This window comes from Maribacter polysaccharolyticus, assembly GCF_028882255.1.
GTDB classification, from domain to species: domain Bacteria; phylum Bacteroidota; class Bacteroidia; order Flavobacteriales; family Flavobacteriaceae; genus Maribacter_A; species Maribacter_A polysaccharolyticus.
Genome location: NZ_JARBUY010000003.1, coordinates 719402 through 774970, shown reverse-complemented (window position 1 = coordinate 774970; position 55569 = coordinate 719402). Strand labels below are relative to the sequence as shown.

General features: G+C 42.1%; 44 protein-coding genes, 1 tRNA gene and 1 pseudogene (1 of these 46 running past the window's edge). 15 read left to right on the top strand and 31 right to left on the bottom strand.

The features are described from left to right. Positions 1 to 31 precede the first annotated feature (31 nt). On the bottom strand, positions 32 to 1858 hold the full coding sequence (locus PHU20_RS12810) for a DUF5916 domain-containing protein (protein ID WP_274825781.1): 1827 nt from the start codon (positions 1856 to 1858) through the stop codon (positions 32 to 34). Positions 1859 to 1870: 12 nt separating this feature from the next. Continuing rightward, complete coding sequence (locus tag PHU20_RS12805) at positions 1871 to 2047, bottom strand: hypothetical protein (RefSeq protein ID WP_274825769.1); 177 nt, start codon at positions 2045 to 2047, stop codon at positions 1871 to 1873. A gap of 258 nt (positions 2048 to 2305) precedes the next feature. On the opposite strand from PHU20_RS12805, the gene rplM reads away from it, so the two are divergent. The 10 genes from rplM to PHU20_RS12755 all read left to right on the top strand — a co-directional run bounded on the left by rplM (position 2306) and on the right by PHU20_RS12755 (position 13093). Beyond that, complete coding sequence (gene rplM, locus PHU20_RS12800; RefSeq protein ID WP_274825768.1) at positions 2306 to 2761, top strand: 50S ribosomal protein L13; 456 nt, start codon at positions 2306 to 2308, stop codon at positions 2759 to 2761. Then, positions 2761 to 3147: a 30S ribosomal protein S9 gene (gene rpsI / locus PHU20_RS12795; protein WP_274825767.1), complete on the top strand. Its 387-nt coding sequence runs from the start codon at positions 2761 to 2763 to the stop codon at positions 3145 to 3147. The genes rplM and rpsI overlap by 1 nt, the downstream gene beginning before the upstream one ends. Before the next feature lie 248 nt (positions 3148 to 3395). Next, a complete protein-coding gene (rpsB, locus tag PHU20_RS12790; protein WP_274825766.1) occupies positions 3396 to 4439 on the top strand; it encodes a 30S ribosomal protein S2 in 1044 nt (347 codons plus the stop codon). Positions 4440 to 4513: 74 nt separating this feature from the next. Further along, positions 4514 to 5338, top strand: a complete 825-nt coding sequence (gene tsf / locus PHU20_RS12785) for a translation elongation factor Ts (RefSeq protein WP_274825765.1) — start codon at positions 4514 to 4516, stop codon at positions 5336 to 5338. Positions 5339 to 5487: 149 nt separating this feature from the next. Beyond that, the gene (gene pyrH, locus PHU20_RS12780) at positions 5488 to 6195 is read left to right on the top strand and encodes a UMP kinase (protein WP_274825764.1); all 708 of its coding nucleotides are present in this window, start codon (positions 5488 to 5490) and stop codon (positions 6193 to 6195) included. A gap of 42 nt (positions 6196 to 6237) precedes the next feature. Beyond that, positions 6238 to 6795, top strand: coding sequence for a ribosome recycling factor (gene frr, locus PHU20_RS12775; RefSeq protein WP_274825763.1), 558 nt, complete (start codon positions 6238 to 6240; stop codon positions 6793 to 6795). Positions 6796 to 6936: 141 nt separating this feature from the next. Next, positions 6937 to 9336: an efflux RND transporter permease subunit gene (locus PHU20_RS12770; protein WP_274825762.1), complete on the top strand. Its 2400-nt coding sequence runs from the start codon at positions 6937 to 6939 to the stop codon at positions 9334 to 9336. Positions 9337 to 9556: 220 nt separating this feature from the next. Next, positions 9557 to 10990, top strand: coding sequence for an asparagine--tRNA ligase (asnS, locus tag PHU20_RS12765; protein ID WP_274825761.1), 1434 nt, complete (start codon positions 9557 to 9559; stop codon positions 10988 to 10990). A 40-nt stretch (positions 10991 to 11030) separates the two neighbouring features. After that, a complete protein-coding gene (rpoN, locus tag PHU20_RS12760; protein ID WP_274825760.1) occupies positions 11031 to 12488 on the top strand; it encodes an RNA polymerase factor sigma-54 in 1458 nt (485 codons plus the stop codon). Continuing rightward, entirely contained in the window at positions 12488 to 13093 is a 606-nt protein-coding gene (locus tag PHU20_RS12755) for a hypothetical protein (protein WP_274825759.1), read from the top strand. The genes rpoN and PHU20_RS12755 overlap by 1 nt, the downstream gene beginning before the upstream one ends. A 390-nt stretch (positions 13094 to 13483) precedes the next feature. Here the strand turns inward: PHU20_RS12755 and PHU20_RS12750 are convergent, their stop codons facing one another. The 8 genes from PHU20_RS12750 to PHU20_RS12715 all read right to left on the bottom strand — a co-directional run bounded on the left by PHU20_RS12750 (position 13484) and on the right by PHU20_RS12715 (position 18896). Continuing rightward, on the bottom strand, positions 13484 to 14194 hold the full coding sequence (locus PHU20_RS12750; RefSeq protein ID WP_274825758.1) for a porin family protein: 711 nt from the start codon (positions 14192 to 14194) through the stop codon (positions 13484 to 13486). A gap of 192 nt (positions 14195 to 14386) precedes the next feature. Continuing rightward, positions 14387 to 14869 carry an ExbD/TolR family protein gene (locus PHU20_RS12745; RefSeq protein ID WP_274825757.1) on the bottom strand — a complete coding sequence of 161 codons (483 nt, stop codon included), beginning with the start codon at positions 14867 to 14869 and terminating at the stop codon, positions 14387 to 14389. A 19-nt stretch (positions 14870 to 14888) separates the two neighbouring features. Continuing rightward, positions 14889 to 15497 (bottom strand): ExbD/TolR family protein, encoded by a 609-nt coding sequence (locus tag PHU20_RS12740; RefSeq protein WP_274825756.1) that lies wholly within the window; start codon positions 15495 to 15497, stop codon positions 14889 to 14891. 14 nt (positions 15498 to 15511) lie between these two features. Next, a complete protein-coding gene (locus PHU20_RS12735; RefSeq protein ID WP_274825755.1) occupies positions 15512 to 15943 on the bottom strand; it encodes a hypothetical protein in 432 nt (143 codons plus the stop codon). A gap of 24 nt (positions 15944 to 15967) precedes the next feature. Next, positions 15968 to 16717: a MotA/TolQ/ExbB proton channel family protein gene (locus PHU20_RS12730; RefSeq protein ID WP_274825754.1), complete on the bottom strand. Its 750-nt coding sequence runs from the start codon at positions 16715 to 16717 to the stop codon at positions 15968 to 15970. Between the two features lie 223 nt (positions 16718 to 16940). Beyond that, positions 16941 to 17028: transfer RNA gene (locus PHU20_RS12725), tRNA-Ser, on the bottom strand. A gap of 67 nt (positions 17029 to 17095) precedes the next feature. Then, positions 17096 to 18124: an asparaginase gene (locus PHU20_RS12720; RefSeq protein WP_274825780.1), complete on the bottom strand. Its 1029-nt coding sequence runs from the start codon at positions 18122 to 18124 to the stop codon at positions 17096 to 17098. A gap of 4 nt (positions 18125 to 18128) precedes the next feature. Continuing rightward, positions 18129 to 18896 (bottom strand): TatD family hydrolase, encoded by a 768-nt coding sequence (locus PHU20_RS12715; protein WP_274825753.1) that lies wholly within the window; start codon positions 18894 to 18896, stop codon positions 18129 to 18131. A 95-nt stretch (positions 18897 to 18991) separates the two neighbouring features. On the opposite strand from PHU20_RS12715, the gene PHU20_RS12710 reads away from it, so the two are divergent. Beyond that, entirely contained in the window at positions 18992 to 19444 is a 453-nt protein-coding gene (locus PHU20_RS12710) for a retropepsin-like aspartic protease family protein (RefSeq protein ID WP_274825752.1), read from the top strand. Between the two features lie 36 nt (positions 19445 to 19480). Here the strand turns inward: PHU20_RS12710 and odhB are convergent, their stop codons facing one another. Next, on the bottom strand, positions 19481 to 20701 hold the full coding sequence (gene odhB, locus PHU20_RS12705) for a 2-oxoglutarate dehydrogenase complex dihydrolipoyllysine-residue succinyltransferase (protein WP_274825751.1): 1221 nt from the start codon (positions 20699 to 20701) through the stop codon (positions 19481 to 19483). A 20-nt stretch (positions 20702 to 20721) separates the two neighbouring features. Continuing rightward, on the bottom strand, positions 20722 to 23526 hold the full coding sequence (locus PHU20_RS12700; protein WP_274825750.1) for a 2-oxoglutarate dehydrogenase E1 component: 2805 nt from the start codon (positions 23524 to 23526) through the stop codon (positions 20722 to 20724). Between the two features lie 220 nt (positions 23527 to 23746). Here PHU20_RS12700 and PHU20_RS12695 point away from each other — a divergent pair, with 220 nt between their 5' ends. Next, complete coding sequence (locus PHU20_RS12695) at positions 23747 to 24247, top strand: alpha-ketoglutarate decarboxylase (RefSeq protein ID WP_274825749.1); 501 nt, start codon at positions 23747 to 23749, stop codon at positions 24245 to 24247. Here the strand turns inward: PHU20_RS12695 and PHU20_RS12690 are convergent. The 3 genes from PHU20_RS12690 to PHU20_RS12680 all read right to left on the bottom strand — a co-directional run bounded on the left by PHU20_RS12690 (position 24244) and on the right by PHU20_RS12680 (position 26954). Then, entirely contained in the window at positions 24244 to 24600 is a 357-nt protein-coding gene (locus PHU20_RS12690) for a hypothetical protein (protein ID WP_274825748.1), read from the bottom strand. The two genes, PHU20_RS12695 and PHU20_RS12690, sit on opposite strands and share 4 nt — an antisense overlap. A gap of 137 nt (positions 24601 to 24737) precedes the next feature. Beyond that, the gene (gene galE, locus PHU20_RS12685; RefSeq protein WP_274825747.1) at positions 24738 to 25754 is read right to left on the bottom strand and encodes a UDP-glucose 4-epimerase GalE; all 1017 of its coding nucleotides are present in this window, start codon (positions 25752 to 25754) and stop codon (positions 24738 to 24740) included. A gap of 42 nt (positions 25755 to 25796) precedes the next feature. Further along, complete coding sequence (locus PHU20_RS12680) at positions 25797 to 26954, bottom strand: DegT/DnrJ/EryC1/StrS family aminotransferase (protein ID WP_274825746.1); 1158 nt, start codon at positions 26952 to 26954, stop codon at positions 25797 to 25799. An 82-nt stretch (positions 26955 to 27036) separates the two neighbouring features. On the opposite strand from PHU20_RS12680, the gene PHU20_RS12675 reads away from it, so the two are divergent. The 3 genes from PHU20_RS12675 (at position 27037) to PHU20_RS12665 (ending at position 29141) form a co-directional block, all read left to right on the top strand. Beyond that, a complete protein-coding gene (locus PHU20_RS12675) occupies positions 27037 to 28272 on the top strand; it encodes a 3-deoxy-D-manno-octulosonic acid transferase (protein ID WP_274825745.1) in 1236 nt (411 codons plus the stop codon). A gap of 15 nt (positions 28273 to 28287) precedes the next feature. Beyond that, a complete protein-coding gene (locus PHU20_RS12670) occupies positions 28288 to 28566 on the top strand; it encodes a hypothetical protein (RefSeq protein WP_274825744.1) in 279 nt (92 codons plus the stop codon). 446 nt (positions 28567 to 29012) lie between these two features. Next, on the top strand, positions 29013 to 29141 hold the full coding sequence (locus tag PHU20_RS12665; RefSeq protein WP_274825743.1) for a hypothetical protein: 129 nt from the start codon (positions 29013 to 29015) through the stop codon (positions 29139 to 29141). A gap of 255 nt (positions 29142 to 29396) precedes the next feature. On the opposite strand, the gene PHU20_RS12660 is transcribed toward PHU20_RS12665, so the two are convergent. The 16 genes and pseudogenes from PHU20_RS12660 to PHU20_RS12590 all read right to left on the bottom strand — a co-directional run. Further along, positions 29397 to 30626 carry a saccharopine dehydrogenase family protein gene (locus PHU20_RS12660; RefSeq protein ID WP_338040892.1) on the bottom strand — a complete coding sequence of 410 codons (1230 nt, stop codon included), beginning with the start codon at positions 30624 to 30626 and terminating at the stop codon, positions 29397 to 29399. A 323-nt stretch (positions 30627 to 30949) separates the two neighbouring features. Continuing rightward, positions 30950 to 31972, bottom strand: a complete 1023-nt coding sequence (locus PHU20_RS12655) for a family 43 glycosylhydrolase (RefSeq protein WP_274825742.1) — start codon at positions 31970 to 31972, stop codon at positions 30950 to 30952. 23 nt (positions 31973 to 31995) lie between these two features. Beyond that, on the bottom strand, positions 31996 to 33567 hold the full coding sequence (locus tag PHU20_RS12650) for a glycoside hydrolase family protein (protein WP_274825741.1): 1572 nt from the start codon (positions 33565 to 33567) through the stop codon (positions 31996 to 31998). A 51-nt stretch (positions 33568 to 33618) separates the two neighbouring features. After that, a complete protein-coding gene (locus PHU20_RS12645) occupies positions 33619 to 36393 on the bottom strand; it encodes a right-handed parallel beta-helix repeat-containing protein (protein ID WP_274825740.1) in 2775 nt (924 codons plus the stop codon). A 97-nt stretch (positions 36394 to 36490) separates the two neighbouring features. Continuing rightward, on the bottom strand, positions 36491 to 37987 hold the full coding sequence (locus tag PHU20_RS12640) for a sulfatase (RefSeq protein ID WP_274825739.1): 1497 nt from the start codon (positions 37985 to 37987) through the stop codon (positions 36491 to 36493). A 17-nt stretch (positions 37988 to 38004) separates the two neighbouring features. Continuing rightward, the gene (locus tag PHU20_RS12635; protein ID WP_274825738.1) at positions 38005 to 40182 is read right to left on the bottom strand and encodes an alpha-galactosidase; all 2178 of its coding nucleotides are present in this window, start codon (positions 40180 to 40182) and stop codon (positions 38005 to 38007) included. A 429-nt stretch (positions 40183 to 40611) separates the two neighbouring features. Beyond that, positions 40612 to 40734: pseudogene (locus PHU20_RS20160) on the bottom strand (DUF6786 family protein); the annotation flags it as partial. A 124-nt stretch (positions 40735 to 40858) separates the two neighbouring features. Beyond that, the gene (locus PHU20_RS12630) at positions 40859 to 42397 is read right to left on the bottom strand and encodes an arylsulfatase (RefSeq protein WP_274825737.1); all 1539 of its coding nucleotides are present in this window, start codon (positions 42395 to 42397) and stop codon (positions 40859 to 40861) included. Beyond that, positions 42384 to 43982, bottom strand: a complete 1599-nt coding sequence (locus PHU20_RS12625; RefSeq protein WP_274825736.1) for an alpha-L-fucosidase — start codon at positions 43980 to 43982, stop codon at positions 42384 to 42386. Before PHU20_RS12625 ends, PHU20_RS12630 begins: the two co-directional genes overlap by 14 nt. Before the next feature lie 12 nt (positions 43983 to 43994). Next, positions 43995 to 45200 carry a DUF6786 family protein gene (locus tag PHU20_RS12620; protein ID WP_274825735.1) on the bottom strand — a complete coding sequence of 402 codons (1206 nt, stop codon included), beginning with the start codon at positions 45198 to 45200 and terminating at the stop codon, positions 43995 to 43997. 105 nt (positions 45201 to 45305) lie between these two features. Continuing rightward, positions 45306 to 46892, bottom strand: coding sequence for a sulfatase family protein (locus PHU20_RS12615; RefSeq protein ID WP_274825734.1), 1587 nt, complete (start codon positions 46890 to 46892; stop codon positions 45306 to 45308). Positions 46893 to 46902: 10 nt separating this feature from the next. Then, positions 46903 to 48324, bottom strand: coding sequence for a sulfatase family protein (locus PHU20_RS12610; protein ID WP_274825733.1), 1422 nt, complete (start codon positions 48322 to 48324; stop codon positions 46903 to 46905). Between the two features lie 35 nt (positions 48325 to 48359). Beyond that, entirely contained in the window at positions 48360 to 50129 is a 1770-nt protein-coding gene (locus PHU20_RS12605; RefSeq protein ID WP_274825732.1) for an arylsulfatase, read from the bottom strand. A 19-nt stretch (positions 50130 to 50148) separates the two neighbouring features. After that, positions 50149 to 51663, bottom strand: a complete 1515-nt coding sequence (locus PHU20_RS12600) for a sialate O-acetylesterase (RefSeq protein ID WP_274825731.1) — start codon at positions 51661 to 51663, stop codon at positions 50149 to 50151. 24 nt (positions 51664 to 51687) lie between these two features. After that, a complete protein-coding gene (locus tag PHU20_RS12595; protein WP_274825730.1) occupies positions 51688 to 53109 on the bottom strand; it encodes a sulfatase family protein in 1422 nt (473 codons plus the stop codon). 5 nt (positions 53110 to 53114) lie between these two features. Next, positions 53115 to 55569, bottom strand: partial view of a GH116 family glycosyl-hydrolase gene (locus PHU20_RS12590; RefSeq protein ID WP_274825729.1) — the 3' portion only. The gene runs 128 nt beyond the window's last position; the window shows 2455 of its 2583 coding nt (coding positions 129-2583); its start codon lies off the right edge, out of view — the gene reads right to left on this strand; the stop codon is at positions 53115 to 53117.

Here is a 55569-nt window from a genome sequence, read left to right as displayed (position 1 = left end):
AGAAAAAAAGAACAATCAGTGAGGTTAGAAACTAATTTAGTGTAAACTCTAATCTATAACTTTTGTAAACCATGTATATTAACGAACAGTTCCAAAAAGACAGTTGTGGCGATTGCCTTAATCTTGGTCCGCCCCTTAAGACATAATTTGAATAGGATACCGGTTCGACGCTGAATCCAAAATTACTGAACCAATTGTTTTTCCAATTTTGCCAAGAGTTGGTATTGAACATCAGACTATTGAAGTTGCCTCCAAAATCCCAAACGCCCCAATGGTTGTAATTAATACCCACTTTTCTAAAGGTATTGTCGGGTTTCAACGTCTGATAGCCCACCCATGTATAATGGCGGATATCATCTGCCTGCCTTTGAAAACCGATATCGTTCAGTTCGAGTTCGGGAGAACGCCATGTGGCCCCTGTTTCGAATTTCCAATGTCCGTTCCCAATTTTCCCCAATTGTAAATTACCTCCGGTACCTGTCAATGCCGTTTTGGTCACATCCAGTTCAACATGATCGGCACCTACCCTTTGAAACAAATGTGCTATCGATTCCTGTGTATTCTGAATGGCCGCCTCACTACCCTCTACATGGCTCCAAACAAAATTACCCCCTACATACCAATCACGGTCATTCCATTGATGCTTAAAATCAAAACCCCCGGAATATGCGGATTTGTGTAAAAAATCAAGCTCTTGCGTCAATGGTCCCCTATGGGTTGCCGTGACCATACCACCTACGAAAGTATTCCGATTATTGAAATCTTTTTGCAAGCGCCCTACAAAATAATTGGTCAGGGGTTCCACAACTTCTTTTCTATACTCCCCTTCATTCCAAATCGTGGCCTGTTTTTTTCCCGTTACGCTTTCCAACACACCGATCGACCAACCATTTTTGGTTTTGCCACTGAATTTGGCCGCCCCTATGATATTCGTATTTTCAGGTTGATCGATGAATTCAGTATCGGACACCTCGGGATAACCTTGCGGACTTCGCCCGATACGCCTTGAATAAAACAAATTGTCCGATCCAAAGGTATTACCGGCTTGAGAGGATGAAACCCGATAATCGAAAATGTTCTTGTTCTCCACAAAGAACGGTCGCTGTTCCTCAAAGAAAATCTGGAAACCATCCAAGGCTATGGCAGAAGGATCCGCTTCGACCTGTCCAAAATCGGGATTAATGGTAACATCCATGGTCAAATCATTGGTAATACCGATTTTCGCATCGAGACCAACGGTCAAGTTACCATCATTACCGTCACGAAAAGGATTGCCTTCTTCCGCCTCATAGGTTTTTACACTCCCAACGGAATAGGGCTGTATCTCCAATTGTTTTTGGGGCTCCAGATCTATTAAGCCCTGTAATTCCCCAAATTCACTGACGAAACCGCCCACATCCTGAGGCAACCGTTGCCAAACCGAACGCTCTTCTTCCCTAAAATGCCTTCGCATCACTTGAAAACCCCATACTTGTTCTTTGGACTTACCGAATTTCAATTGACTTAGGGGTATTTTCATTTCCGCTGTCCAACCCTCGGCATCCACATGGGTCTTTGTATACCATATAGGATTCCAACTGGCATCCTCGTCCCCGCCATTGTTCGATTCAAAAACGTCCCCTTTGACCCCGGCAGCAGAAACGATAAATCCGAATGCGGTACGTTTGTCATGATAACTATCTATAAAGATCCCGACCCAATCCCCATCAAAACCATCCCGCCGCGAAAGTCGTTTTACGATCTTTTCAGGCTCATTGTCCAAACACTGGATACCCACATAGATGAATTTTCGATCATAGGTGACCTTAAAACGGGTCTTATTGCTTGGCGTCGTGTTCTCATCCGGCCGGGACTCGATAAACCCCCCTTCCTAAGCAACGTGTTCCCAACCAACGTCATTTAGCTGTCCGTCCAAAATAGGTGGATCTATAGCTCCCAAAAACTTGGTCGTATAGACCCTTTTGGGAAGCGTTGTTATGGAATCTTGCGCAAATGAATTGAAGTACACAACAAAAACCGCGCAGATTGAAAGAAGGCCCGTTCTCATCCGATGTTCGTTTTATGATTGATTGATTGATGTCTCCCTTATAGACTACAACCAAATAAAAACGTTACAGTTAGCTATCAACTTTCCGGTTTTAATGGATATCAAAAGGACTTTTAATTGAAAAAACAAAAGGTCTGAACGAACTCTTTTTATTTTCAAAAAAATATTCCCAAATTTGCATTTGTATTTCTACATAATAATTGTACATTTGCACCCCGTTTGTCGGGATTGGAGTATTTAATCAATAAAAATATTAGTGTGGACACATTAAGCTACAAGACTATATCTGCCAACAAGACTACTGTAAACAAGCAGTGGTTATTGGTTGATGCTGAAGGAGAGACATTAGGACGTCTTGCTTCTAAAGTTGCCAAATTACTTAGGGGCAAACACAAACCTGATTTCACCCCCCATGTTGATTGTGGAGACAACATTGTCATTATCAATGCTGAAAAAATTACCTTGACCGGTAATAAATGGGATAGCAAAACATATAGCCGCTATACAGGCTACCCAGGAGGCCAACGAATCACCAGTGTAAAACAGATGTTGGACAAGAATCCTGAAAGAATCGTTGAAAAAGCGATCAAGGGTATGCTTCCTAAAAATAGATTAGGTGCTGACCTTTTCAGAAACCTAAAGGTTTATGTAGGGCCAAATCATGAACAAGAAGCCCAAAAACCAACTGCAATAAATTTAAACGACCTTAAATAATGGAAGTAATTCACAAAATAGGGAGAAGAAAAACGGCTGTAGCGCGAGTTTATCTTTCTGAAGGAAAAGGAGATATCACCGTAAACAACAGGGAATTGACCAACTACTTCCCTACGGCAACCCTTCAATATAAAGTGAAGCAGGCTTTTGCATTGACCAACACAGAGGACAACTATGATGTTAAAGTCAATGTTTATGGCGGTGGTATTACCGGACAGGCAGAAGCCATCCGTTTAGCACTTTCAAGGGCTTTATGCGAAATCGACGCGGAAAACAGAGGCACCCTTAAACCAGAAGGTTTATTGACAAGGGACCCAAGAATGGTAGAAAGGAAGAAATTCGGTCAGAAGAAAGCCCGTAAGAAATTCCAATTCTCCAAACGTTAATATCATATCAAAAGTATCAGGTGCTCTTTTCGAAGGGCACCTTTATTATATTATTTTAACCAGTTCATTGAAAGCCCCATTAAAGGGCAATTAAAAAATCCCGATCCCTATTCCCAATGGGGATTAACGATATAAGAAGTATCGTGACAGGGTAAATTAGTTTAGCATCTAAATGTTGGAGGCTTTGCGGTTTTTTCGCAATACCACTTCAACATTGCTAATTCAAAAGAACGTAAACTAAATTTAAAATGGCGAAAGTCGAAGTAAAAGAATTATTGGAAGCAGGTGTGCATTTTGGCCACCTAACAAGAAAGTGGAATCCCAACATGGCGCCCTACATCTACATGGAGCGTAACGGAATACACGTCATCAACCTTTACAAAACAGTAGCAAAATTAGACGAGGCCAACGAAGCCCTTAAAAAAATTGCTGCATCCGGCAGAAAAATACTTTTCGTAGCCACCAAAAAACAAGCTAAGGATATCGTTGCGGACAAAGTGTCCAAAGTAAACATGCCTTACATTACGGAAAGATGGCCTGGTGGAATGTTGACCAACTTTGTAACCATTCGTAAAGCCGTTAAGAAAATGGCTTCTATCGACAGAATGAAGAAGGATGGCACATTCAACACACTTTCTAAAAAAGAACGTTTACAAGTTGATCGTTTACGGGCTAAATTAGAAAAGAACTTAGGTTCCATTTCTGAAATGACCCGTTTGCCCGGTGCCCTTTTCATCGTAGACACCATGAGGGAGCATATCGCCGTTAAGGAAGCCCTTAAATTGAACATTCCGATTTTCGCGATGGTAGATACCAATTGCGATCCAAGGGAAATAGACTATGTCATTCCTTCAAATGACGATGCTTCCAAATCCATTGATATCATCATGGGTCAGGTAACCGATGCCGTTGCGGAAGGTTTATCCGAACGTAAAGCGGAAAAACAAAGTGAAGCCCCAAAAGCCAGGAAAGAAGAAAAATCCACTCCTGCAGCAGTTGAGGCCCCTAAAGAAGAGGTTGCGGCCCCTGCAACCGCAGAAGCCGATGACTTGACAAAAGTTGAAGGTATCGGTCCTAAAGCTGCCGAAGCCATTGTTAATGCCGGTATTACATCCTATGCCCAATTGGCAGAGGCCGACATCGACAATATCAAGGAAATCTTGACGGAAGCCAACTCTAGAATGGCCCATTTAGACCCGACTTCATGGCCAAAGCAAGCCAAAATGGCTGCTGAAGGCAAATGGGACGAGCTTAAAGAATGGCAAGACAACACCAAGGGGGGTGTTGAATAGTTTTCCATTAAGAAGACAGTAAAACAAATAATAACATTGTCATAGACATATGACAGTCTTAAACAACAAATAAGATGGCTAAAATTACCGCCGCAGAAGTAAATAATTTAAGAAAGACCACAGGTGCAGGAATGATGGACTGTAAAAATGCCTTGGTAGAAGCAGAAGGGGATTTCGAAAAAGCAATTGAAATCCTTCGTAAAAAAGGTCAGAAAGTCGCTGCCAAAAGAGCCGATAGGGAATCCTCTGAAGGTGCAGCTATCGCCAAGGTAAGTGCGGACAACACTACCGGTGTGATCATTTCATTGAACTGTGAGACCGATTTCGTTGCCAAAAATGAAAGTTTTATCGGTTTGGCCAATGAATTGGCCGAATTGGCGCTGGGCTATGACAGTAAGGAAGATTTTCTTGCCGCTGACTTCAATGGAATAAGCGTTCAGGATAAATTAACCGAGCAAACAGGTGTGATTGGCGAAAAAATCGAAATAGGTGGTTTCGCCAAATTGAATGCCCCATTTGTCGGTTCTTACATTCATGCAGGTAATAAAATCGCTACTTTGACCGGACTTTCAGCTGCAGTTGACGGCGCTGATGTCGCTGCCAAAGACGTAGCCATGCAAGCAGCAGCCATGAATCCGGTTGCCTTGAATGAAGAAGGCGTAGACCAATCGGTAATCGACAAAGAAATCGAAATCGCAAAAGATCAATTACGTCAAGAAGGTAAACCAGAAGCCATGTTGGACAACATCGCCAAAGGTAAACTCAACCGATTCTTCAAGGACAACACCTTGGTGAACCAAGCTTTCATCAAAGACAGCAAACAAAGCGTTGCCCAATACGTAAAATCGGTAGATGCCAATTTGACCGTTACAGGTTTTAAAAGGGTTGCTTTAGGATAATCCACGATTTTCATTATCATAACGAAGACCACCATATAAAACAAGTATGGTGGTTTTTTTTTGAGCCATTACAAATTGGATTTAATAGCGAATAGGGTCACTGTGGCAAAAATAATTTTACCTATTTTTGTGGCAAACAATCTCAAAACATGCAATACAACAGAATTCTCTTAAAACTAAGTGGTGAAGCCTTAATGGGTGAAAGACAATATGGTATCGACCCCAAAAGACTTGCCGAATACGCCCAAGAAATAAAGGAAGTCGTTGACAAAGGCATGCAAGTGGCCATCGTTATCGGTGGAGGCAATATTTTTAGGGGATTGGCAGGTGCCAGCAATGGTATGGATCGGGTCCAAGGAGACCATATGGGCATGTTGGCCACGGTCATCAATGGCCTGGCCCTACAAAGTGCCTTGGAGAATGAAGGTGTACAAACCCGTCTCCAATCCGCCATCAAGATCAACGAAGTGGCAGAACCCTTTATCCGGAGACGTGCCATGAGGCATTTGGAAAAAGGAAGGGTGGTGATTTTTGGAGGAGGAACGGGAAACCCATATTTCACAACAGATTCCGCTGCGGTTTTACGGGCCATTGAAATTGAGGCCGATGTTATCCTAAAAGGAACCAGGGTCGATGGTATTTACACCTCCGATCCGGAGAAAAACAAGGATGCCACGAAATTCGACACCATATCATTCAATGACGTACTGCGCAAAGGATTAAAGGTCATGGATACCACGGCCTTTACTTTGAGTCAAGAAAACGAACTTCCCATCATTGTTTTCGACATGAATAAAAAAGGCAACCTCCTAAAGGTTTTGGATGGGGAAAATATAGGCACAAAAGTAGATCTATAAATCGCTACACTTTGTGCTAATTTGATTTTTAAAGATTAAAGTATGAACGAAGAAATTACATTCATTTTAGATGCTGCTAAAGAAAGTATGGACGCAGCTATTGTGCATCTTGAAAAGGAATTCATTAAGATTCGTGCCGGTAAAGCAAACCCTTCCATGTTATCTTCGGTAAAGGTCGATTACTATGGATCATCGACTCCTTTATCCCAAGTAGCCAATATCAATACCCCCGACGGAAGGACCCTTTCGGTACAACCATGGGAAAAAAACATGCTTCAAGAAATCGAAAAAGCCATCATGAATGCCAATCTTGGCTTCAACCCCATGAACAATGGGGATTTGGTCATTATAAACGTACCTCCTTTGACCGAAGAGCGTAGGATCCAGTTGGCCAAACAAGCCAAAGCCGCAGCCGAGCATGCCAAAGTAGGGGTGCGAAATGCGCGACAAGAGGCCAATAAAGAAATCCGTGACCTTGAAGATGCCTCTGAGGATTTAAAGAAAAACGCAGAAGCGGACGTACAGACCTTAACAGACAAGTACACCAAAAAGATAGATACTTTCTTAGCCGCAAAAGAAGAAGAGATCATGAAAGTATAAATTTCACACCCTCTTGAAAATCAATAAAAAGGTGCCCCAAGTGGGCACTTTTTCATTCATTGCCCCCAATGACTCATTTAACCCATCCAATTTAGGAAGACAACGTAGCATTCTTTACCTTTGCGCTCGTAAAAATTCCCGATGGTTGCTAAACTTACACAAGGCTTTTGGGCCAGGGTTGCCCGAATAATCTTAAGGAACAGGATATTGATCCTTATTTTGATCGCCTCCCTGACTTTCTTAATGTCCATGCAGTGGGACAAAATGCGCTTCAGCAATTCCCAAGCCAATTTATTACCGGATGATCATCCCGTAAATATCGAATATCAAAATTTCCTGAAACAATTCGGCGAGGAAGGCAATGCCATTGTCTTCGCCGTTAGTGATAGCACCCTCTACTCCCCCACCAACTTCAATAGATGGAATAAACTCAGCAAACAACTCGGTGCCTTTCCTGAAGTCGATTTTGTCATATCGACCGATAATCTTCAGGAATTGGTAAAGGACAAAGAAAACAAAAACTTCATCTTTAAACCCCTGATCCAAAAAGAGATCAAAACCCAAAAAGATGTAGATACCATAATCAATCATTTATTCAACGACCTACCATTCTATGACAACCTGCTATACAATGGGGAAAGCAGAACCATAAGAACGGTAATGTATCTGGACAAGGATATCGTGAACACCTCTGTGCGTAAAGATTTCATCTTGGAAGACCTTACCCATTTGATCGACAATTTCGAGGAAGAAACAGGCCTTGATGTCAGAATATCGGGAATGCCCTATATCCGCACCTTGAATTCACAGAACATCATTGATGAAATCGGAAAATTCATACTGGCGGCATTGGGGGTAACCTCTTTGATTTTCTTTTTATTTTTTCGGAGTTTCCGTGCCACTTTCATTTCAATGTGCGTGGTCATCATCGGGGTGATGTGGGCTTTTGGGACCCTAGGGCTATTGCAATACGAAATAACCGTACTTACCGCATTGATCCCACCACTGATCATTGTGATCGGAATCCCCAACTGCATCTTCCTGATCAACAAATACCAACAAGAAGTAAAAAAACACGGGAACCAAGCCCTATCCTTACAACGGGTAATATCAAAAGTCGGAAACGCCACTTTGATGACGAACATTACCACAGCTTCCGGTTTTGCCACCTTTATAATTACCGATAGTAAATTACTAAAGGAATTCGGTATCGTAGCTTCGATAAACATCCTGGGCATCTTTATTTTATCGCTCTTGATCATTCCTATCGTGTATAGTTTCATGTCATTACCCAAAACCAAACACTTGAAACATCTGAACAAAAAATGGATAGATGCTTTTGTGAATTGGATGGAACACATCGTTAGGGAAAAGCGGATAACGGTGTATGTCACCTCCATTATGCTTTTGGTGCTAAGCATTATCGGTATCTACCAAATCAAGATTTCGGGCAGCCCCATTGAAGATATGCCCAAGGGAGAACAGTTCTTCAAGGATATTCGGTTTTTTGAACAGGAATTCGATGGCATTATGCCCGTGGAAATCGTGATCGACACCAAAAAGCCCAAGGGCGTATTAAAGTCGGCCACCTTGAAAAGAATGGACGATTTAAGTACCGTCATCGAAGAAATCCCTGAACTTTCAAAGCCAATCTCGGTCGTAAACTTGATCAAATATTCGAAACAAGCCTTTTATAACGGCATCCCTAAATACTATCAGCTGCCGACCACACAGGAATACAGCTTTATCATGGATATGGCCCGTAAATCATCAAGCGAAGGCAACCTTTTGAAAAGTTTCGTCGATAGCACCGGGCAAACTGCGAGGATAACGACCTACATGAAAGATGTGAAGACCGAACGCATGGAGGATATCGATGCCCGTTTATTGGAAAATATGGCAAAGATTTTCCCTTCCGATCGGTACAACACCTACTTGACAGGTAGTGCCCTCCTATTTTTGAAAGGCACGAAATACTTGGTAAAAAACCTAGTACTTTCCTTGGCTTTTGCAATTTTCCTAATTGCCCTGTTTATGGCCTTTCTTTTCCGCTCTTTCAAGATGATCGTTATCTCATTGATCCCCAACCTATTGCCTCTTGTCATTACAGCCGGTGTTATGGGATTCGTAGGGGTACCCATTAAACCTTCAACGATTTTGGTATTCAGTATTGCCTTTGGTATATCGGTCGACGACACCATCCACTTTTTGGCCAAATACCGCCAAGAGCTGGCGACACACCGTTGGCAAATAAAAAAATCGGTATATGCTGCTTTAAGGGAAACCGGAGTCAGTATGTTCTACACCTCTATCGTCCTATTTTTCGGATTTTCGGTATTCATAATCTCCAATTTCGGAGGCACCGTGGCCTTAGGGGCTTTGGTATCGGCAACACTGCTCTTTGCGATGCTCGCCAACCTTATCCTATTGCCGTCATTACTATTGTCCTTGGAGCGTAATATTGCCAATAAAGAGGTTTTGCGTAAACCACAGATAGACATTCTCCCGATTGAGGAAGACAACCCAAAGGATTTGGAATAGGAAGGCATTCCAAGCTATGGTCGCAAATGGGTCCAGACCACCGGTAATAGCGGTGATTTTTCCGGGATACAACCATTGCCCTTTTCGAAACCATCTATTTCCGGTTTAAAAAATGCCCTGTTTTAAACAATACGGCTGAATTTTTATTTATACATTTCAGAACTCGAATCTTTTTAGGCAAAAGGCTATCTTTGCCCTTTTAATTTTTATTTGATTTAAAATGAAATCTTCAAGTGTAAAAGAACTACTTGCCACGGCTCCCAAGCTGCAGGAAGTAACGGTTAATGGCTGGGTAAGAACCTTCAGAAGCAATAGGTTCATAGCCCTGAATGATGGGTCTACCATAAACAACATACAATGCGTCGTGGACTTTGAGAATTTCGGGGAAGACATTTTAAAGCAAATAAACACCGGTTCCGCGTTGAAAATCAGCGGTATATTGGTAGAAAGTCAAGGTAGGGGCCAGAACGTCGAAATTCAGGTCAATGCTATTTATATCCATGGAAATGCCGATCCTGAAACTTATCCGATCCAACCTAAGAAACACAGCTTGGAATTCTTAAGGGAAAAGGCCCATTTACGCATACGCACCAATACGTTTTCTGCGGTCATGCGCGTACGTTCGGCCTTGTCATTCGCCATACACCAATATTTCACCCAAAACGATTTCTACAATTTCCATGCCCCTATAATCACAGGTTCCGACGCAGAGGGTGCCGGTGAAATGTTCAAAGTAACCACCCTGGACAGCAAAAACCCACCCTTGACTGAAGATGGGGAAGTAAATTACAAAGAAGATTTTTTCGGCAAGGAAACCAATCTAACCGTATCCGGACAATTGGAGGCCGAGACCTATGCCATGGCATTGGGCAAGGTGTATACCTTTGGGCCTACGTTCAGGGCCGAGAATTCGAATACTTCAAGACACTTGGCGGAATTCTGGATGATCGAACCTGAAATGGCTTTTTACGACCTCGATGCCAATATGGATTTGGCCGAGGACTTTATCAAATACGTTATAAACTATGTTTTGGAACATTGCCAAGACGACCTGCAGTTCTTGGAAAAAAGGTTGTTGGATGAAGAAAAATCAAAACCCCAAGCGGAACGTAGCGATATGCCATTGATCGAAAAACTGAAATTCATTTGTGAAAATAATTTCAGGAGGGTTACCTATACCGAGGCGATCGATATCTTAAGGAACTGTAAGCCGAATAAAAAGAAAAAGTTCCAGTACATCATTGATGAATGGGGCGCCGACCTACAGAGTGAACACGAACGCTATCTTGTTGAAAAACATTTCAAATGTCCGGTGATACTCTTTGATTACCCTGCGAAGATAAAGGCATTTTACATGCGATTGAACGAAGATGGAAAAACCGTTAGGGCCATGGACATCCTGTTTCCCGGCATCGGTGAAATCGTGGGAGGATCCCAACGTGAAGAACGCCTTGATGTACTCAAGGAAAAAATAAAGACCCTAGGAATAGACGAAAAGGAGCTTTGGTGGTACTTAGACCTAAGAAAGTTCGGGTCTGCCGTACATAGCGGATTTGGATTAGGCTTTGAGCGCTTGGTACTGTTCGCTACCGGCATGGGTAATATCCGGGACGTCATCCCATTCCCAAGAACTCCCCAAAATGCGGAGTTCTAAATTGAATTTGTTAACTTTATGAGGTTTACAAACAATCTTTATGCTTAAACAGCACTTACAGTTCAAACTATCTCAAAAACTTTCACCCCAACAGATTCAGTTGATGAAGTTGATACAATTGCCTACACAGGCTTTTGAACAACGATTGAAACAAGAATTGGAGGAAAATCCCGCATTGGAGAGCGGTAAAGAGGAAAGGGACAGTGTCGAGGATGCCTACGAAGATCTTTATGACGATGAATTGGACAGTGAGAACATCAAAGCCGATGACATTAATATCGATGAATACCTCAGTGATGATGAAATACCCGATTATCGCACCAAGGCCAACAACTATAGTGCCGATGACGATGAAAAGAGTGTCCCCTATGCTGCCGGCACCTCCTTCAACCAATATTTATTGAGCCAATTGAACACCGTTTATCTAAGTGATGATGAATGGGCCATAGCCGAATTCTTGGTAGGAAGTGTAGACGAAAGTGGGTACATAAGGAGGCCATTGACCGATATCATGGATGATTTGGCATTTACCCAAAACATATATACCGATGAAAAGACCTTGGAATCGGTATTAAAGATCGTCCAATCCTTAGACCCCCCCGGAGTGGCTGCGCGTTCCTTGGAGGAATGCCTTATGATCCAATTAAAACGCAAGGAAATCAATGCCAATATTGAACTGGCCATTGCCATTTTGGAAAAATCCTTTGAGCAGTTCACTAAAAAGCATTACAAAAAGCTACTTCAAAAACACAATGTAACCGAAGAAGAATTGAAAGGAGCCATTGCCGAAATTGAAAAGCTGAACCCTAAGCCAGGTGGGTCATATGCAGGCAATAACCGAATTGTCGAACATGTAGTGCCCGACTTCTCGATCAAAATCATTGATGGGGAACTGGAACTCACCCTCAATGGAAGAAATGCACCGGAATTGCACGTATCCAAGGAATACAGCAACATGCTCAAGGGCTTTAAGGATTCAAAGGAAAAATCAAAATCCCAAAAAGATACGGTCATGTTCATCAAACAAAAGTTGGATGCGGCCAAATGGTTCATCGATGCGATAAAACAAAGGCAACAGACCCTATTCATTACCATGAGCGCCATCATGGAATATCAAAAGGAATATTTCCTGACCGGGGACGAACGCAACCTTAGGCCCATGATCCTCAAGGATATCGCTGATGAAATACAAATGGATGTCTCTACCGTATCCAGGGTCGCCAATAGTAAATATGTAGATACCCCTTATGGCACTAAATTGATCAAGGAGTATTTTTCCGAATCAATGAAGAATGTACAGGGCGAAGATGTATCTACCAAGGAAATCAAAAAGATCCTTGAGACGGTCATAACCAACGAGGCCAAAAAAAAGCCCCTTACAGATGACAGACTTGCTGCCATTTTAAAAGAAAAAGGCTACCCTATAGCCCGAAGAACGGTAGCCAAATACAGGGAACAATTGGGCATTCCCGTAGCAAGATTGCGTAAACAGATTTAATGAAAGTTTTCCAAAGGGCCATATCCAATATTTTTCATCCCATTTTTGTTCCTATTTCAGGGACTTTCGCCTATTTTATCATAACCCCAAAGTACAGTCCGTTAGAGCTACAAAGCGGCAATATTCTACCCATCTTCATTCTTACGGTGATCATACCCATAATTACCTTTCTTATTTTAAAGAACGTAGGTTATGTACACGCCGTGGAACTACCGACCATTAAAGAACGAAAATACCCGTTGATCATTCATCTTGTTCTATTGTCCATGATCGTTTTCAAGGTAATTCCCAACAACTATGTGATTGAACTCTATTTCTATTTCGTAGCGCTGATCTGTGCAACCCTAGCGACCCTCATACTGTTATTCTTTAAAATCAAGAGTAGTTTGCATCTAATGGGGCTGGGCAGTTTATTCATGTTTCTAGTAAACCTGAGTATCCATTTCGAAATCAATATTACCATGGCCCTGAGTGTATTCATACTTATTATCGGCCTTGTTGCCACTTCCAGGTTGTATTTTCATGCCCATAGCAAATTGGAACTGTTCATAGGTCTCAGTATCGGTATACTTTCACAATTATTGACGGTAAAATATTGGCTTTAAAACCGGAATCCCAGGAGTGCTTCTGGCTCCCATTCCACAGTCATTTCCATTTTGGCACATATAATACCCAGGTGCGATGACCACCTACCATCTTCCCTTTTTAACCACAAGAGAGGACACCAGACACAAAGGCAATGAATTCCGAGTGATGTATTCGAAGTATTGACAGAAGCCTTGGAAATGGCATTAATACCGTTATAAAACACTGCCCTCTGATCACTTCACTGAAGTAAGGCAAAATCCTACTCCTGTATCCCCTTTTTAGGGGGTTGGGACAATCATGTATGTGAAGGGAACAAAAAGCCTTATATACGGCCCTAAAATACTTCTAAAGCCCCACCAAAGGAACAAGGCTATTACAGCGCATCATATGGGACCGAACACAGGCTATTACAATATGTAAAAAATCAACCCTATACGAAGGGGCTTTAGATCAAGACTTTCAGCATCAACCGTAGCACCGTCTTCAAGAAGCTTACTAAGCGCATAATAAACATGCACATTAAATGTATTGTAACCAACATTCAGCATGAGGCCATACTGAAATCTTTTGATATCGGGATTAGCAAAGGAAGTGGCTCCGGAAGAAGTTACCAATTTAGACCGACCGGAAAAAATATATCCGAATTTCATACCTCCATAGATCCTTGTGAATTTATATTCCTTGGGAGTGGAATTCCTCCATCGCAATTCCAATGGAACTTCAACCAAATGGGTTTCGACCTTATTTCTTTTTACCGTTAGCTCCACGTCATCGACCGTAATGACATCTTCTTCAATGATACTGTAAGTGACCCCACCCGAAGATTCCGATGCCCATAAATTCGAATAATAGGAGTTGACCGCATACCCCAAGCCAAGTCCTATTGCGAACGTCCTATCCGTATTGACGGGTATATCCTTAATAAATCCGCCCTGGAAACCATACGAAAGATTCCTTTGTGTAAAATCATCCGGCTTATAGAGCAATGAATTATAGGTAATCCCCAAATAAAATTGATCTTCCAGATAATTTAAATCCACGGTTTCCGGTTCGTCTTTTACCTGTGCATTTAAGCCCAAATTACATAAAGCGATAAACCCCAGGATTAACTTTTTCATTTTACGATTATATTGACGCATTGGTTATACTTCCCTAATTCGGGTTACATCGTTCCCTGTTTAGATAGGTAGGCATATGTCCCTTGGACTACTCCCCTACCGGCATGCAATTACCCAAAAAGTAAATTTAAGTAAATAAAAAACGTCCTGACGATATCGTCAGGACGTTTTTCAAGTTTGAAAAGATATAATTTATTGCAAATTCCTGAAGGCATCGCCCTCATAGGTCGTATAATTTACCTTTAACGCATTTACTTTACGTAACTCCAACTTGATATCCGATATCAATCCCATATTGGCATTTTTATCGACTTTCAAGGCAGTTGTCAAAACGTTTTGTAACTCTTGTGATTTCTTTGCCCTTTCGGCCAAAATATAATCCCCAACTTCTGAAGGACTCGCAAATTTATCATTCAATTGGATTTTTGGTTCCGTACCAAATACCTTTTGAAATTCTTGGGTCGGTTTACCGACATAAATATAAATAACACGATCTTTCTTTTCCAATTTCTTTACCTCACTTGCGTTTGGAAGAACGTTCTCTACCTTTAGGGAACTATCTTTCATTACCGTAACGGTCATGAAGAAGAACAACAGCATGAATACGATATCGGGTAAAGATGCCGTAGATACTGGTGGTAATTCTCCACTCTTTTTCTTACTAAATTTAGACATAGCTTCTCTTTAGATATTATTAATTAGAGGTAGAAGTTTCGGCTTCAGACAATTTCTGTGGAAACAGATCTTGTATCTTCTTCACTTTTTCCTTAAGGTCATCCTTAACGCTTTGGGCAGTTTCAGGATTCAAATACTCAGCTTCCATATCGGTAAACTTTCTACCGAATAAACGCTGTGCTTCCCTATTACGCAAATCGTTATATGCCCCGACCAATTCATTTTGAACGGTGATATAGGTTCCGTATTTCGTTTCCCTATCGTTTTTCAAGGATATAATCGCCTTGGTTGGATTATCGGAAGACTCAGGATTCTTTTTCCCTTTACAATAAGTGCAGGTTCCATCACCTCCATTATCCAAAAAGGCCATAGCCTTAGCTCTTAAATCCTTTAGGTTCGTCAATTCCTCATCAGCCAATAACTGACCATTCTTATTGATGGCGACCTGAAATATATTCTTCTGTTTAATGACAACATCAGTTTCAGGTGGTTCAATCGGAGGTAACATACGATCCAAACCAGCATCCGTTTCAATGGTCGTAGTAACCAAGAAAAAGATCAATAGTAAGAAAGCTATGTCCGCCATAGAACCAGCGTTCACCTCAGGTGCTCCTGCTCGTCTAGCCATAGTCTTTTATTTTTTTATTTACTGAACATTTTTTTAATCCCTGGCAAAACGATTGCCACAACAGCTATTCCGGTAAGAATGAAAAAGACATTAAGTCCCATTCCTATTTTCTTCACTGTACTTTCATCCGACATCGCCATATAATCATCGGCTACATCGGTTCCACTTGCCAAAACATAGGAAACGACGACCACTAGAAGAAAACCTCCCACTACGAACAAGGTCTTTTTAAGACCTGCTGGATTCGCGAAAAGGTTTTTCAACGTGAACACTAAACTAGCGACTACAGCAATACCCAACAAAAGGTACGTAATCATGAACATAGTGTTCATCGCTCCACTTTGGACCGCTTCCCCAACCGGCATATCCTTCTCTGGCAACATATACCAGAGCACAGCGGATAAAACACCGATTATTAACAAAAATATTTTTAAAAATTTATGCATGATACTATCTGTATTAAGTCTTACTTATTTCTTGTGGTCTACCAACATATCAATCAAAGTGATTGATGAATCTTCCATATCATTTACAATACTATCGATTTTTGCAATGATGTAGTTATAAAAGATTTGAAGTATGATAGCCGTAATAAGACCGAATACCGTTGTTAATAATGCCACCTGGATATCACCTGCGATCAATGATGCACTCAAGTTACCAACAGCACTAATTTTCTGGAAGGCCTGAATCATACCGATTACCGTACCCATGAAACCAAGCATTGGTGCAATAGCGATAAACAAAGACAACCAAGAAACATTCTTTTCCAATTGACCCATCTGAACACCACCGTATGCAACGACTGATTTTTCAGCAGAATCAATACTCTCATCGGCCCTATCCAAACCTTGGTAGTAAATGGAAGCAACAGGTCCTTTTGTATTTCTACAAACTTCTTTAGCAGCTTCAACACCACCGGAGGCCAATGCATCTTCCACTTGTTGCTTTAATTTTGTAGTATTGGTCGTAGCCATGTTCAAGTATATGATCCTTTCAATGGCAACAGCCAAACCAAGTATCAAACACAATAGTACGATACCCATGAAACCGGCACCCCCTGTGATGAACATTTCCTTTAATACCTGCGTAAAACCTTTAGATGCTTCCGGAGCTGCATCCTGATAAGCAACCATTGCAGAAGCAACGTTTGCACTTACTGTATTTGTACCTGCTACAAATAACCCAGCAACGGCTAGGGTAGAGAATAATCTTTTCATTTCTTTCAAACTTAAATTTAGTTAGTTAATAGGGTTAAAGATAAATAAAAACATGACAAAAATACTAAAAATTTTGCAATGAGAAAGGGAAAACCCACGTTGTTTCCATCTCTCCGATTAAATAAAAACAAGCATGTTTTTTAGCCGGATTAGGGCCAAATCGCACATTCAACAAGTGTTGAAGTCATCTTCCCCACTTGTGATGAAGTGCAAATGCTTTTAGCAGAGAGGAAGGGATTCGAACCCTCGATACACTTTTGGTGTATACACACTTTCCAGGCGTGCGCCTTCGACCACTCGGCCACCTCTCTATACTAGCCTAAAAGGTGGGCCAATTAACGAAAAAATAATCAAGTAAAGAAATTTAAAATGTTATTTTTATTGCAATTCCCCACGCAAAGATGTTTCGAAAATAGTTTTGAACAACTTCGGGGAAACATTGTCCCCCAACATGTACATGAGCTTCGTTATAGCGGCCTCTGTTGTAATATCCTTACCACTAATAACTTGCATTCGAACCAGTGCCCTACTGGTTTCATAGCGTCCCATGATGACACTGCCGCCAGGGCATTGCGTGACATTTACAATATGGATATTGCGATCGATCGCATTTTTTAAACATTTTAACAACCATTCCTCGGTCGGGGCATTGCCGGCACCATAAGTTTCCAAAATCAACGCTTTCAAATTTGGGGTACTGAGTATACTTTTTACCACCGATTCGTTCAATCCCGGGAACATTTTCAAAATGGCGACATCGGTATTCAGCACTTTATGCACCTTCAATTTTTTGGATTTCCTTGGCTTTAAAAGATACTCGTCATACACCTTGAGGTGCACACCGGATTCCGCCAAAGGCGGATAATTTGGCGAACTGAAGGCCTGAAAATGCTCGGCATTTATTTTTGTGGTCCTATTGGCCCGATATAATTTGTACTCAAAATAGAGCCCGACTTCTTGAATTACCGGTCCTGCCTTGCCTTGCAATGCCGCTATCTGGATCGAGGTAATCAGGTTTTCCTTTGCATCGGTCCTCAAATCCCCGATCGGCAATTGGGAACCCGTAAATATCACCGGTTTACCCAAGTTTTCCAACATAAAACTTAAGGCCGAGGCCGTATAGCTCATCGTATCACTACCGTGCAAAACCACGAACCCATCAAAATCCGGATAGTTTTCCTCGATCAACCCGGCGATGGCCACCCAATGGACCGGGTTCATATTCGAGGAGTCTATAGGGTTTTCGAACGAAACGCTTTCGATGACGCAATCCAATTGGTTCAATTCGGGGATATTGCTCTTTAAGGTCTTAAAATCAAAAGCCTTGAGCGAACCGGAGTCGTAATCCTTGACCATACCGATGGTACCCCCGGTATATATAAGTAAAATACGTTGTTTGTGACCCATCGCCTTAAATTCCGAATACATCGATTGAATTTTTTGTGGTTACCCTTGACAACTCTTGGGTATCCACGCCATAAATATCGGCCAGTTTATCTGCAACATCGATCAAATAAGCGCTTTCATTCCGCTTTCCCCGATACGGTACGGGCGCCAAATAGGGCGCATCGGTTTCGAGTACGATATGCTTTATATCCACCTGCCCCAAAAAGGTATCTATCTTACCATTTTTAAATGTCACTACCCCACCTATCCCCAATTTCATATTATAGGAGATTGCCTTTTCGGCTTGTTCCAAGCTGCCGGTAAAACAATGGAAAATACCATATAGACCGTTGCCTTTTTCCTCTTCAAGAATCTCGAAGATTTCATCAAAAGCATCCCGACAATGGATCACTATAGGGAGGTGATATTTCTTGGCCAATCGGATTTGATGGCGAAAAGCTTCCTGTTGCTCTTTTAAAAAACTTTTATCCCAATACAAATCGATGCCTATTTCCCCTACCGCATAAAACTTCCGTTGCGCCAAAAGCTTTTCCACATGCCCCAACTCTTCCTTATAATTTTCCTTAACATGGGTTGGATGAAGTCCGGCCATTAAGAACATATGCCCGGGATAAGCCGCTTCCAAAGCGAACATTGCCTCGGTATATGTCGAGTCTATTGCCGGGATAAAAAAACGCTTTATCCCTTTCTGAAGGGCATTTTGGATGACCTCATCCCTATCCCCATCAAAAGCCTCGCTATAAAGGTGCGTATGTGTATCGGTAAATATCATTTGGTGTATTTTTTCTTTTGGCCTTTCCTTTCCATCGGACATATCCAGACCAGGTCCATGGAACAAAAATAGCCCTATCTTTATCAAAAAAATACATGTCGAGCCTCAAAAAGTTTTTACGGAAGAAAAACTATATACAAGTTCCCTTGGTCTATACCGCCACCAATCATTTTGAGGTGGTCGCCAAAATCAACGGAATCAAGGGACATTTCATACTCGATACCGGGGCGTCGAATACCTGTATCGGCCTGGATAAGATCGATTTTTTCAATTTAACCACCAAAGAATCGAAAATAAGGGCCGCTGGGGCCGGAGCCACGAATATGGAAACGATGATATCGACAAAAAACCATATTCGAATCGGAAAATGGAACCGAAAAAAACAGAAAATCGTCCTATTCGACCTTACCCATGTCAACGAAGCGTTGACCACCCACAAGGCATTGCCCGTTGATGGTATCATTGGTGCCGATGTCCTCAAAAAGGGAAAAGCGATAATCGACTACCAAAAATCCCGGGTATACCTAAAACAAAAAGACCCGGATTGATCCGGGCCTTTTTTTTGCGTTGCAATGAACCTTGAATTACATCTCCAAGGCCTTTGTCACATTATTGTGCATTAAAAGTTCTTCCGGGTTTTCCAAAGCCTCTTTTACGGCCACTAAAAAACCAACGGATTCTTTGCCATCAATGATCCTATGGTCATAGGAAAGGGCCACATACATAATAGGCGCGACCACGATCTCCCCATTTCTTACGATAGGCCTTTCCACAATATTATGCATTCCTAAAATCGCACTTTGAGGTGGATTGATGATCGGAGTCGACAACATGGACCCAAACACCCCCCCATTGGTAATGGTGAAGGTACCTCCGGTCATTTCATCTACGGTGATCTCTCCTTCCCGTGCCCGGATGGCCAAGCGTTTCACCTCTGCCTCAACCCCCCTAAAGGTGAGTTTTTCCGCATTGCGTATCACTGGAACCATTAATCCTTTAGGACCGGAAACCGCAATACTTATATCGGCGAAATCATAGGAAATCATCTCTTTGCCATCGATCATGGAATTTACCGCAGGAAACAAATCGAGTGCCCTGACCACAGCCTTCGTAAAGAAGGACATAAAACCGAGTCCGACCCCATGTTTCGCCTTAAAATCCTCCTTATATTTATTTCGCAGCTCAAAAATAGGTGACATATCCACTTCATTGAAAGTGGTCAGCATCGCCGTTTCATTCTTGGCCGAAACCAATCGCTCGGCAACTTTTCTTCTTAGCATCGAAAGTTTCGAACGTGTTTCACCACGACTCCCCCAATTGGGTACCGTACCCATGGAAGGTACTGCTTTTACAGCATCTTCTTTGGTAATCCTACCGTCTTTCCCAGTACCTTTGACATCGGCAACATCGATGTTCTTTTCCGCCAATATCTTTTTGGCCGCTGGGGAAGCCGTTCCCGTAGCATAAGTTTCCGCCTTTTTCTCCTCCTTTTTGGGTGCAGGGGCCGCCGTTTCGGGTTTGGCAGCTTCGGGTTCGTCACTTTTTGAATCCGACCCTTCGGGCTTCGCTGCCGAAGTATCGATCAAACAAACCACGGCTCCAACCGCAACCGCATCACCAACTTCCGCTTTCAACGTGATAATACCACTTTGTTCAGCGGGGAGTTCCAATGTCGCTTTATCGGAATCGACTTCCGCAATGGCTTGGTCTTTTTCAACATAATCGCCATCCTCAACCAACCATTCCGCAATCTCAACCTCGGTAATCGATTCTCCCGGGGAGGGGACTTTCATTTCTAAAATCATTATTTAAATAATTAGATGTTTTATTTCTTTAATTTAGATCTTGTCATATTATCCTTGCTCTTATCAAAAACAAAATCAAGTACCTGTTGGTGCCTGTTTTTGGAACGTACCGCGCTTCCTGCTGCGGGTGAGGCATAAAATCTTCGGGATGCCACCCTAAAATCGCCTGCCTTGTCATAATGCATCATCAAGTGGCTCCATGCCCCCATATTCCGTGGTTCTTCCTGTGCCCAAACCACATCTTCCGCATTACTGTATTTCGCTAAGATAGCGTCTATTTGATCAACCGGTAACGGAAATAACTGTTCGATCCTTACCAAGGCCACATCATCACGTTTCAATTTATCCCTTTCTGCCAAGAGATCATAATAGAATTTTCCGGTACAGAATACCAATGACTTGACTTTTTCGACGTTTGCCGAGTCATCATCCAAAACCTCCATAAACCTTCCTGAGGTAAATTCATCTACCGAGGATACGGCCTTAGGGTGCCGCAACAAACTCTTGGGCGTAAAGATGATCAAAGGTTTTCTGAAATCAGCCTTCATTTGGCGTCTTAGGATATGGAACATCTGCGCTGGGGTGGTCACATCCGCAATATACATATTATCACGTGCGCACAACTGCAGATACCGCTCCATACGCGCCGACGAATGCTCTGCCCCTTGACCTTCATAACCATGTGGCAATAACATGACCAAACCGTTCTGCAACTTCCATTTATCTTCCGCTGCGGATATATACTGATCGATCATAATCTGGGCCCCATTGCTGAAATCCCCGAACTGCGCCTCCCAGATGGTCAATGTATTCGGACTTGCCATGGCATACCCGTAATCGAAACCTACCACGGCATATTCGGAAAGCAGGGAATTATAGATGTAAAAATCCCCTTGGTTTTCAGAGATATGGTTCAATAACAGGATTTCCTCTTCACTATCCTCTACTTTTATTACCGCATGCCTATGTGAGAAGGTACCCCTTTCAACATCCTGACCCGACATTCGCACCCCATAACCTTCTTCCAACAGGGAACCAAAAGCCAATAATTCGCCCATGGCCCAGTCGAGTTTATCGGTTTCAAAGAACATTTTATTTCGGTCGGCAACCAATTTGACGGTTTTTCTCAAAAACTTCTTATCCTTAGGCAGCTCCGTAAGTACTTTGGCCAATTTGGACAGCTTATCCTTATCATAAGTGGTATCGATCACCTCCATCATTTCCCATTCCCGGACGGATATGAAATCCTTCCATTCATCGGCCATGAATGGGGTTATGATCGTCTTGTCCTCTTTTCTGGAATCTTCAAGTTCCTCTTCCAAGGAAGCTTTGTATTGCTCTTCCAATTTCCTGACATACCCTTCTTCTATAACCCCTTCAGCTATTAATTTTTCCGCATATATATCGCGGGGATTTTTATGTTTGGCGATTGCCCTATATAGTTTGGGCTGGGTAAACCTTGGTTCATCCCCTTCATTATGGCCGTACTTCCTATAGCCCAATAAATCGATGAAGACATCGGAATCGAAGCGCATTCGGTATTCCAAAGCGAACAAAGCCGCATGGCAGACTGCCTCGGGATCATCGGCGTTTACATGCATCACCGGACTTAATGTGACCTTACCGACATCGGTACAATAGGTAGACGTTCTTGCATCAAGATAATTCGTGGTAAAACCAATTTGGTTATTGACCACGATATGAATGGTACCATTGGTTTTATACCCGTCAAGTTTTGCCATTTGCACCACTTCATAGACCACACCCTGACCGGCAATGGCCGCATCACCATGTACTATTATCGGCAAGACCTTGGAAAAATCATCTTTATAATACCCATCTTGCTTTGCCCTTACGATACCTTCAACGACAGGACCTACGGTTTCCAGATGTGAAGGGTTGGGGGCAATATTCATTTTAATCTTATTCCCGTTATCGGATTTTCTATCGGAGGTCCATCCCAAGTGATACTTCACATCCCCGTCAAAAATCTCTTGCTCGTAATCCTTACCATCGAACTCACTGAAAATGTCCTTGGCAGATTTACCGAAGATATTGGTCAACACATTGAGCCTTCCCCTATGGGCCATCCCCATAACAAACTGCTCTACCCCCATTTCGGCCGCACGTTCCACGATGGCGTCCAAGGCCGGGATCAGGGATTCGTTCCCTTCCAATGAAAACCTTTTCTGCCCCACGTATTTGGTATGGAGAAAGCTTTCAAAAGAAACGGCTTGATTGAGTTTTTTGAGGATATGTTTTTTCTGTTCAACACTGAATTCCGGATGGTTATCGTTAACGTTTATCCAACCTTGGATCCAATCGACAAATTCAGGCTTACGTATATAAATGTATTCGACCCCTATGGAATCACAATAGATCCTTTGCAAATGTCCTACGATCTCTCGTAAGGTATTGGGACCCAAACCCACTACTTCACCTGCGGTAAAAACCGTTTCCAGGTCCGCATCGCTCAAGCCAAAGTTCTCCAAGTCCAATGTCGGGACATAGGTCCTACGTTTACGTACCGGATTGGTCTTTGTAAAGAGATGTCCACGGGTACGATACCCATTGATCAAACGAACCACCTTAAATTCCTTTAGCATATGCTCTTTCACCTGCCCATCCCCCACCGAAGACAACGCCCCGGTTTGCGGCTGGGAAGTGACCGAGGCAACCTCTGAAGAACTTTCCATCCCAAAATCGAAACCTTGGAAAAATGCCCTCCAACTTGGCTCAACACTATCCGGATCCGTCAAATATTTGTCGTATACCTCAGCAAAATATGAAGTATGCGCCGCATTTAAAAAGGAATATTTATCCATGTATTTAAGCTAACTTAGTATAAGAAACAAATCCCGTCAGTTGACGAGATTAACTCTTTTTAATTTTGTTTGAAAAAAATATTTTGTAAACTTTATTCCGCAATCCAACCGAACCACTAATCAAAAATACGATATTTCACTTATCCAAGCCTATCTTTTCATTGGTAATATTATTCTAAAATCAAGATCTGTTAGAATGATCAACAAAAATAATTACAATATGAAACATAAAATTTTGACGTTGGTTTTGCTTATCGGATTTTCCTGCCTAAGCCAAAACACCCCCGGTGATTTTTGGAGCAATGTCCGTTTTGGGGGCGGTATGGGAATCGGTTTTACCAATGGGGGCTTTAATGGCTCCCTATCCCCCAGCGCCATTTATCGGCTCAATGACCGCTTCGCCACAGGAGCGGGTATTGGCTTCAACTATGCGAAATTCAATGACGACACCCTATTGGCCTACGGGGGCAGTATATTGTCCTTGTACAACCCTATTCCCAACATTCAGTTTTCAGGTGAATTGGAACAAATGAGGATCAACAGGACCTATGCCCTTGAAGGTAGCAACCGGGAAGAAAACTATTGGTCACCCGCACTTTTTCTTGGCATCGGCTATAGCAATCAAAACATAACTTTCGGGCTTCGTTACGATGTTTTATACGATGACGACAAAAGCATCCATGCCAATGCGTTAATGCCTTTTGTCCGCGTATATTTTTAAGAGGAATATTTTTCTTTAAACCGAACTTTGCGGTACTCCCTTTTTAGGATCAACAAAGAGACCTGTTCGGCAACCTCCACCGCATCGGTGACCTGTATCCCTTTAAACGCCTTTTCGGGAACGTCGACCACATAAAGCAGGTTCAGATAGTCGGGGAATTTTTCCATGATCAGAAAATAAACCTTTTCATGTAGGAAGGTCCATAATTTTTCGGCCGTCACATCACTGGCAAGATCTATCGGAATATTGGAGAGCGCGAAATCCTTCTTGATCTGAAGTACCAGTTTGCCATATAGGTTTGTCGCTTTGGCATTCGCCAGAAGCCCATAGCCATTTTCAAAGTCAGGTGCCATAAACTAAATACGTTTTAAAAACCGTTCTTGGTTTATCCCTACCCCTTTTTAATCCTAGTTTTTCCGTTTCACTTTCAATAAGCAAGAACAGATCCATACACTTTCAGACATGGGCCATGTGCTTCACGGACCGGATATCAGCCCCTGATCTTTCGTTCCCAGTCCCACGCGGACTTCATGGCATCGTCGAGGGTATATTGTGCCTTCCATCCCAGTTCGTCATTGGCGAGGGTAGTATCGGCATAGGCAGAAGTGATATCCCCGGGTCTTCGGTCTACGATTTTGTAATTGAGTTTCTTACCCGATACCTTCTCAAAACTTTTGATTACCTCAAGTACCGTACTGCCTTTACCCGTTCCCACATTAAATACCTCATAGTTCGCCTTGTTCTTTTTGGCCAATAAACGCTGAAGGGCAACCACATGGGCTTTTGCCAAATCGACCACGTAAATATAATCACGGATACAGGTACCGTCGGAAGTCGGATAATCATCGCCAAAAACAGCTAACTGCTCTCGCAACCCTACCCCTGTCTGGGTAATGAAAGGCACTAGGTTTTGTGGCACCCCAATGGGCAATTCCCCAATCTCCGAACTGGGATGGGCCCCCATAGGGTTAAAATAACGCAAGGCAATTGCATTTAAACCCGGGACTACTTTACAGGTATCGCGGATAATCTCCTCCCCGATCTGTTTGGTATTGCCATAGGGCGATTCCGCTGCCTTTACCGGCGCGTTCTCGGTAATGGGCATGGTATCGGCTTGGCCGTATACGGTACAACTTGAACTGAAAATAAAACTGGATTCCGATTTCCTTGACAATTCCTTCAACATATAAACAAGGGTCCCAATGTTGTTTTCATAATACAACAAAGGTTTTTCGACACTTTCACCAACGGCCTTTGAAGCCGCAAAGTGTATGACCCCTTCCACGTCGGGATGTCTCTTGAAAAAATCCTCGACTTTTGATTTTTCCTTTAGATCGATTTTTTCGAATATTGGTTTTTTTCCGGTTATCGCCTTTATCCCATCCAGGACATTTTCAGAGGAATTGGAGCAATCATCGATAATCACGACTTCATACCCTTCGTTTTGCAATTCTACCACGGTATGGGAACCTATAAACCCCAACCCACCTGTAACCAATACTTTCATTTGACCTAGTCTATTTATAATTTCAATTCAAAAAAAGCGTAATTATTCGCCATTTACAAATCGAATTACCGTTTGGGTAATAAAATCTATTTGTTCCTCATCCAACTCCGTATGCATGGGAAGTGATATTACTTCCTTCACCAGTTGATTCGTAACCGGAAAATCGGCTTCATCATACCTGGAATCGGCATAAGCCTTTTGTTTATGCAACGGTATGGGGTAATACACCCCACACGGAATTTGATTTTCACCCAAATGGGCGACAAGGGTATCCCTTTTCCCATTGGTAATACGTAAGGTATACTGATGAAAGACATGACAATCGCAAGTGTCACAAATCTCCCCACAATTGTTCACCGTTACCGGGACAATGATATTTTCCTGTCCGTCAAACGCTTTTGAATAGGCCCTCGCAGCTTTTCTACGGGCTTCACAATAACTGTCCAAAAGGGGTAATTTCGCCCTTAGCACAGCGGCTTGAATGGAATCCAATCGCGAATTGACGCCAACCACATCATGATGGTATCTTTCATACATCCCGTGGTTCACAATCCCTCGAATGGTATGTGCCAGGTCATCGTCATTGGTGAAAATAGCCCCTCCATCACCGTAACATCCTAAATTTTTGGAAGGAAAGAAGGAAGTAGCCCCTACATGGCCAATGGTTCCCGCTTTTTGTTTTGAACCATCGCCTCCTTTGTAATAGGCTCCGATTGCCTGGGCATTATCCTCAATCACGAATAAATCGTGTTTTTTGGCTAAGGCCATTATGGCATCCATATTGGCACACTGACCAAACAGGTGGACCGGCACAATGGCTTTGGTCTTTGGGGTTATGGCCCTTTCAACGGCCTCGATATCAATATTGAAGGTATCCCGATCAACATCGACCAAGACCGGGGTCAATTGCAATAAGGCAATGACCTCCACGGTTGCCGCAAAAGTAAAATCGGCGGTAATGACCTCATCACCGGGTTGCAAACCTAAACCCATCATGGCAATTTGCAATGCATCCGTGCCATTGGCACATGGTATTACATGTTTTACCCCTAAATATTCTTCCAATTCTTTTTGAAAAGCATGTACTTCCGGTCCGTTGACATAGGCAGAAGTCTCTAAAATATTCGCAATAGATGAATTTATCTGCTCTTTGATGGATTGGTATTGACCATTAAGGTCTACCATTTGTATTTTTCGCATCTGCAAGTTTTAGCATAGTAATGGTACAAAAATAAGGAACAATTCTCGAAAGAACCGTATTTTAGCCACAAACCATACCCCAGTGAACTATATCTATAATGCCATTGCATATTTCTCATGGTTTCTGTTAAAAACAACGGCTATATTTCAGCCCAAAATCAAGCTATTTGTCGATGGCAGAAAGAAAACCTTTTCGATTTTGGACACTTCCATTCAAAAAGGCGATTCGGTTATTTGGGTCCATGTGGCCTCTTTGGGGGAGTTTGAACAAGGCCTTCCCGTAATAGAGAAGATCAAATCGGAATATCCTTCCTACAAAATAGTCATCAGTTTTTTTTCACCTTCGGGCTATGAGGTCAAGAAAAACACCCCTGTAGCAGACGCCGTGGTATACCTGCCGATCGATACATTGGCAAATGCCAAACGGTTTATCGACCGGATAGACCCCAAGCTAGCGATATTCGTTAAATATGAGATATGGCCCAATTACTTAAATATCCTTAGAAAAAAAGGCATACCGACATTATTGATTTCCGCCATTTTCAGGGAGGAACAGGTGTTTTTCAAATGGTACGGCGGCCTTATGCGGAAGGCCTTACGAACATTCACCCATTTTTTTGTGCAGGATGGAAAATCGGTTGGATTATTAAAGCATATACAGCTAACAAACACCACGATCAGTGGGGATACGCGTTTTGATCGGGTTGCGGAAATCCTTGAACAAGACAACAGCCTACCCTTTATGGAAGAATTCAAAGGGGCCTCCCTATGTTACGTGGCCGGAAGTACTTGGCCAGCGGATGAAGACATTATGCTCCCGTTCATCAATGAATCACGTGACCCCATAAAATTCGTACTCGCCCCCCACAATATAAAACCCGAGCATATTGTTTCCTTAAAGAATTCAATCGCTAAAAAAACACTGCTGTATTCCGAATTGGACCAAAATGACCCAAAGCAATTCGAGGTACTCATCATCGATACCATAGGTCTTTTGACCAAAATATACAGCTATGCCGACATTGCTTATGTAGGTGGTGCATTTGGCACCGGATTGCACAATACCCTGGAGCCCGCAGTTTATGGCATCCCCATTATCATTGGTCCCGATTACTCCGGCTTTAAGGAAGCTGAAACCTTGGTACGGAAAAAAGGTATTATCGTGGTCGAAAGCAACCAGCAGTTCAACAACACCATGACCCAATTGCTAAAGCAACCCGAATATTCAAAACAAACCGGGGAGATCAACGGGAATTTTGTTGGATCCCACATAGGGGCAAGCATCCAAATCATGGCCTATGTTCGTACATTATTATGACACGAACAATGGACCATGATGAGAATTCCCCAAATTATTACACTTATGGTATTGTTTTGCGGATTGTATGTTTCCTGTAGACACCTACAAAACCGAAAAGACGATACCCCCAAAGAACAAAACACCCCTTCAGCCGACGAACACGAAAATCCGGAGTCGGCCCCTGAAAAGGATTCCCGGATTCCTGACAAAAATCCCAAGGACAGTATCTTGAAAAGAAGAAAGCACTCCAAAGACCTGGACACCCTAAAACCCAAGATGGCCATGATGGGTTTTTACAATAGGGCAAGCTAGCAGCGCCACTAACATGCGCCATGGCTTTCATCGCCTCGCATACCATCGCGCAAGAGGGGGTAATATGGGTGTTGTTATCGAAAATATTCCCGAACAAAATGAGCATCTATAGCCCGTCTTAAGGTACCGGAACCTATTGGTTGTTTGCGTATCGACACTTTGACAACCCTTGGCCCACATGCGTCCTTTTCCCAAGCATAATGGTACCACAGCAGTGGTTGGTACTTTTCAAGATACCCGAAACCATGGGCATATCTTTGGGAGCCCCTCGCGATAAACTGAGCGGATGCAGTATAAACCCGTAAAACCAAGGCTGGGTCTTTCAACGAATAATTCGGCAATACATCCGAGAAACATACTAAGCAACAACCCATTAGTCGAATTATCAATGAAAACAGGCGGTATTTAGGCTACAAATGCTTAAATTGTAATAAATAAATTAAATCATGGAGCAGGAAATTCCTTTTGGCACTAAAGTACTTAACTTTTTCTTGAGTATTATGGTAGTGGTCTTAATCGTGATTTTGCTTTCCGTTGTAGGTGGACTTTTATTGGCCGCCGTCGGAATCATATGATACGATTGAGTTGTGATTTCCCCAAATATTATCTACGCATTGTTTTAAAGTATTACAAAGTCCATTTTAATCGATGGACTTTTTTATACCATACCCCTCCCGATCCACAACCAACTTGTTACCCCTAGGAGTATATGTTTATTGTCACCGAAAATCAAAATGGGGATTCCCGACAGTCTTTAAAAAGACAACGCTCGATTTGAAAATCCACCAATATTCTTCAGCTATTCCGCAGGACACTCTTTTTTGGGGCGCTTAGGGTCTACCATAAACCGGCACAATGAAATTTCCGTTCAAAAATCGCTTCGGATCTATTTGGCTTTGGAGGACTACCCCACTGCTTTGGGATTCGAACAACAATTGGGCAGATTGTAGCAAGGGCACTGCCGTCGTTATTTGTATGGCCCGCAACCGGTGTTTTCCCACTATTTGGGGAAGTATCTGTTTGGCAACCTCCCTTCTACGCAAGGTACCATCTGCGTCCTTGCCTTCCACAGCTGCATATAAAATGACCTTGTCGTCCTCTATATGCGGAATCGACGCTTCCATTTTCTGTTGTAATTTTTCAATGGCTGCAGGAGTATTTCCCATACCGGTAAGCAATGCTGCAACCCATGCATAATGACCGGGATATCGCAAGGTTTTGTAATCGAGCATATTGACCTTATCGGATAATGCATCCGGAAGATCGGCTGCACCACCGGAAGTCAAGTCCTCTTCATAGGCCTTACCATCGATACGGATAATGGCCCTCTCGGACAATGAAGGAAGCCTGGTTTTTTTAAAACCACGCACCACCAAGGCGTCATTGAGGTATTCGGTAGCCACCCCAACCGGACTCCAGGTGAATCCATAATAATGTGGGGCAACGGCATGGTCGGTCAACGCACCTACCTTCAACTCCAACCTGTCTACTTTATCCACGCCATAATCGCTGCTAAACTGTTGAAAAAGGTAATTGGCGAGGATATTGATATAGCCGGGTGCAAGTCCTGTTTGAAGAACGAATCCCGTAGTGGCATCATTTGCCAATGCCTTTATTTCTTCGGTTTCCGCAACGTACTCGGTCAGATTGGCGTAATGCAAATGAAAGTCTTTGGCCAATTGGGCCATTCTGGGCGCCAAACTACCAGGGAGACAGTCGAGGAGCACATCGCCTTGTTCCAAAACTTCCTTCATTGCCGTGGTCATGCCTTTTCCGGGAAGATGAAATGCCTTGACCGAACAGGGTTTTGTAGTGCCCTCCTCTATCCATTCGGCCACGCGTTGCGCTTTAGAAAGCGTTCGGTTTCCAATAAAAACGGTAGGGGGTACCGCACTCCGTTCCATAAGGAGCAGACCGGCCGCTTCGGCTATTCCTCCGGCTCCTGCAATGATTATGTTACAGTGCTTGTCCATTCCAAAAATATAGGATTTCACCAAGTGGTATTCCGTAATGTGGTTCAACGAAGTTAAGACCCCACTGTGGCCTTTACACCAAACCATCGATGCCAAGGTTTTAAAGTATAGGCTAAAGGTTTTTAGGATACCTTGTTGCCAATCACGGTTATTACCTTTTTCAAGATACGCTTTTTTTATTAAGGTTATATCGGATATTGAAACCCCAGAACATTTCTTGTCCAATAGGTCCGTTCGCTTTCCTTTGAGAGACCGCAGGTGTTTCAAAACCCTATACCTACAAACGACTCACCCCTTGCGTATCAGTGGCAAAAAGGCAGAACCCGATTTAATGCAAGTTACCGCAAACTAGCCACTATAATATACCTAACTCCCCTATAAAAAGAGTGACTTGCACATATGGGCTTATTTTATTCCATCTGAAAACGCACTAAGTAGGCTTCCCCTTTTTTGACTTTCATGGCCAATCCCCAACCCGGGATTTCCGTAGCCTTATGATCTACCAAAACAGGACGATACAATCCCGGTGCTTTGGGTATATCCGTCAAACTATCGACCAGGGCCGTAAAATGCACTCCGTCTTTGGCATAATTTATCGTGTTGCTTATTGAGGCCAAAGAAGCTACCCCTCCGTCTTTTTCCCAAACCAAAACTTCGTGGCTTTTGTCTAAAAGCGAACCATCGTGTTTTACATAAGGGCCTTCGGGATGGTCGGCAAAGGCCACACCCATTTCCGTTAAGCCAGGCCCTTTTTTACCATGAACAATGGACCGGCCTTTGTAATACAACCATATTTTTCCCTCTTTCACCAAAAGGCTCGCATCATCGATCCTATAACTATCAAAATCGGTTGGAGCCTCACTAATGGATAAAACGGGATTGTTTTCAACTCTTTGAAAAGGGCCATCGGGACTATCCGACACGGCCAACCCAATCGCTGTAAAGTCCGTAGTATGGTTACCTTCAAACTCCCCATTCGCATTTCCCGGTGTAGGTTTAACCCCTGTATAGTACAGATAATATTTTCCCCCATAGGCCAAGATATTCGGCGTGAATACGGAATGACTGTCGAATTGCCCCTTTTCCCCTACTCCCAAAGCCATTCCTTGCTCTTGCCACGATTGGCCCTCATCTTTGGAAGTAGCATACCAGATGGTTGCCCAATATCCGGAGGTTACAGGGCTGTCCATCCTAGAGTACCAAACATAGTACGTGTCGCCGACTTTGATGATATCGCTATTGTCACGACGGTTGTACAAGCTATCCTTTCCTATTCCGGTCACCTCGGAATAGGTGAATTTCACGGCATCCGCTCCCTTACTTTTGTTTGTTTTATCCACACTTTTTTTAGGGCCGCAAGCACTGATGAATATTGAAAAAATCAGCAATATTCCCACCCAAGGAATCCTTTGTCCATTCATTTTATTGCCCATAATCATATAAATTTCATAAATAGTCATTCCTTTCCAAAAGTCACGACGACTTTATCGAGAATCGGTTTTGATGCATTTTCGGTGGTGTCCAATAGTTTAACTTCAAACTGAAAACCAAATCCTTCCGGAAGCATTGAAACGTCCAATTTAGCCGAAGTTTTCCCTATCTGTTTGGCAAAGCCTTCCGTATAGTCGTATTGCTCGGTAACAAGGCCCCAATCGCCCCATGTGTCTATAGCGCCATCATTGGTGGTATCGACCCCCATACGCACTTCCACGCTTTCGACCCACGGACCGGGACTGGTATAATCGGTATCCATCTGGGTCAGTAAATAAAACTTACCTTCGGCAAATAGTATTTCCGGATCCGGATGCCCTTGACCTATATTTCCGCAAAACGTAAACGGCGCATCAATATCGGCGGAGGTAAACCAAGCGGCACTCATATTTTGTCTCCCATGGCTCCCGGCCGGATCAAAATCGGCAAATAGATAGTATTGGCCTCCGATTGAGATAGCGGCCCAATCCCCATATGCATTCTGCTCTGGCTCGTGGATCTCATATTTCGCAAAAGCCTTGGTTTGTCCCGCCTTAATCCTGTGTTGGGGCACATCTTCCGTAGCAATTCTTCCAGGGTAATTTTTTGGATCTTCTTGGTGCCAATGTGGATGGGCATATTCCGCAAATTCCCCTGTCGGTTTGGTCCGTTCATCTACCGGTGGGGCTAAAATCTTAAAATCATTGAATCCGTCCGGGCTTACGGCATGCACTGCCAAAGGCGAATCCCAAGCATGGGTAGAAGCGTCGATGGGCGACCAATCTTCGACAATAAGATGGAAATTACCTTCTAGATCCCGTATTACCGCGCAATCGGAACCATGTGTGGGATCGTTGAAAGCCATTCCCATATTTTTCCCCGGAACCCCGTCGGTTAGGTCTTCATCAATATAAAGATGTGGATCTTGGTCGTTGGGAAAATCATAGTACAAATACAATTTGCCATCCACAAACTCAGCCGTGGTTACCCATTTTGAAAAATTTTCCGAAACGGAGCCATGATGTACCCAATTGACCATGTCCTTGCTCTGCCAGGCATGATAGCCTCCCAAGTCGGGCTTGAGTCCTCCCCGGGCATCGAATTGATTTTCCATTGGAGTGGTTTTTAGAGCGACATCGAATCCTTCCAAAATGGTGTCCTTACTTTGGAACGACTCCCATTTCCTGTGAATATTATATCTGCCGAACATCCAGTAGTTGCCATTGCCCAACTGTAATGCCACGGGGGCATCACCCAAATTAGCAGGGCCGATGTTGGGTACAGGCTCCCAGTTTAACCATTCAGGGGACTGCGTAATGGTAATGGATTTTGCCGCCCTTTTATGGGCAAACTTTTTAATCGCACTTTGGAAAGAGGCTACGGTCGCCGTGGGGACTACTTTACCTTCGGTTATTTCCAGATTTGATTTGCTGACCACATTAGCCTGCCAGTCTTCCTGGGATGCAATTCTCCAATCAGCTTCTTGGGCCGTATGGGAACAGGATTCCGTAATAATAAGTAATGTGACTATCGCAATGATCGGTAAACGTATTTTCATTTTCCTTAAAATTATATTTCTATTATATCTCAATTCCGACTCATGAAGCACTCAAGGCAACTTCAGCTTAAAAGTTTTCGTTTGGTAGTTACGAACGGCCGTTATGTTTACATTTTTACCCCTGTACTTATGGAGTAGTTTTTTAAATCCAGAAATATGTGCCACTTTTTCTTTATTCACAGCCTGAATAACCCATTCTTTTGTCATTCCGGCTTTCAATAAGACCTTTCCCTTTTTCGAATCAATGGATTGAATAAAGCAACCAAAATTATAACCCCCCGATGCATCGATCAAATCCGGATCATCGGCAATATCTACCATTACCGCACCAAGTATTTCTTCCACAGCGGCCTTTTTTTCCGATTTAGCTGAGTCAACACTGTACTTCCCATCGAGCAAAGTCTGGTACCAACTAGGATACACCACCTGATCGACTTTTGAAAAAATTGCTTCTTGCGTAAAATCAATGGGGTTTCCATCCGTATCGAAACTGCGGGCTTTCACCGTTGCTGTGCGGTTTAATTTTATGGGGACTGCATAAATCGGTGAATGTACCGTAGGCTCCGACCCATCTAGGGTAAAATGCACTTCACCTTCCGAGTCCATTCGTTTATCGGCTTTTAAGACCACCTCAATATTTTCCGAAAATTCCCCTCCAAATGGAAATATCCGCGTCATGGTATGTCCAAATTCATTCATTGGAAAATTTTCGAACCCCAGTTTTAGCGCCGGTGAATCGGCCTTTACACTGTAATCGCCATTTTTAGGATCGACGAACAGAGGTTCCCCAATCAAGGAATGTTCATCGTACCCCTCATCCTGCCATTCTTTCAATGATTGGTCGCCGGTGATACTCGGAGCATCGGGAAAGTTCACATTCCAGTATAAATTATTGTCGTAGTGGGTACTCCACGGAACATCACTTGGCAAGCGGATTGGACGGATAAATTGCTTGGTCGCTTCGGCTTTCCCGGGAACCGCACCCGAAATCACAAAAATGTTATGGTACACCTCGTCGAACGATTGTTTTGGCCACACATGCCAGCCCAAAGGCACAGCACTTACCGTTATGTTGTTGTGTACCTTCCGGTACATCCCATCACGTAATTTTATGGTTGAGCCCAGACTCAGGTTATTGTAAACTTCATAATTCGAGGATCCGTCATCCAAATCGATGGTCCAGTTTCCCGCGCTAACCGATTTTCGAAAATTGGCAATGCGGTTGTTCCGAAGAATGGTAACGTCCATAGCATCCAACTTTGAATATTCATTGATGTAATCGCTTTCCGAACCGCCTCCACCGAGCCATTGGCGTTCGCGCCCCCACGAATTAAACGGACCGTGTTCACCGGTTTCACGAACGGTTTCCCAGATATCACAGTATTCAACAATATGTCCGCCCCAGGTGCCATCGTTTATGCAAATTCCGGCACGCGGACAGTTATAAATGGTATTGTGCGAAGCCCTGATTTTATGGCTCATTGAAATATAAATCCCTGCCACTTGCTTTCCAAAATCTCCAAAATCGTGCATAATGTTGTTCTCCACGACGCAGTTTTTGGGGTAGTCGGGTGATTTAGGACCAGGTTCAAGATCCATATTCCCGCGCATTTCATTCCAATCCTTTCCGTCAATCTCCCGGTCGTCCCAGGTCTGGTAAAAGCGGACGGCCGATGGAGATCCCACAAAACAAACAGCACTTTCGCCGGTGTGTACAAAACGACAATTCCTTACCGCATTGTTGCGGTTATAAGCACTCATAAACACCCCATTCCCACCTACATATTCGAAATTGCAATTTTCAACCGTACAATTCCCTGCACCTTCCATAAAAATAGCCCCTCCACGATGAATGGCCCAATCGCCTCTCGCGACCGGTTCATATTCCTCCATAAAAGTTAGGGTTGACTGTGTAAAAGTGATTCCTTTTATGGAAATATGCTCCACCGGATTTTCCGATGTCCCTCTTAATTGTATCAAATCTTTTACAACAGGCACCTCAAAAACCAACCGATTAAGGTCCACTCCCGGTCCAGGATAGAAATACAACTGATTGCTATCGATATCCAGGAACCATTCCCCCGGAACATCCAATTCTTCAAAAACATTTTCAATATAAAACCACGAAGCCTTTTCACCGGAGCCTCCAATACCATATTTGCGTTGCAGTTGCCAACCCCCTTCCCCTAAAATCACCTTGTCCTCTTCACGGTCAACCCCCTTTATCCGATATTGCATATTTCCCCAATTGTGACTCTGAAAAGCATGGACGATTCCGGTTTCGGGCTGCTTCCATTCTTTTTGGGTGAAGATTTTGGGGTCGTATGTAAACCACTTGTCATAACGTTCGTCTGTTCCGCCCGTAACCAGCTGGTAGCCTTTTCCTCCCCGCAGTGGGTTTTGATAGTCGTAATTGGGAAAGCGTGCACGCACTTGTCTTTGGTCATTCACAAAAAGCTGATCGAATTGAAGTCCATCAAGAACTTGGGCCCTATATATTCCATTCTTGTATTCCCTCCATTTTAAACCCTCTAAAGGCATAGAACCTTTAATTGTAACCTTTGCCCCAGGCAAGGATGAAATCGTAAACGGGTTTTCATACGTACCGGAAAATGATGCATCGAAAAGCAGTGTCTCCGAAAGGTAGTATGTACCCTCGCCTATCCAAATGTTCACAGCTTCTTTCCCTGCGAACTTTTGTGTTTCTTCCATGGCTTTTTTAAGGGTGGCGAACGGCAATTCTTTCGACCCCGGATTTAAATCATTGCCGGTTATGGCGATGTATACCTCTTTGGAAAAACCCCAATGACTTACGAACAAAAGCATTGTGAAAATTTGAAGCTTATTTATCCAATATTTAATCTCCGTATTGCTAAATCCCATTTTTTTTGGTCTGATAGTTTACTTTTTGATTTATTTCATTTTAATGACCCAATATTGAAACAGGTGGAAGCGGCACGTTGTTTTCCTTTCGCCATAAAGTAAGTTCAGCCACTAATTCTTGGACCAGTTCCTGCGCTACTTCCGCTAAGTTATGGCTTTCGTTCAAATCTTCCTTTAAATGGTATAATTCCACTTTTCCATCATTCAAAAACTGAATTAACTTCCAGTCACCTTTTCTGATAATGGAACAGGGTGGATTTTTATACGTGCTCGCCAAATGCCAAAAAAGTGGACGTTCTTTAAATGATTCATTTTTCAATACAGGGACTATAGAGGTTCCATCCAAGACATCTTTGTAATTTTTCACTTGTGCCAAATCCAGGAAAGTAGGAAAATAATCCATGCCACAAATGGGTATCCCGGAAATCCCGGCATCAACTTTTCCTTTCCAATTCACAAAGGCAGGTACCCGTATTCCGCCTTCATAAACAGTTCCCTTAGCCCCGCGTAAGGTATTCGTGTTACTTTGCAACCCATTAAATCCATTGTCCGATGTGAAAACCACAAGGGTATTTTCCCGTAAACCTTGTTCGTCCAAATAATCGAAAATGCGTTTTACATTTTCATCAATGGAAGCGATCATGGTCGCATAACCGGCTATTTCTTCCAATCGTTTTTCCCCTTGTCCTGTAATGGAATCCGGAGCTTTGTTCAAAAACCTTTGATATTGCCCCTTACTCCTTGGCACTGTTGGTCTATGCGGTGCATAAAAATGAAGGTTGACAAAAAAGGGTCCCTTCTTGTTTCTATTGATAAAATCGATTGCCTGATCGGTAAGTCTGTCCGTTAACCATTCATCGTCTTCTTTATCTTTGATGAAAGGATTCTTGAATGGGGCCTTATAGCCACCGCTTTCAGACTGATATCCTTTCGTATACCCACGGGCAGGATCGCCCCACCAAGTGCCTCCCACATTTTCATCAAACCCTTTTCCCGTTGGATAATATTGCTGGATTTCGGCTGATTTGTGTTCTTTTAACCAATCCAAATTTCCGTTGGCAGGTTGTTTTAAAGGCTTTTTAAACGGATAGCTTATTTCTTCTTTAGGATTTGGCCCCACGACATGCCACTTTCCTATATGAATGGATTTATACCCGGCTTCTTTAAGAGGTTGGGCATACATGGTGTGCTCCAATCCCACCGTCCAACGTGAAAAAATATTATGTTCACTATCTCCTTTTTCCAAAACCGGTACGTTGTAAACCCCCGTTCTAAACGACTGCTTACCTGTTAGCAAAGCGGTTCTGGAAGGCGAACAGGTGGGGTACATATAGGCATCCGTAAACACCAAACTTTCTTGGGCCAAAGCATCTAAATTAGGCGTCTCAAACCACTGGCTCCCCATAAAGCCCACATCTTGCCAACCTAGGTCATCTGCCATGATGAAAATAATATTCGGCTTTTTTTGTTGGGAAAAAGAAACACTGACTCCTAAACAAAAAACACTATACAAGAGTATCTTAATCCGATTTCTCATTCGTTTATTTTATATTTTTAATTTGTTTCCGTCAATTGAAAAACGGCACTTTGGAGCGGTTTTCTTAAATCGACCCATATTCCTCGATCCATCAATATTTCTCCTGACACCAATTGTTTGTCAAAACCAATAACCGACTTATTGCTTTCCTTATTGATTTCTTCAACCTCATAAACCGCATCAGGATTTAGTCCCGCCATTTTCACAAAACAACGTTCGTAACGGCGATGATGGTTAAGACTGTAGGTTATCAAAATGGCCTCTTTTTTATTTTCGGACACATAATTCAAAGCCGCATAACCATTCTGATCATAAGGCGACAACAAACGGTACAAATCACCAAACTGGATAATCGGACGAATGCTTTTGTAGGTCGCAATCGCCTCTTTGGCAAATTTCACCTCTTCCTCGTCCATATCTTCAGGGCGTAATTCCATTCCCAAACGACCGCCCATAGCCACATCAAAACGGAATTTTAACGAAGTTTGTCGTCCTGTTTGATGATTAGGCGATTTGGTTACATGCGCCGCCGTAGCGATCGGCGGGTAAATATGATTGGTTCCCCATTGGGTAAACAAACGTTCGTAAGGGTCGGTATTATCACTGGCCCAAAACTCATGTGTATAGCGCATCGAAGCCAAATCGACACGTCCACCTCCCGAAGCACAGGCTTGGAAAATGGTTCTTGAGTATTTTTTCACGAGTCGTTCCAAAACCTTTTCGAGTCCTTTAGTATATTCCACAAAAAGATGTGATTGCTTATCTTGTTCCAAATAAGTTGAACCAAAGTTCTGCACATGACGATTAGCATCCCATTTTACATAGGCTATTCGTGGGTGAGAAGTTAAAAGTTCATCTATCACATTAAAAACAAATTCCTGAACCTTGGGATTGGATAAGTCCAGCAACAACTGATTGCGCTCTAACAACGGGCTTCTGTCATTTTTACGCTGTATAATCCATTCTGGATGCTTTTCAGCTAATTCACTCCGGAGGTTTACCATTTCCGGCTCCAACCAAATCCCAAAGCGCATCCCTTTCGACTCGGCATATTGAATCAAATCCTCAATTCCTGCAGGCAATTTTTTCTGATTTACCTGCCAGTCACCTAGACCTGCCCGGGCATTATTTCGAGGGTATTTATTGCCAAACCAGCCATCATCCAATACAAAAGTCTCAACGCCCATCTCAGCTGCTCCATCCATCATCGCCTTCAATCGGGTAGCATCAAAAGAAAAATAAGCCCCTTCCCAACTATTGAGCACAATGGATCGAGCTTGGTCTCCCGCTCTTAGATTGTATTTTTTAATCCATCGGTGTAAATTGATCGACGCCCTGTTTTTTCCTTCGTCACTATACGTCAAAACCATTCTCGGGGTTTCCAATTTTTCTTTGGCTTTCAACTTATAATCAGATGCGAAAGGGTTAATTCCTGAAATTATCTGGCATCGGTTTTTGTCGTCTAACTGAAATGCGAATCGAAAATTTCCCGTCCATGCCAATGCTCCTGCTATCACCTCGCCTTCATTTTCTTTTGCTTTGCCATTGAGCGAGAGCATAAACGAAGGATTCTCGTATTCAGTAGTTCGAACACCCCGTTTGGTTTCTATAGTTTTAACCCCATTGGTCAAGTGTTCTTCGGCAAACATCATCTCTTTGGAATGGCTCCCATGAAAATGGGACAAATAATAGTTGGTAGCCAAAAAACCAACGGCAGAAGAAGCATACTGCGATAAGACCACTTCTTTATTTTCCTTGTGTGAAATCGTCGTCCATTGCTCTATGACGTCTTCTGCAGTATAGGCATTAAAATGCAAATCCACATAAAAATCCTTTTTTTCATCTTTCAAATGGATGACTGTCGATTGTAGGTTGGCTTGCTTATTTTGTTCGTGTGAAACATAAAATAAATCCGTAACCATTGTGCCGTCGGAATGGGTTGCCATTACTGCCACCTCATCGGATGATCCGTTACCAAAACTGGGATAAGCTTCGTTAAAGACCACAGTCATTTTTTCAAGACCCTGAGTTTGATTTATGTATTTTCCGTAGTGCGTTTGGTAGAGTTTATTATTACTATCAACCTGAAAAATCAGTGAATTGTGCTGGGTTTTTATATGAATGAATTGCGCCAAAAGCTTGCTATTTATAAAGCAGGCAATCATGACTATAAAAACAGCTTTTGTTTTGATCATTTTGACATATTTATTGTTAACCCGTTGGGTGTAATTAGTGAAAAAGCCTATCCCAGTATTTTCCTTTTACTGTCATCTTGAGTGAAAACAGGTGATTTTCCATCCCCCCCCTATCAATGCCGTTCTTATCAAAAAGGGCTTCGACTAGCTCATCCCGACAAAGAAATCCTTATTACATTTTGTTTATTCCTGTTAAAAAATCCATCATGTACTGACGATAAATTATCATTAAAACCAATTGCACCCAACTGGTTTATCCTTATTATCTAAAATTGTTTTCTGGCTTTATTCATAGCTACTTTCAAGTCAAACGCAATAAACACCATACAAGCAAGAATTGGTTTGCCTTATTTCATTTATGGCAAGCCAATGTTCATGCAATCCGCAAAAGAAAGAACCAGTCTCTTCCCAAAAAACCTTTAATTCACTTTAGTCAAAAGCTGTTTTGATTTCATTGATTGAAACTCCGAACAGTTCTTGAACAATGGGATGTAAACTAGCCTCATCACCCTCAATATGAAAAGTAATCTGAACATGTGTGCCACTTTCCCGGGTTTTAAGGCTTTGCCATCATCAATTGGTATGGCACTTGGTGTATGTTCATTGATATCTATTTCATTTTCAATAGACCAAGCGTATTTACCTTTTTCTCATTTCCAACACTGAAATCTTAGTTCTAAAGGCCGGTTGGCCCTCCTATATATGATTCCTTCCAAGTAATCTTGGGCGCTTCCCAATCGGGAATACCTATACTTGCCTTTTGTGCATTGTAATCAACATGAAAAGGTTTTTCCTCTGCTAAGGGCACCTCTTCGTTAATCATCAACGGACGAGCTTCATCCCAGAATTCTTCGTAAGCATTCTTCATCGATTCAACAAGTTCAGGATGTTCTGCTGTTACATTCGTATGCTGCTCCGGATCATTTTCCATATCATAAAGCACCCCATGAACAAGTCGAAAGCGCTGGTTGCGAACGGAATATTCCCCCCACTTAAACTCATCGGGGTTAGCCTCGTGCTTCCAACGTGTTACATGCTGAAAAAGAAAACGATCTTCCCATTTCGGGTTTTTCCCTAAAACTAAAGGCTTTAAACTTCTACCTTCAAACGCATGTGTATCTGGCAACTTAGCCCCCGCAAAATCGGCCAATGTTGGCAAAATATCCAAGTAGCTAGCTACCGTACTTACTGTATGGCCTTCTTTTATCACCCCGTCCCATTGAACAAAGAATGGAACACGAACACCACCTTCGTTTACGGTACCTTTTAAACCTTTCATTCCCGCATTGTACGACATCATCGGTTCTCCATCTTCATTGGTGCCAAGTTGCACCTGAGGACGTCCTGCAAAACCTCTTAATCCACAACCAATTCGAGTCATACCGTTGTCAGATGTGAAGATAATGATGGTGTTTTCCATCAGTCCCCAATCCTCTAACTGGTCAAACAGCTGTCCCATACAGTCGTCGATATGTTCTACCATTCCATAAAAACCAGCTACTTTGCTATCAAAGCCTAAATCTTCAAAATGTTTCTGGTATTTAGGCGGCGCCACAAATGGACTGTGTGGGGCATTGGTTGATAAATATGCAAAAAACGGCTTGTTGGAATCCTTTACCGATTGAATCCAGCCCAGAGTTGACTTGAACAGAACATCGGTACAATAGCCTTTGGTCTTTACAAACGTACCATTATGCTTAAATACCGGGTCAAAGTAGGTGTTGCCGGGAACATCCGCACAAGATCCTGCATAGGTTTGTCCAATGCCGCCAGCTCCATGAATAAACGTTTCATCAAATCCACGGTTTTCGGGCTGGTATGGATCTTCATCCCCTAAATGCCATTTTCCAAAATACCCGGATGTATAACCAGCTGGTTTTAAAACTTCCGACAGGGTTGTCGCCTCTAAATTAAGTCGCTCTCTTTCGAATATGGTATGGGTAACGCCATTTTTAATGGAATGAACCCCCGACATAATACCGGCTCGACTTGGTGCACAGGTAGAACCCATCATAAAGCGGTCAAAACGAACAGACTGATCGTACATTTTATCCAATTCCGGTGTTTTAATCCAAGGATGTCCATGTGCCCCCACAACCGGATACCCTTGATCGTCTGTCATGATAAAAATGATGTTAGGGCTTTTTTCTTGAGCACAAGAGGTTAGTATCCAACAGCAAATAATAAATTGTACAGCTTTTTTAATGTGTTCCATCCAAATCTACCTTTTTAGTCCCTTTCAACGCCTTACTCGCATCCGATTGTATGGCATTGGGAGCATGTTGCTCACTATTTGTTGCTATTTCAAAAGACCAGGCATAGTCACTTTTTCCCAAGTCTGCCGGAGGGATTATTTCCAAGCCCTCAGGCGTCATGCTCCATGTAACATCAGCCTGGGATCCCAGAAGTTTAACCGACTTCACCTCATTCTCTGCCCATCCTTTGGTAGCTTCAACAACTATGGGATTCACTGGTTTTTCCAATGCAATTGCAAAGAGCTTTGTTCCCTTGGTAGTAAAAGCAAGATGTCCCTTTTCCTGATGATTTTCTTTCCAGTAACGCGTTCCATAAATAGCAGCTCCATTTATAGTCAGCCAATTCCCCATTTTATTTAATAAGGTTACTTGTTCCTCTGGAATGGTGCCATCGGCTTTAGGTCCAATGTTTACCAAAAAGTTTCCATTTCTTGAAATTACTTCTACCATTTCATCAATAATAGCATTGGCAGATTTGTATTTATCATTTTCTAAATACCCAAACGATGTTCCAAACGTAGTACAACTCTGCCATTTAGGACCAATAACCTTCAACATTAAATTGTCTTTTTCCAAACAACCAATACCATCTGGCCAGTTTCTGTTTTTTCCTTTGTTATTTACATAAACCTCTTGATTGTTTTGAGCGCCATTGTTCATGAAATCCGTAATCATCAATCTACATTGGTCGTAGTAGTATTGAATTTCTGGCTTAAAAACTTTGGGTTCAACTTGTGTATTATTTCCATCTCTAGTAAAAATAGGAATGTCATCAATCCATAAAAAATCAGGTTGATATTTCTCTTGAATTTCTTTCCATCGTGCTACATATTCATCAACAGCTTCTTTACTAAACCCAAAAGGTCCGTACAACGACTCTGCTTCAGGATTTCTTTTGATTTCTTCTAAAATATCATCTTGGGCTTTGGCATGTACTTTATATTGTTGCTTGGTAAAAAAACTGGTATGACGTTCTCTATGATACGATGGAGCATATTTTAATCCTTGCTCCCTAACCGCTTTTCCTAAATCTCCTACCAAATCCCGTTTAGGTCCTTTATCCATAGCATTCCAAGGGGTCAAATCAGAATCCCAATTGGCCCACCCATCGTGATGTTCGGCAGTTAACACTACATACTTTGCCCCTACTTTAGCAAACAATTCTGCCCATTCCTCTGGATTCCATTTTTCTGCTTTAAACTCTGGAATGATGTCTTTATAACCAAATTCTGGTGGTGCCGCTCCCCAACGTTCTCTTAAAAAAGGATAATAATAAGTGGAATCTTTATATATCATTTTTGGAACGTGTTCTGCATATCCTTTACCCCCTTTACGGTGACCAATAACGCTGTAAGGCCCCCAATGGATAAAGATGCCTACTTTACCATCGTTAAACCAATCGGGTACCGGCATTTTTTGAAGGGATTCCCAGCTACCATCATACGGCAATTGTGCTATCTCTTTTTTCTTTGATTGTGAATTACAAGACAGCAACGTCAAAACGGTTGATGCAATTATAATTGAATTTTTTAAGTTCATATTCATTTATAATTTAATTTATTTAAAAGCAGTTTTTATTTCATTGATTGTAACTCCAAACAGTTCTTGAACAATAGGATTTAAACTAGCCTCATCACCTTCTATATGATAAGTGGTTTGAATATGTGTGCCACTTTCCCCGGATTTCAATGCCAATGCGGGAGAAGAAGTTTCCAACTCATAAAAAGGTCCTAACGGCTTAGCTCCAGGCTCTGGAGCACCATCATTATAAGCATTAATGACATCACCACTAAAAGGTTCCTCTTGAATTTCCCACATAGAGTTTACGTAATCCGTTACATTTTCAGGTTTGTTGTATTTGACGATGGTTAAAATTCCACTTGCTGAATCGTAAGACCCCGCAATATCTTTTGCGCGCAAAGGAGTCAACCCAATTTTACTCCGGTATTCCCCATCACCTTTAAAGAAAATAGCGTTCTCTTTCACGACCAATCGATCCGAAGGCACTTTCCCGAAATACGTATCATTGACCACTTGTCCCAACTCGGTTGTATCCCCTTGGACATAGGGAATTAAAATAGTGGTATGGGGCGAATGATTGAACATACCCAACATCCAAATTGACAGTAACCCTGTTTCTTTTTTCCAATCCGATTGCCCAATGTTGGTCAGTGTATTGGTCGTTTGGTAAGCTACCGTTTTTAAATTCCCTGAAAGCGTTTGTAAACCCAGTTCTTTTTGAATGGCTTCTTTAGAAAGAATCGCAACTTCTCTTTCAATCTCCATATCAAACTGAAAACCAGCGTAATTTTTCAATGATGCCTTTTTTGTAAATGTAGCCGAAGTTGACGAAACATCCTTTACATCAAAAGGTTCCAAATCTATCAGTTTTGGCGTGTACCAATCGTCTAAGGTAAATTCCGCACCCTTTTTAAAAAAGATGGAATATTGCCCACCTTCCGGTCCTAACCAGAATCGTTCTTCACCTCCAAAAACATTGATATGTTCCAAGGTATCTTTTGATTTGAACAACTCACGATTGATCCATCCATAACTTCTACCTTCAGTTCCAAAAGCACTGCTGGTCATTACTCGACCTTGCAAGGCTGCCGAAATAGCCACTTTTGACTGGTTTGATGCGTCGGTAAGTTGGATCAGGTCGATATATTCTTCCATAAAAGCAACTTCATCGGCATAGGTGGCCCTTTTTCCATTCGCTTGGGGGACATGTAGTGCATCCGTTGTACTGGTTTCTTTTTTCATTTCGCTTTTCTTTTTATTATTACAAGAGGTTATCAATGTAAACGATAACATCACCATTCCAATTTTTCGAAGATCCATATAATGCGTATTATCCATGTTCGGTAATTAATTTTTTGGCCTGTACGTATTTAAAGTAGCTTCCATTTCCTTCACGATTTCCGGATACTGATTGTACACATTGGTGGTTTGATATTTATCCTTTTCCAAATCATACAATTGTGCCGGCGGGGCATCTTCCTTTAGTTTTCCGTTCTCCATATCGCTGTTTTTCCCTCCCACAAAAGCTACGGCAGGGGCTCCTCCCCAAGCATGTTGGTGTGGTTTGGAACCTTTAAAGCCACCACTGCCTTGTGCCGGAATGTACATCCACTTTCCTTTTCTTAAAGACAAATGCTTCTGGCTCTTTGGCGCCAATAACAGTTCTTCTCTTATGTTTTCTTTTGGATTGCCCAAAATAGCAGGCAATATATTCATGCCGTCCGAACCGTTATGACTATTGGGGTTTAGTCCTGTAATTGCCATAAAGGTTGCCAACATATCCACATTACAGATCAATTGGTCCGACACACTTCCTGCCTCAATTTTCCCAGGCCATTTGGCGATGAACGGCACACGGTGTCCACCTTCCCAAACGCCAAATTTAAATCCCAATAAATCGCCATTGATCTTATGTCCCGCTTTTACGGCATTACGTCCTCCTAAATTCAACATCGCACCGTTGTCACTCGTAAAAACAATTAACGTGTTATCTGCAACGCCTTGTTTCTCTAACGTAGTTGTTACTTGGCCGACCATCCAATCCAACTCTTGAATAAAATCCCCATAAAGTTCGGCATCACTTTTTCCTTGAAAATTAGTCCCTGGTGTAAAAGGATGATGAATATGTGTAGTAGCAAAGTATAAAAAGAAGGGTTCTTGTTTATTGGCTGTTGTTTTTTCAGTAATCCATTCCACTGCTTTACCAGCCAGTACTTCACCTACCGTATAATCGTTGTATAATTTATGGGCTTCAACAGCTCCTTTAAACATATTTTGTGTTCTTTGTGATGCTTCTGGAGGAATGGGCGTTATTGGTGTAACCTCACGCTCTTTACCTCTTCCTACATATACTAAAGGATCGTTTATATCCGCTCCCACTATACGATCATTCTCGACATATACATAGGGCGGTGCACTATTTACAACAGGTACGCCAAAATAATAATCGAAACCTAAATCATTGGGGCCAGGACGCAAAGGCTCTTTCCATAGATTTTCACCCACGCCAAACCCCAAATGCCATTTTCCCAAGGCTGCCGTGGCATAACCACTGTTCTTAAACACATCGGCAAGGGTCAATTGTTCCGGGTTTATCAATAATTCGGAAGTAACGGGTGCAGGCCCCCAAATGCCTTGCCCTTGGTTTCCTCTTATTGGGTATTGCCCCGTTAATAATGCATAACGAGAAGGTGTACAAACCGCTGAAGCCGAATGCGCATCGGTAAAAATTTTACCTTCACTGGCCAATTTGTCAATATTCGGTGTTTTTACCTTTGTGGCCCCATAAGCCCCTATATCACCATAACCCAAATCGTCCACTAAAATATAAACGACGTTGGGTTTATCCTGAGCCTGGATTTTTAATGTACTGCTTATGAAAAATAAGCAAACGATTAATTTTACTGTTAGGGATACTCCCAGTTTTAATTTCATACTTTTCGATTTAAATTTTCTCTTGAATATTTTCAAACGGAGGTATACGTTGGTCTGTTCCTATGACATCTATATCTCCCAATTCTTTTCTAATCCTTTCTGCTTCTTTTAACAGCTCCTCTACTATTTCTGGGTGGTTATGAGAAATATCGGTTAACTCTCCCATGTCGTGGTCCAAATCAAACAACAATGGGCGACCTAAGGCAATCAATCCTCGGCAAGAAATATTCTTTAAGTTACTTCCATTAAAAGGTTTTTCATTCTTGTTTTTAGACCAAAAGGGTTGGTCGTCCGAAGTTCTAGGCAGATGCAATTTCCATTGTCCTTTTCTAATGGCCTGTAAATTGATTCCATTGTAATAGTACACGAATTTATGCGGAGATACTCCTTTTCCCGTTTTTAAAATGGACGTGATGTTTTTACCATCGATTACCCTGTCTTTCGGAATTTCTGCTCCAGCCAAAGAAGTTAAAGTTGGCAATAAATCCATAGAGGATAAAAAAGTATCATTCACCCCTGTGGCAAATTTACCTTCCCATTTGATGATGGCCGGAATGCGGAAACCACCTTCCATAGTGGTATATTTCCCTCCGTTTAATGGACCTGCAGAACCTCCAAAGTGACAAATAGCGGGCCCGTTATCCGATAGAAAAACAACAATGGTATTTTTATCCAATTTATGCTTGGTAAGTGCTTTAGTTAATTGCCCTACATAGTGATCCAATTCCTGTACATAATCGCCATATAGACTTCCTTTAGACGTTCCTATGAATTCCTTACTTGGTTTAATGGGAGAATGTACCGAATGATAGGCTAGATAGAGAAAAAAGGGATTCTTTTTGTTTTCTTCAATATATTCAATGGCTTTTTGGGTATAATCACCAATTAAGGTTTCAAAAGCGACATTTTCTTTTACAACTTGATTGTCGCTATACACATCATCCAAATCGGGATGACTTGTATGCCAATTGGATTGCAGACCATAGAAGTGTTGAAATCCGTGGTCAATGGGTTGTGCCCCCTTGTTAAAACCTAAATGCCACTTCCCAATGGCCAAGGTAGCATATCCGTGTTGTAGGAGTACATCGGCCATCGTAATTTCATCGGGGTGCAGACCATAATCTTTATGTTTCCCTATTTTGCCTTGAGCCACAGGAAATCCGTTTCGCATGGGATAACGCCCTGTTAACAATGCTGCCCTAGACGGACTACATACCGATGAAGCCACCTGAAAATCTGTAAACCGCAACCCTTCCTTGGCCAGTACATCAATATTAGGTGTCTGTACATCTTGTGCACCATAACAACTTAAATCGCCATAGCCCAAATCATCGGCGAATAGGATGATGATATTGGGTTTATTTTGTGAATTGACAGAAGATACTAAACAAATCAATAGTATTAATAAAGCACTTATACTTCTGAAATTCATTTTCATTATTTTTTGTGTTTTTAATATTAATTCATTTATAAGGCATTAACTTCAGTAAAATAAGCCCCGCCTGATGTTCCATCCTCATAGAAGAAATAAGTCAGTAATTCGGCTTGTCCTTTCTGAAGTTCTATTTCAAAAATGACTCCTTTGCTATCAGGTTCAATGCGTTTTTCCAGAGTTTTCCCGGCGATTTTTATTTTTGCTCTTTTAGCTTTAACAATGGCATGAGCTTCTTTTGGAAGTTGTCTTAAAGTGAATCTATAACGTCCCGATTTTTCAATATTAATCATCCAGGGACCAGTTACACGTGGATATTTTTGGATAGCATTAAAATTCCATGGTGGATTCCCTGATTCCATATACCAATCTTGAGAGCATAAAACCGTTGGGTTTTCCAATGAAGAACCAATATCGATACGTACTGGCTTTAAACGTGGAGATACCGATTCCCAATACGGCATGTAGTATGTTCTTAGGTTCTCAACAACTTTTGGGTATTTTTTGGAAACGTCATTTTTTTGTTCAGGGTCATTCTTAATATTATAAAGCACCTTACCATTCATTAAACGCCAATCACTGGTTAAGACTGCTGAATTTAACCATGGTTCAATAGAATCTTTGGCATATGCCCCTGCGTGATACTGAACAATATAACTATCGCGTACTTTATCGGTCTGCTTTCCTGTTAACAACGGTGCAAATGAAATACCATCGGGCTGGTGTGTATCTGGTACTGTTACCTCACAAAGTTCTGCCAAGGTTGGTAGTACATCTATATGAGCTGCTAAACTATTGATGTCTTTACCTCCTGTAAGCTTACCTTTTGGCCAGTATATAAAAAATGGCACTCTATGACCTCCATCGTATATCGATGATTTTTTTCCTCGCATTCCAGCATTGTATCCTTGTAGGGGTTCCGAATCAAGTCCTTTGAAACTTGCTCCAGCTGAGGTCCCATTGTCTGTCATAAAAACAAGTATCGTATTCTCTGCTATACCAAGTTCCACTAATCGCTTACGTAATATTCCAAGGTTATAATCAAAATTGGCAATCATGCCATAAAAATTAGCCCCGTTCTTCCAAGTTACCGTTTCTTTATAGGGATCACTCCATTTGTCTGCAACACGATAGGGACCATGAGGTGCATTGGTTGCCAAATACAGCATGAAGGGCTTTTCCTTATTTTTTTCAATAAATCGAATAGATTCACTAAACCATACATCGGTACAGTAGCCTTCAAATTTTTCATATTTCCCATTTCGCTCATAAACATCATCAAAATAATCATTACCCCAATAATCGGATGCCTGCCCTACGCCTCCACATTTATGCCAAACTACATCCTGAAATCCACGATCTTGAGGACGATGGGGAGCATTATCCCCTAAATGCCACTTCCCGACCATTCCCGTTACATAACCATTTGAAGCGAATACATTAGCTATGGTCTGTTCATCTGTATGCATCAAAGTTCTCCCACTACTGGTACGGTAGGCTCCTGTTCTTCCCGGATAATGCCCCGTCATCAAAGCGGCTCGCGTAGGTGTGCAAAACGGACTAACATGAAAGTCTGTTAATCGAATAGATTCACTTTGCAAACGATCTAAATTTGGCGTTTCTATAATAGGATTGCCATGACAACTTAAATCGCCATACCCTTGATCATCTGTCATTATTAGGATAACATTCGGCTTTTCTTGGGCTTGTAGTTTAACAATATTCCCAAGGCATAAAAACATAACCATCATGCCTAATTTTAAGGATAATGCCAATCCTCTATTTAATTTCCCAAAAGATTCCATTGTCTCTTTTTTATCGTAATTATTCTTCCCAATTATCTGTACGAAAAGGATAAGCTGGCAACTCATTTTTATTTACTAAGTTAACCGTAGGTTTTCCAGCAAAAGCATAACGGATGTATTTAGGACGTTTTACTTCTGGAGAACTCAAAACAACAGACTCACCATTGATCATGGCTATTGCTTTTACCCATTTTTTTGAATCGTCTGATATCCAAAATCCTGAAGGCGCTTTTCCATTGGTGGTTTTCAATCCTTCTGCATGATTGAAATCCACAATGATTTTATCGTCTAAAACATTCACATTATTACATATTGGCCCCATTGCAATCACATCGAGATCCAATGTATTCTTTGCTGCCAATAAAGCCGCACGCTGTCCTATGGGAAGTTTATCCGTTGGATGGATATTTTGCACATCCCCTAAATCAATCGTGTTGACCACGGATACATCTGGAAGATCAAGAGCCCCCAATTGGGATTCACGCATCCAAGCCCAAGATTCTTCAGTAGGACTTTCAACATCTATGGTTTGGTTATTATGTGTGCCTTTTCCATAGCCCGGTAGCATTATGACCATAAAATGCATTTCATCATCATCCCAACGCTTACGATAAGTCTGTATCCATTTTTTCAATACCTCATCATAATCTTTCATACCACTAACCCTATGGAACCAATTCTTTTCATCAACCTTAGGCAACCCAGCCATGTAACGTGTATTTCTTTCTCCTTGATACCAAACCAATCCCCTACAGGCAAAAGGAATCAATGGATGCATCATGGCATTGTAAAGAATATTGGAATTGCGTCTTAAAAAAATATTTTCTTGGTTTGTCCAGTTGGGTTTTTCCATCAGTCCCCTAATTTTTGCCAATCTTTCTTTATTGGCATCAAACTCCTTCATGATGGTATCAAAAATAGGCAGGTCTTGGGCCATAGATCTAGGCATCCAAGCTTCTATGGACGAACTTCCCCAAGAGGTTTGTATGATTCCCACTGGAACTTGGCTTACATTATTAAGAAAATAAGCAAAAGAAAAGGCTACTGCACTGGGTGGATGCGTTGTTTTCCATTGCCCAACTGCCTCATCTTGTTCTACCAAGCCCACTTTTTCCTCCACTTGAAAAGTTCTAATGTTTTTGGCCAAAGGCACCAACCCCCTTACTTCTACAGACGAAGACACTCCCATTTGCATATTGGATTGCCCGGAACAAATCCATACTTCACCGACCAAAATATCTTTTATGATCACTTCGTTCTCCCCGAAAATGACCATATCCTGCTCCTTAATTGATGCCGCCATGGGATCCAACTTAACCCTCCACTTACCATCGGCACCGGCTCGCGTTGTTTTTGACTGTCCGGCGAACTTCACGGTTATTTCCGCTTTGGGTGCACTATGACCCCAAACGGGCACGACCTTTTCCCGTTGTAATACCATATGATCACCAAAAACACTGGCTACTTTTAGGGATTGTGCATTCGTTTCAACACTGATGATGCTTAAAAGCAAAACAATCATTGTCCTCGCCATATTCAAGTTTTTATTCATCATTAATTATTTTTCATCAATAGGGATTAACTTATTTGGTGTTTGATAAGGTTCATTTCCGAGCGGCCTTGCATTTTCCCCACGTTTGCTTATATCTCCAATATCTTTTTTTGCCCAGTCCAAAAGTTTAAGCAATTCCGCAACCACTTGCGGATTCGCATCAGCTACATCGGTAGTTTCGGCAATATCCGTTTCTAAATTGTACAGTACGGGTTTGGTAAACAATACCCTGTCTTTTGGAGCACTGTGAATGGGCCATTTTCTATAAACTATTGATGTTGAATTGGTCTCATGTGGCAAATGCAACTTCCATTTCCCCTTTCTAACAGCACGTAGAATATGATGTTGGTAATAGAAAAATGGACGATCTGATGCTTCTGATGGGTTTCCATGAATAATCCCTGAAATATCCACGCCATCAATAACCCGATCCTTTGGAACTTCTGCCCCAGCTATTTTTGCAATGGTCGGTAATACATCTATGGTAGCTACCATATGTTCCGAAGTTTTTCCGACTGGCACTTTTCCCGGTGCCCTTATTATTGCAGGAACTCTAAAACCACCTTCCCAAGCAGAGGTTTTTGCTCCTCTTAAAGGTTCTGCATGTCCTCCATGGTCCTTTTTAATCCACCAAGGTCCGTTATCACTTGTAAAAATCACATAAGTATTTTCATCTAAACCAATTTCTTTTAAATGATTTAAAATCCTGCCCACATTATAATCAATCTCTTCAATGACATCACCGTATAAACCTCCTTCTGACTTTCCTCTAAAGGCATCAGAAACCGCTAATTTGGTATGTGGCATGGTATGCGCTAGATATAGAAAAAAGGGCTGTTCCCGGCTCTTTTCAATAAAATCAATGGCCTCATTGGTATATCTTTCGGTAAGTGTTGACATATCAGCATTTCTTTCAATCAACTTATTGTTTCTTATTAGATGCACCCTCGCATCATTACTTCCTGGCGTAAAGAAAGACTCATCGAAACCCTGATGCATCGGCAATAAATCCGGATTGAACTGCTCTGGATTATGCCCAGCTAAATCCCATTTACCAATCATCCCTGTTCTATAACCTACAGGTTTTAAAACCTCTGCAATGGTAACTTCACTCAATGCTAATTTAGGATGTGGATTATCTCCATTATCATTACGTGCATTTCGCATAGGATAAGAACCGGTCATTAAAGCGGCTCTTGAAGGCCCACAAACCGTTTGGGCGTAAAAATTCGTAAATTTCATCCCCTCGGATGCCATTTTATCAATATGGGGTGTTTTAATGTTTGGAGAACCAAAACAACCCAAATCTTGATACCCTTGATCATCGGTAAAAATGATGATGAAATTAGGTTTTCTTTCTTGGGCTTGAATGTTTTGGTTAAATACACTCCAAAAAAGAAAGCAGCCCAAAAAAACAATTTTTCCCATAGCACTTACCATTTGATGTTTAGTGTTTCAGATGCATTTATCGTCTTCATTTTCAACTTTTTTGTACCCACACCATCCAAAATAAAGCGATCCAGTTCCAATTTTCCTGAAAGTACCGCAATATCGGCTTCTTTATTTTTCACTTGAACTGTACCATAACCATACCCATTACTCCAAAAATAAGTTCCGGGTTTTGAGGTGAAGGTCATCGACTTATCCACTGCCGAATATTGAAACTTCGTGATAGCCAAAATACCGGCCCAAGCCATCATGCTTCTGGCATAGTGGTGACCTGCTTCGGCTTCGTTAAACGGACTCCTTTTTTTGCCATCGTAACGGTCTCTAATATTATTAATGCACAATAATCCGTCTTCCAATAAGCCTTCTTGTAGCATACCAACGGCAGCGGTGTATTCAAACCCCGTCATTACTTCGGTATAATATGGGAATGGTTTTTCGGGACGTTCCTTAGGGTACGCTGCCATCAATAAAGCAGACTCGTCGCCCAAAGCATATGAGCGATGAAAATTGGCATGGGAGGTCATATTCTCAACATAATTGTATTTCATGATGGACTCAAGCGTTTTTTTGATGTTTTCTTCTTTAGCCAAATATCCTAAGCCAACAATATGCGAAAACACCTGTCCTACCAACTGATCCACCAAAACCCCTTTTCCCAACTGAAAATCGGGCGACGTAAAATCAATCGCATTTTTAACGTCTGCTGCACCAATAAGGGATTCGGCTACGTTATCGGCGGACATGGGTGGTTGAATATGCTGTTCATAATATTCGCCATTGAATAGATTTTCGTCCATCCATTTAGACCCTTTCCCATATAAATCATGACAGGTTTTCGCAAATGCCTTTTCGCCTAAATAAGTTGCCATTTCTTCTGAAGCTTTTAGAGCGCCCAAATACCAAAAGCCCATTTGAGGATTGGGCCCAAAATACTCCACATCCATGGTGTTGTGTTGGGATCCTTCCATCACACCATTTTTATCGGCATCCCAACCTCCGGGAATCCAACAAAATTCCAATGACTTTTTTACCTTTGGCCAATGTTGTTTTAAAAAGGCATCGTCGCCAGATAATTGCCAATCGCGGTAAAATTTCATGATGCTTCCCATTTGTCCATCGGCTGCTGCCTTGCCCCAAAGCTGGCCTTCTTCAAGCGGAAGATAGACCCTAAAGCTCATCAATCCTGTATCGTCGGTTGCATACTTATACTCCACCTCACGCATGGTTTTAGCCAACTCCCCAAATAAAAAAGCGGTGGTTTGTTCGTAATTCCAAACGTGGGTACAAGAGCCAAAACACGAACCATAGGTATCAAAAAGTCCTTCCCAACCCAGTAATTGACCGCTTTTAATTCGGAAAGCCAATTGCGTTCGTAGATGTGCCAAATTGAAAAGTGCCGATTCTTTAATTACTTCAGGAATATCACTATTAAGAAGTGCATTGACGAACGTTTTGGTGCTGTTTTCCAAGGCATTTAAACGTGGTAAGGTTTTGGAAATCACATCCCATGAATCACTATACTTTGTTGTGTAATAATTTCCGACTGTAGCTTTTATTAACTTTTGAAACCCCGGTTTGTCCCAAGTTTGTCTGTTGGGAAAATGCCAACTGATCAAAAAACGAAAAGTTTTTTCTTCACCTGCTTTTAAAGTCGTCTTTACCGCCAAAGTTCCCATAGGGGCATTGGCACCTTCATTTTCTCTTTTTTCCAATAATCCATCCGCACTAAAATCATCCCAAAAATCGAGACGTTTCTTATCCCATCTACTCGTTTTTGGTTGCCACGCGGTTCGGTACGTGGTGGTACCTTCGTTTAAGGATACAAAACTCATGGTCCCCCATTGTTCACTTTCGGGGTCTACACCATTACTTGTATAGTGGATGCCGTTAACACCGTTTTCTTCGCGAATGGTATTGACATTTTTTATGGCTTTCCCCCGTGTGCCATCAAAACCAATAAAGTTTTGAATAGTCCCTGCCAATGAAATGGCAATATCCCTATCACTGGAATTCTTTACCGTATAATCCAGAATTGCCATAGGAATACTACTATCGTCTATATTACCGGGAATAAGTGGATTATAGGCCCCGACAACCACCTCAACAGGAAGGTTTTCATCACTTAAAAATACTTGCCCAAACGGATAAGCGGTTTTAAAAGAAGCATTGCTAAAGCGTGGTAGACCGTGGTGGTTTGATGTTGCTCCCCATGCACCCTCGTAATAGGATTCATCGGGCGGACCTTCTAACAAACGGGTTTGTTTTTTCCCTTGACCATCTTCAACAAAAATGGCAAAAAAAGGACCTTTTTGTTTTGCCGGACCCCAATTTTCCAAAGTAGGATTGAAGCCTTTTGCAGGACGGTTCATGATTTCCCAATCTTCCAAAGAACCTCGTCCCGTAAGTGAAATGGTTCCTGTACCAATACCGCCAACAGGC

Bases quoted from the DNA above. Each gene is read 5' to 3' on its own strand.
- PHU20_RS12730 (WP_274825754.1), bottom strand. From the start codon at position 16,717: ATGAAAAGATTATTCTCTACCCTAGCCGTTGCTGGGTTATTTGTAGCA.
- odhB (WP_274825751.1), bottom strand. From the start codon at position 20,701: ATGATTTTAGAAATGAAAGTCCCCTCCCCGGGAGAATCGATTACCGAG.
- PHU20_RS12650 (WP_274825741.1), bottom strand. From the start codon at position 33,567: ATGAAAATACGTTTACCGATCATTGCGATAGTCACATTACTTATTATT.
- PHU20_RS12660 (WP_338040892.1), bottom strand. From the start codon at position 30,626: ATGGTTTGGTGTAAAGGCCACAGTGGGGTCTTAACTTCGTTGAACCAC.
- tsf (WP_274825765.1), top strand. From the start codon at position 4,514: ATGGCTAAAATTACCGCCGCAGAAGTAAATAATTTAAGAAAGACCACA.
- PHU20_RS12655 (WP_274825742.1), bottom strand. From the start codon at position 31,972: ATGGGCAATAAAATGAATGGACAAAGGATTCCTTGGGTGGGAATATTG.
- PHU20_RS12710 (WP_274825752.1), top strand. From the start codon at position 18,992: ATGTCGAGCCTCAAAAAGTTTTTACGGAAGAAAAACTATATACAAGTT.
- PHU20_RS12615 (WP_274825734.1), bottom strand. From the start codon at position 46,892: ATGAAATTAAAACTGGGAGTATCCCTAACAGTAAAATTAATCGTTTGC.
- PHU20_RS12620 (WP_274825735.1), bottom strand. From the start codon at position 45,200: ATGAAAAAAGAAACCAGTACAACGGATGCACTACATGTCCCCCAAGCG.
- PHU20_RS12605 (WP_274825732.1), bottom strand. From the start codon at position 50,129: ATGGAATCTTTTGGGAAATTAAATAGAGGATTGGCATTATCCTTAAAA.
- PHU20_RS12755 (WP_274825759.1), top strand. From the start codon at position 12,488: ATGAAAGTTTTCCAAAGGGCCATATCCAATATTTTTCATCCCATTTTT.
- frr (WP_274825763.1), top strand. From the start codon at position 6,238: ATGAACGAAGAAATTACATTCATTTTAGATGCTGCTAAAGAAAGTATG.
- PHU20_RS12695 (WP_274825749.1), top strand. From the start codon at position 23,747: ATGAAACATAAAATTTTGACGTTGGTTTTGCTTATCGGATTTTCCTGC.
- PHU20_RS12610 (WP_274825733.1), bottom strand. From the start codon at position 48,324: ATGAATTTCAGAAGTATAAGTGCTTTATTAATACTATTGATTTGTTTA.
- rpsI (WP_274825767.1), top strand. From the start codon at position 2,761: ATGGAAGTAATTCACAAAATAGGGAGAAGAAAAACGGCTGTAGCGCGA.
- PHU20_RS12645 (WP_274825740.1), bottom strand. From the start codon at position 36,393: ATGCTTTTGTTCGTAAGTCATTGGGGTTTTTCCAAAGAGGTATACATC.
- PHU20_RS12740 (WP_274825756.1), bottom strand. From the start codon at position 15,497: ATGGCTAGACGAGCAGGAGCACCTGAGGTGAACGCTGGTTCTATGGCG.
- PHU20_RS12680 (WP_274825746.1), bottom strand. From the start codon at position 26,954: ATGCGAAAAATACAAATGGTAGACCTTAATGGTCAATACCAATCCATC.
- PHU20_RS12745 (WP_274825757.1), bottom strand. From the start codon at position 14,869: ATGTCTAAATTTAGTAAGAAAAAGAGTGGAGAATTACCACCAGTATCT.
- PHU20_RS12715 (WP_274825753.1), bottom strand. From the start codon at position 18,896: ATGATATTTACCGATACACATACGCACCTTTATAGCGAGGCTTTTGAT.
- rpoN (WP_274825760.1), top strand. From the start codon at position 11,031: ATGCTTAAACAGCACTTACAGTTCAAACTATCTCAAAAACTTTCACCC.
- PHU20_RS12665 (WP_274825743.1), top strand. From the start codon at position 29,013: ATGGAGCAGGAAATTCCTTTTGGCACTAAAGTACTTAACTTTTTCTTG.
- PHU20_RS12600 (WP_274825731.1), bottom strand. From the start codon at position 51,663: ATGGCGAGGACAATGATTGTTTTGCTTTTAAGCATCATCAGTGTTGAA.
- asnS (WP_274825761.1), top strand. From the start codon at position 9,557: ATGAAATCTTCAAGTGTAAAAGAACTACTTGCCACGGCTCCCAAGCTG.
- PHU20_RS12805 (WP_274825769.1), bottom strand. From the start codon at position 2,047: ATGAGAACGGGCCTTCTTTCAATCTGCGCGGTTTTTGTTGTGTACTTC.
- PHU20_RS12750 (WP_274825758.1), bottom strand. From the start codon at position 14,194: ATGAAAAAGTTAATCCTGGGGTTTATCGCTTTATGTAATTTGGGCTTA.
- rpsB (WP_274825766.1), top strand. From the start codon at position 3,396: ATGGCGAAAGTCGAAGTAAAAGAATTATTGGAAGCAGGTGTGCATTTT.
- pyrH (WP_274825764.1), top strand. From the start codon at position 5,488: ATGCAATACAACAGAATTCTCTTAAAACTAAGTGGTGAAGCCTTAATG.
- PHU20_RS12640 (WP_274825739.1), bottom strand. From the start codon at position 37,987: ATGAGAAATCGGATTAAGATACTCTTGTATAGTGTTTTTTGTTTAGGA.
- PHU20_RS12720 (WP_274825780.1), bottom strand. From the start codon at position 18,124: ATGGGTCACAAACAACGTATTTTACTTATATATACCGGGGGTACCATC.
- PHU20_RS12670 (WP_274825744.1), top strand. From the start codon at position 28,288: ATGATGAGAATTCCCCAAATTATTACACTTATGGTATTGTTTTGCGGA.
- PHU20_RS12735 (WP_274825755.1), bottom strand. From the start codon at position 15,943: ATGCATAAATTTTTAAAAATATTTTTGTTAATAATCGGTGTTTTATCC.
- PHU20_RS12635 (WP_274825738.1), bottom strand. From the start codon at position 40,182: ATGATCAAAACAAAAGCTGTTTTTATAGTCATGATTGCCTGCTTTATA.
- PHU20_RS12625 (WP_274825736.1), bottom strand. From the start codon at position 43,982: ATGAATATGAACTTAAAAAATTCAATTATAATTGCATCAACCGTTTTG.
- PHU20_RS12690 (WP_274825748.1), bottom strand. From the start codon at position 24,600: ATGGCACCTGACTTTGAAAATGGCTATGGGCTTCTGGCGAATGCCAAA.
- PHU20_RS12770 (WP_274825762.1), top strand. From the start codon at position 6,937: ATGGTTGCTAAACTTACACAAGGCTTTTGGGCCAGGGTTGCCCGAATA.
- PHU20_RS12700 (WP_274825750.1), bottom strand. From the start codon at position 23,526: ATGGATAAATATTCCTTTTTAAATGCGGCGCATACTTCATATTTTGCT.
- PHU20_RS12630 (WP_274825737.1), bottom strand. From the start codon at position 42,397: ATGGAACACATTAAAAAAGCTGTACAATTTATTATTTGCTGTTGGATA.
- PHU20_RS12595 (WP_274825730.1), bottom strand. From the start codon at position 53,109: ATGGGAAAAATTGTTTTTTTGGGCTGCTTTCTTTTTTGGAGTGTATTT.
- galE (WP_274825747.1), bottom strand. From the start codon at position 25,754: ATGAAAGTATTGGTTACAGGTGGGTTGGGGTTTATAGGTTCCCATACC.